The sequence below is a fragment of the Streptomyces sp. NPDC048484 genome (genome assembly GCF_040651415.1).
GTDB lineage: Bacteria > Actinomycetota > Actinomycetes > Streptomycetales > Streptomycetaceae > Streptomyces.
Genome location: NZ_JBEZJY010000042.1, coordinates 1 through 53721, shown reverse-complemented (window position 1 = coordinate 53721; position 53721 = coordinate 1). Strand labels below are relative to the sequence as shown.

Below are 53721 nucleotides of genomic sequence, written 5' to 3'. Positions count from 1 at the left end.
AGCAGCTGCTCGCCGACGCGCGCCGCGACGCCGACACTGTCACGACGACGGCGACCGGCAAGGCCGACCAGATCCTCGCCGACGCCAACGCGGCTGCCGAGCAGCTGCTCGCCGACGCCAACCGCCGGGCGCAGGAGGTCACCACTACGGCGGCCGCGCAGGCGGAGCAGGTCCGCACCGAGGCCGCGAAGGCACTCGCCGACGCGGAGACCGCCCGCACCGAACTGCTGGCCGGTGCCGAGCGCACCGCGGCTGAGACCCGCACCCGCGCCACCACCGACGCCGAACAGGTGCTGGTGCGGGCGCGGGGCGAGGCCGACCGGATGCGCGAGAGCGCGGACGGCCAGGCCGTGCAGGTGAGGGCCGGAGCCGAGAAGGTGGCCGCCGGCCTTCGTGCCGACGCCGACCGCGCCCTGGCCGACGCCCGCACCTCCGCTGAGGAGCTGCGGACCGCCGCCGACAAGGACGTCGCCCGGCTGCGCGAGCAGGCCGAGACAGACGCGAAGACGGCCCGGGAGGCAGCGGCGAAGGCCACGGCCGACCAGGCCGCCGCCGCCCAGGACCGTGCCGAAGCGGACCGGGTCCTCGAGGCGGCGACGCAGCGCACCGTGCAGCGGGCGAGGCGCCGGGAGATCCGGACCGAGTCGCGCGCCGCACGGCGCAAGGCTCGCAACGACGCCCGGCCCGCCGGGGGTGTCCCGCCGCTGTCCGGGCAGGAGCTGGTGCTGGTCGTGGCGATCGTCCTGGCGGCTGCGACCGTCTCCACCCTCGGGCTGCTCTCCTCCTACACCGCGTTGGAGACCAAGGCCGCCTCCTGGGGCTGGGACTGGCCGTGGCTGCTGCCCGTCGGTATCGACGTCGCGATCCCGGCGTTCACCGGCGCCAGCCTGATCCTGATCCGGATGGGCATGGAGCTCCGCTGGATCCGGTGGGTGCCCCGGGCGCTGACGGCGGTGACGGTCTACCTGAACTGGCAGGCGTCGTCCACCGCCGGCGGCCGTCTCGGGCACGCCGCCCTCACGCTGCTGTGGGTGATCTTCTCCGAGATCGCCTCGCACGTGTACGGCACGCGGATCGGCGCGGTCACCGGCAAGAAGCGGATGGAGACGGTGCGGCGCTCGCGCTGGATCCTCGCTCCGATCCCGACCGCTCGCCTTCGCCGCCGGATGATCCTGTGGGAGATCACCTCCTATGAGGAGGCGCTCACCCGCCTCCAGGAGCAGACGTACCTGCGAGCGCAGCTCAAGGAGGAGTACGGGTGGCGGTGGCGGAGCAAGGCTCCGCTGGAGCAGCGGATGGCGCTCAAGCTCGGCAGCGCGCCCGCCGCGCTCGCCGACACGCTCACCCCCGAAGACGCGCTCACGGTCGAACGGGTGGAGGAGAACGAGCACGCTCACCCGGACATGAGCGCGCTCACCTCGGGCGAGGTTCGCGGTGAGCGTGAGCGCCCGGCGCTCACCTCCGGCGCTCACGAGGGTGAGCGCGCCACGGAGGATGACGACGCTCACCGAGCGGAGGGCGCTCTTTCGCGCAGGGAGAGTGACGCGCTGACCGAGCGCCGCCACGCTCGCATCCGTCTCCTCTACACCGAGCTCGGGCGCCGTCCCGAGTGGACGGAGATCCGCGACGCGCTCACCGACGCGGGCCTGTCCGACACCCCGGTCTCCCGCCCGACCGCCCAGCGCCTGCGCGCTCAGGTCGAAGAGGCCACCCCGAGCGCGTAGGTGAGCGCCCGGTGAGCGCGTCGCGCTCGCCCAGTGAGCGCCGATGCGCTCACGCCCTGGCAGAACTCCTGCCGCTCATGGTCGCCACCGGCCCGCGCTCACACACCGAGCGCGGACCGGTGACGGCCACGGCCGGCAGGCCGCTCGCCCGCACCCCGCCCCGAGCGGGACGCGGGCGAGCCGCCTCGTACCGAGCACGATCCCGGCCCCGCACGCACGCCTCGGGGACACGGACCACGAACCCCATCCACCCCTCCCACCCCCCGAGACCTGGAGGTCTTCCCCATGACCGAGAACAACAGCCGGTGGACCTCGGACCACCTGATGAAGCCCGGCGGCACGGCCCTGTACGGCGCCCAGCAGCGCGAGCGGCTGCGGCAGATGGCCGACGAGGTGAGGGCGCTGCTCAACGAGTACCGGGCCGACCTGGAGAACATCGAGATCGAGGGCGACAAGCCCTTCGCGGCCCGTATCCGCGCCTATCTGGCATCGCGCCCGCTGGCGAAGCTCGAAAGCGACCTGCGGGACGCCGTGAATCACGCCGGAAAGCTCGATGCGGAATTCCAGAAGCGGTTTGTCGAGCTGCCGAAGAAGCGTGAGGCGAACGCGGAGAAGAAGGAGCTGGAGAAGGCCAGGAAGAAGGGCCTGAACAACGCCCGCGCGGTCAGCACCGCCGGGCAGCTCAACGGCCTCTCGAACGCCCTGACCGAGCCGACCGGCGACGGGAAGACGGTCGCGAAGAAGACCGGCACGGACGGTGGCGATCACACCTTCCTGGACTTCCTGGAAAAGAGGGCCTGATAAGTGGCCGTGCAGCTCTCGAAGGGCCAGACGGCGCGATGGAACAAGCGCCTGGCGGAGACCGAGACGAACAAGGCGCGGGCGACCGCGCTGTGGGACCTGTCCCGCATCCTGGCCGGCACCGACGACGCGGCCTGGGCCGACCTGGTCGTGCTGCTCCAGGGCTGGACGACCAGGCGGCAGGGCCAGCAGCCTTCGCCGTAACGCTCCGCGCTCATCATCACTCATCATCACCGCCTCACTCCGTGAATCCGGGGGGCCCATCATGCGCGCCTATACGCGCGCGTGAGGGCCCCCGGGTTGTCACGCTGGGTGACTGATCGAAGGAGACGGCCGATGGCCGACGACGACGCCGGGGGAACCGTCTACGGCTTCCCCGGCGGGCTGACGATCCCCGGGCCGGTGGGCAGCACCGCGCCGCCGCCCGGGGCCGCCGCCCCCACACTGCCCGCCCTCCCCGCTCTCGCGCCGCCGCCCTCGCTGCTGGTCGCGGGTAATCCCGGAGTCGGCAGCGGAAATACGACGACCGTGAACGCGGACCCCGGAATGCCGGACAGTCCGCAAGGGTCGGGAGTCGCCGCCATGTCGGTGGTGATGATGGCCGGTATTACCGTCGCCGCAATGCGCGGTGCATGGAATGCGGCGGCCTATTTGAGGGCCCGTCATGAACACCATCGGGCAATTGCGGATCAGCAGCGGGCGGCGGCCGATAAAGCCTCTGTCGGGGTGGAATCGGCCCGGCAGAAAGGCCGGTTGCAGTCCGGTCCGGAATTCGGGCGCGGCACCCGCACATCGGGCGGGGGTGGCGGCCGGACGAATTCGGGAAAGAATTCACCGCCCAGCACGTTCCGGTCCTCCGGCGGCTCCAAGACGCCGGGCGGCTCCGGAGGCAAGGCGCCCAGCAAGACGCCTGGCGGCGGCTCTGGCGGCCGTACGCCCACGCTGGGCAGCGGAGGCCGGGGAGGCGGCGGCGGAGGTCGCAGGAACGCCCTGGAGACCTCCGGGGGAAAGGGCGGTGGAAAGGGCGGTTCCGGGGGTGGAAAGGCCCCGACAACCGGCACGAAGAACGGTTCCGGGGGCCTCTCCGGGGCTGTTCGTGACCGTGCGGCGGACCGGGTCCGCAACGGCCCCAAGCCGAAGACGCCGACGCCGACGAACACGCGCACCCCGGGAGTCCGGGACGCCGTCCGCGACCGTGCCGCCGACCGGGTCCGCAACGGCCCCAAGCCCAAGACCCCGACGACCGGAACGTCCGGCGCGGGCGGCAAGGGGACGACCGGCACGACCAAGCCGGACCGCGGCCCCCGGGTCCGGGACGCGGCGCGGGCCCGGGTCGCCGACCGCATTACCACCGGCGCCTGGACGCCGACCGGCCGCAAGCCGGTCGACCTCACCAAGAAGGGCTCGGGGTCGTCGGCGACGCCGGCGACGATCCGGGGCGCGCTGCGGCACCGGACGGTCGGGCGGATCCTCAACGGCAAGAAGGCCAAGCCTGATCCGGCGACGCCGCCGAAGGTGGACTTGACCAAGAAGCCCAAGACCGGCACCAGCGGTCCGGGGGCGTCGGCGACACCGACGACGATCCGCGGCGCGCTGCGCCACCGCGCTGTCGGCCGGATCCTCAACGGCAAGAAGCCCAAGCCCGATCCGGCCGCCGCAGCGGCCCCGGCGAGCCCGAAGGTGGACCTGACCAAGAAGCCCAAGACCGGCACTCCCGGCGCGGGCGGCACGGCGGCGACACCGAAGGTCAGCCTCACGAAGAAGCCGAAGCCCGGCTCGGGCGGCACCGCCGGCCCCGGTGGGACGGCCCCGAAGGTGAACCTGCGCAAGAAGGTCCGGCTCACCAAGAGGCCGCGCAAGCCCGGCTCCGGCCCGGCCGCCACCGGCGGCACGGGCACGACCGGCCCGAAGTCGACCGGGCCGACCAGTACCGGCCCGAAGCCGAAGGCCGACAAGTCCCGCACCCGCCGCGGCTGGTGGGAGCGGGCGAGCTCCCGCCGCTCCGGACGCTCCGAGCCCGACCCGCCCAGCTCCACCAGCTCCGGCACCACGCCGGGGCCGGGCGCAGCACCGGGCGGGGGCTTCGGCCCGCCCCCGGGCTGGGGCTACGCGCAGGGAGCGACGATCACCGTCGACCAGGTCGGCGGTGAGGGCTGGACCGCCCGCCGCAAGGAGAACCGCCGCGCGGCAGGCGTCCCGGCCGGGGCCATCCCCGCATCACGAACAGGAGGAACCGGAGTGACCGTGCCCGTCCCGACGCGAGCACCCAGCACCCAGTACGCGGACAGCGACCTGACGATCTACGACGTCATCGACTCCGACGCCGACATGGCGGAAGAGATCATGGCGGGCGTCGACGAGGCCAACGCCGCGGCTGAGGGCTGCGAAAAGATGATGACGAAGCTGGAGGCCCTCCACCAGAAGATCGTCGACCTCAAGGTGCCTGGCGTCCTGGAGGGCTGGGTCCTGATCCTCGCGGAGAAGGCCGTCAGCGTGAAGGCGAAAGCGGAGGCCCTGGCGGAGAAGCTCCCCGCCGCCTCCGAGGCCATCCGCACCGCCGGTGAGAACGCGGAGCGCCGCCACAAGCCGCTCGCCGACATCACCCGCGATCACGGCCACGCCGCACCCGCTGAGCGCGACTACCACGTCGAATAGGAGAAACCCACGTGTCTGATCTCGTTCCCGTGATCGGCGGAGCCCTCGCCAAGACGGGCTCCGTCATCGTCGGCGCGGTCCGCTTCGGCATCGTCGTCGCGCAGCTGACCGCCGCCAGCGCCACCATGATGGGCCTGTCCAACCAGGTCCGCTCCACGTTCAAGTACGTGGAGGACTGCGCGAGTTCCGTCGACCGGCTCGCCGACCTCGCCGCGTCAAAGGCCGTCGACCAGTCCACCGTCAACGAGCACCGCGAGGCGGCGACCGTGATGCGGGACTGCAAGGACGAAGCCGAAGCCATGGCCGTGGAGTGCGAGGAGATGTCCTCGCTCTTCCACGAGACCGCCGACGGCCACATCGCCGACTACGGCGCGGTCGCGGACGCCGCGAACAACATGCCCGACGGCATCGAGATGGCCGACCGCACCTTCTACAGCAACCGCTGACCCACCCCACCCCGCACCAAGGGCGGCGAACCCCACCACGGGTTCGCCGCCCTTCCCCATGCCCTTGAAGGAGAGCCCACCGATGATCCGCCTCGGACCCCTGCGCGGCCGCTTCGCCCTCGCCCGCAACGCCTTCGGCCGCGTCGCCACCGTGGCCGGCACCGGCGCGCTCGCCACCGGCGCCTTCACCCACGACTTCTACGGTCCCTCCGTCCTGGCCGCACTCGGCTGCGCCGGATGGGGCGCCCTGTGGTCGATGACCCTGCCGCGCGACGCGGTCGGCAACACCGCCATGGGCCTCTACCTGGCCCCCTCGGTGTCGATGGCCGCGCTGCTCACCGCGCAGCGCATCGTGCCCGGCATCGACTGGTACTGGCAGCTGCTCGCAGACGCCGGCTGGAGCGCCGTCGTGCTGTACGTGCGCCCGGCCCGCATGGCCCGCGTCCTGGTCGGCCGCGAGAAGTCGCTGACCCCGCAGGCCATCGAGCAGACGAAGGAGCTCCTGGTCCAGGACACCGTCCAGGCCGGGCCCCAGCACCCGATGGCCGCCTTCTGGGCGGCCAACGTCGCCATCGAGGACGGCGCAGCCCCGAACACCGTGCTGGAGCAGATCGAACGGACCGGTGACGACTCGATGAGTGCCGTCATCCGCTCCACCCTTCCCGGCAAGCCGGTCCCCAAGATCGACCTGCTGGAGCTGTCCGCGGCCATCAACTGGCCCGAGGACGACATCGCCATCACGCCCGTGCCCCGCCAGGGCGCGGGGGTCCGCCAGCTCACCGTCGGCCAGGCCCCGGAGCAGGCCCTGGACCTCTACACCGCCTGGGAGAAGCTCATCGCCCCCAAGGGCATGCCCGGCACGGTCATCACCGCGATCCGCACCGTCGACATCCCCGACGAGGACCCCAAGGAGCTCCCCGCATGAGCAGGATCTTCGAGCTGACGGTGGAAGCGCCGCCCGGCGACATCATCAGCTACCACCCGATGCGCCTGGCCGACGCGCTCGGCATCAAGGACGTCAACCGGCTCGCGGTGGAGACCAACGGCACGTCCAAGGCCCTGGTCACCATCTACCCGGACGACCCGCTCGCCCAGGTCATCCTGGCCGACCCGCAGATGCTGCTCATGGACTCCAAGGGCCGCATCTACATCGGCCGCTACCACAACGGCCGCCCCTCCCTGCTGCGCCTGTACGACCCCAAGTCCGGCTCCGCGCAGCGTCTGCTGCTGTTCGGCACCACCGGCGCGGGCAAGTCCACGGCCGGGCAGATCATCCTCGCCGCGATGAAGCGGTCCGGGATCGCGGTGCTGTACGCCGACCTCAAGGGCGGCCAGTCCGCACCCGAGGCATTCGGGCAGACCGGGCCCGGCTCGGACGGCAATGTCGCCTGGCGGGTCACCACCCAGGAAGGCACGATGGCGCAGCTGCGCACGACGTGGCTGACCATGATGGACCGCCAGGACCGCTACTCCAGGATGGGCCGCTCCAAGTTCCTCATCGGCCGCCCCGACCCGCTGATCTACCAGATCGTGGACGAGGCCAACCGCTTGTTGGAGAAGGGCGCGCCCTACCGCGACGAAGCGACCTTCTACATCAAGGACATCGGCCGCACCGGCCGCTCCCTGGGTATCGGCATCGGCCTGTTCGCGCAGGCTGGCCACCTCGAGGAGATGGGCGGCAGCGACACGCTGCGCGCGATGTTGAAGGAAGGCGAAGTCGTCCTGCTGCGCTGGACCAGCTCGATGATGAAGCAGTTGGTGACCGACGGCCTGCTGCCCACCGGCCAGGTCCTCGCCCCGATCCCCAAGTACGCGGGCGAAGTCGACCTCATCAGCCAGTTCGACGAGGACCACGAAGACGACGACCTGCCCGGCACCCAGGGCACCGCGTACAACGTCAACGGCCGCTACCCCTCCAGCAAGATGCGGTTCTGGAACATCGGCTCCGACATGCCCACCGAGGGCCTGGACCCGGAGATTCTGGAGCTCTACGGCCCCGGCGCACCGGCGGAGATCGAGCAGGACGCCTGGGACCTCATCGGCGACGCCTACAGCCAGCGCCTGGACGGCATGGAGGCGTACCGGGCCGTGTTCCCCGAGCCCGAGGAAGACGAGGACGGCGAAGGCGGCGGCGGGGGCGGGGGCAAGAAGAAGAAGGGTTCCGGCGGCTCCGCCGGCACCCGGGCCGCCTCCCCCGTTCCGGCCGCGGCGACCAAGCCCCGCGCCCGCACGCTGCGCGACCGCGTCCAGGCCGTCCTGGACGCGCACGACGACCCGCTGGACGCGCTCCAGGTCCTGGAGCTCGTCAACGAGGACGGCGGCCGCACGGTCCAGCTCGGCAGCGTCCGCAACACCCTGACCACCCTCAAGAAGTAACCCCCTCGCCCTCCGGCCGGGCCGGGCCTCGCGCCCCGCCCGGCCGCCGGCCTTCCCGAAGGAGTTCCCCGCCGTGGCGCTGACCGTTTCCCTGGTCGTCTTCGCCGGAATCATCGTGCTGGTCCTGCTGCGCACCGGCTACCTGCGGCTGTGGCCCGCGTTCGCCGCCGCCCTGTTCGGCTTCACCCTCGCCTCCACCGGCATCGCCCCCGCCATCACCAGCGGGATCAGCAGCGTCACCGGCTGGATCAGCAGCTTCGGATAACCCCGGCTCCTCCCCCGCTCCCCCGCCCTTCGCGCCCTCCCCGCCACCACGGCCGGGAGGGCGCACCCGTCCCGAACGGAGAACACTATGGACTTCCACCCCACCACCGGCCGCCCGATGTCCGACTCCGAGGCCGCCGTCGAAGCCAAGCGAATCCTCGAGGCCGAATTCCGGCCCGAGCAGCCGGTACGCCACTTCCCCACGTCGTTCCGCGACGACACCCCCGTGCCCGCCTACGGCAGCGCCCCGCCCGTCCATCAGGACGACCGGCGGATCGTGCCCGCCTGGGCGGCCGGGATCGCTGTCGCCTCCATCGGCGTCGGAGCCGGAGTCACCGGCATCGGCTGCGGCGCCTGGCTGGTCCTGCAGGGCCTCGCCTCGGTCACGCTGACCGGCGTCCTGATGGTCACCCTGCCGTTCGCCGGCCTCGCCATGGCCGCCACCGCGATCGGCGGTGCGATCAGCCGTGCCCGCTCCGCCGTCACCACGAACGTCTACGAGGCCCCGGTCACCATGCGGACCGAGATCAACAACAACACCACCACGCGCGGCATGTTCTTCGCCTGCACCCGCAACGACGTCCGCTGAGCACCGGGCACCCTGCGTCGTACTCGAACCCCGCCCGCACGGCCGGGAGTCGAGTACGGCGCAGGCCGCCCGGAGCAGCCGACGCGATCAGTCGTCGTCCAGATAGATCAGCAGGCGGCCGTCCTCATCGACCTCCGCCTCATAGATCACGCCGTCGACGACCGCGTGGTCGACGACCACCTCGTAGTCGTCTTCGTCGTCGATCCACAGCATGCCGTCGTCGTCCGTGAACGCCGGATAGATCACCCCGTCGGCGATCACCGAATCGAACTCGACTGACATCGCGCCCCCTTGCTGCTCCCTGGCCTCGCCCAAGCCTGTCGCACCCAAGGCCCCGGCAACAGAGCCATTCCCATCCCGTACGCAGCGTCACCGCCTCGAAGGAGAAGCCGACCGTGACCGACCACAACGACCGCACCCCGCACATCCCCGGCCAGCGCCAGGAGCAGCCGACCGACAACGGCCAGGACCTCAACTTCCCGCCGCCGCCCCCGGCGTCGCTCGATGCGAAGGAGCCGCGGCTGGAGACCCTCCGCGAATGGTGGGACGGCGCCTGGGATGACGGCGGCTTCCTCCACGACCGGTGGGAGGACCTGCGCCGCGCTCCCGAGCTCGGCTGGCACTCCATGGCGAACTGGGTGAAGGCAGCGATCGGACTCGCCGGGATCTCCCTCGTCATCCTGCTGCTGGACGGCGCGACCGACGTCCTGGCCGACGCGCTGCACCGGCTGCTGACCGCCGTGCCGCGCGTGCAGGTCGGTGCCGACACCTCCAACGGCGTCTTCGCCGTGGTCGACCAGCCGATCCGCTCGTACATCGCGGCCCACACCGCTTCGCTCGCGATCAGCGGATCCACCGTCTACACCGTCTGGCAGCTCGCCGGGCTGTTCGGCCTGATCGGCGGCTTCGCCGGAAGCACCGGAGCCCGCTTCACCTGGACGGCCTGGGGCGCGGCCAGCATCGCCATGGTGTGGAGTGCCGCACCCGCCGACGGCCGCACCATCGCCACCGGGCTCGCCGTCCTCGCCTGGACCGCCGCCTCCGCGCTCGCGCTGCGCGGGCTGAGCCTGCGCCCGGCGTTCTTCACCCACATCCACAACGCCGGTCACCAGATCGAGCCGCACATCCACCTTCCGGCCCCGGCCGCCCCGCCCGCCGAAGAGACCCCGGACAACGTGCACCCGCTCCAAAAGCGCTGACCCGTCGCCCTGCCTGGTCCTCGCCCGCCCCGCGCGGGCGAGGACCGTACAGGCCGCCCGGCCACCCGCCACACCCCAGCCCCGCCCCGCCCGCGGACCTTCTGCCGGCGGGGCGCAGCACTGCCCGCCATCAACCCGTTGGAGGACACGTCGTGCTCATCCCCAGACCGCGCCGCCGCATCGGCCGGCCCCGCCCGCAGCGTCCCGGCCCCCGCTACCCGCAGCGTCCCGGCCCCCGCTACCCGCAGCGTCCCGCCAAGCTGCCCGGTACCTGGAGCCGGTGATGCCGCGCCCTCGGAAGAAGGGGCGCCGCCGCGAGGTCAAGAAGGTGCCGCGCAGCTCCGCGACGCTGGAGGAGTTCGACCGGCGCTCCTGTCCCGAGGGCCTGGTCACCCGCAGGCAGCTGCGCGAGCGGGGCCTGAGCCCTGGCGGGCACGGTCCGGTCGCGGTCCTGCGCTGCAAATACTGCGCGTACCGGCCCGACCGGTCGTGCAACCACCCCCAGCGAGGCTGGCTCTACGACGTGGAGCTCGCCCGGCCGAAACGTGTGCCGACGATGGCGCAGGAATGGGCGCTGGACCGGGCGATGGCCGCGAGGTCCACCTGCCCGGAGTGCAAGCGCCGGTATTACTTCTGCCTCCCGCTGCGCACCCAGGGCCGCTGCGACCCGTGCGACAAGGGCTACGAGCCCAGCCCCGACACCTACTTCACCGCTACGGCCCCGGTGACCCACCGGCTGGCCGCCTGATCAACGATCCCCGCGAAGGAGAGTCACCGTGGCTCTGTTCACCCGTACCGCCCCGGCCCCCGAGACCTGGACGCCGGAGGGCACGCTCGTCTCCCAGCGCTTCCGGGCGCTGGAGGGCGCGACCGTCCTCGTCTACACCGGCGACGCCGACCGAGGCAGCGCGCGCTACGCCGTCGCCTGCCTCGGCTGCACGCACCGCGCGGACCGCAACACCACCGGCAACGTGATGACGGAGACGGAGGCCGCCCAGGGCGCCAACGTCCACGCCGCCACCTGCCGGGCGGTGCCGCGCGGCGTGCCCGCCCGCCCCGAGGACACCGAGGCCGCGAAGCTGGTCCGCTCCCGGCTGTGGGCGCGCCGCTACGGCGCCGCTCCGCACCGGGTGAGGCTCTCGGACTTCACCGCGCTGCGCGTCGACCTCCAGCGCCCCACCGACTGGATCAAGGCGCTGCTGGGCGACATCGCGCAGGCCGACCCCGGTTTCCTCACCGCGGAGCCCGACAGCTCCGGGCAGGGCATCCGCTTCACCGTCCAGCCCTTCGACCGGCCCTGACGGTGCGCGCCCGAACCGCCGTCCTGGTCGCGGCCGCCGTGCCCGTGGCGGTCGCCGCAGCCGCCGCCGTCCTCGAGGCCGGCCGCTGGGAGCTGTACGCCGACCGGTACCGCCTCCACCTCACGCCCGTCGCCCGCCGCTCCTGCCCCGACTGCCGGGGCGCGGGCGGCTGGTGGGTCGGCGGCGCGAACCCGGAGATGGAGGCGTGCGGCTGCTGGTCCGACCGGCGTGAGTTCCGCCTGCGGATCCTGCCGCTGCCCGCGATCGTCGACGAACCGCCGTTCTGAAACGGACTCCGCCCCCAGCCGTGCAGGCCGGGGGCGGAGGTCGCACGCGGGGTCGACCGCAGCATCGGCAAAGAGGCCGGCCGCCCCGCTCCCTTCACTCGCAAACGAGATCAGGAGAACCCCAGCATGCACCGACTGCCCCTCACCACCGAGCGTCTGGCCCTCTTCGGCACCCTGCTGGCGACCTTCGGAGAGCTGCACCCCGCCTGTGACCACTGGGTCCAGGGCAGCAAGACCGCGTCGCGCAAGCGGCTGTACGGCGAGGACCTGGTCCACGCCGACGGCTCCCCCGCAGACCCGGACTCCACCCGCCCGACCATGACCACCAGTGAGCTCGGCAGGCGTGCCGTGGCCTGCCACGTCGCCTCGTACACCGCCGTACAGCTCGGGGCGACCGTCGCCATCACCCGAGCGTTCGGCTACCGCGTCACACCGGCCGCGCTGCTCGCCGGTGCGGCCATCAACGCCGGAACGCACGCGGCGATCGACCGCGGGGCCGCTCTGCTGTGGCTGGCGAAGAAGACCAAGAAGACCGGCTACATCGAGCACTGCAAGGCCGCCCGCGTCGACGACGACGGCAAGGCCACCTCGGAGCTCACCGGGCCCGGCAGCGCGTGGATGGAGCTGGACGCCGCCCTGCACCGCGCGATCGGCGTCGGCGCCGCCGCCGTCACCGTCTGGCTCACCACCCGCCCCGGCGCCCGCCGGTGACCCGCACCCGCATCGAACGCGTCCGCGCCGCCGTCGGCATCGCCTCCCTGGCCCTCCAGCAGATCGAGGACGACCTCAGCGCCGACGACGTCGACCAGGAGGAGCTCGCCGCGATCCTGCGCGAGCTCATCGAGGACACCGACCCGCCCGGCGGCTTCATCCCGTTCCTCGCGCAACTGGTCACCGCCGCCGCCCGCCGGGCTGAGCGGATCGAGCCCGACCGCGACGGTGACGCCTCCTGCCCGCTCCACGAAGCCGCCGCCCTGATCACCGACAACGCCGGTCAGCGCCTCATCTGGGCGGCCCGCGCCCTTCACCCGCAGGAAGACAGCTGATGGCGAACGCCAAGGCGGAGAACCCGCCCCGGGGGCAGTGCACGCAGTGCTGGTTCCACGCGCACGCCAGCCGTCAGGCCCACGCCGGGCTCGGTCCGCGTGAGGACTGCCTGCAGTGCGTGGCCCACATGAAGAACGGCCACCCCGACCACATGATCGTCCGCTGACGGCGCTGCGCGAAGCCGCCGTCCTGCTCACCGACCACGCCGGGCAGTACCTCATCCGGGCTGCCCGGCACCCCTCATCCGCAAGGAGAATCCGCATGACCGAGCTGACCTACCCGCAGATGCCCGAGAACAGCCTGGTCGTCCTCATCGGCCCCTCCGGAGCCGGGAAGACCACCATCGCGAACACCTGGCCCGCCTCGCAGGTCCTGTCCCTGGACGCGCTGCGCGAGACGGTCAGCGACGACGCGGGCGACCAGGACGCGACCGGCGACGCGGTCGACGCCCTGCACCTGCTCCTGGAGGCGAGGATGCGCCGACGGCTGTTCACGGTCATCGACGCAACCAACGTCACCCGCGCGGCCAGGGAGCCACTGATCGCCGCCGCCAAGCGGCACGACATGCTCCCCATCGCGCTCATGGTCGCCACACCCGGCATGGTGTGCGTGGACCGGCAGAGCGCGCGGCCGGCCAACCGCCGCGTACCGGAAGAGGTCGTCATCCGGCAGCGGCAGGACATGGTCAACTCACAGCGGCGTGGCCTCAATTCGGAAGGCTTCATCGAGGTCGCCTACTCCGAGAGCCTCTACCAGATGCTGCCGTTCCTGGAGCGACTCAGCGAGAGGCGGCAGGCCGACCTCGGTCTGGACAACGGCGACGGCCTCGGTGATCTGCTGCTCCCCCGCCGGGTGTTCGGCCCGGAGATCCTGCCGCTGTGGCGGTGGAAGGACGGCTCGAACATCGCCGGCGGCGACCGCGTCGCGGAGATCCGCCTCGGTCAGATGTACCTCACCCTCGCCCTGCGCACCGACGTGGACGGCGAGGGCGACATCGGGTTCGACGTGATGGTGCCCTGCCCGCACGACGACGAATGCACCGGCTACGCCTGGGTGCCCGCCTACAGCGTCACCTGCCTGTTCCGCGCGCTGAACGGCGACCTGGACGACGACGAGGACATCGTCTGCACCGTCCACGGCCCGAACAGCGACGACGACCCCGACGGGCGCGCCGACCTCGAAGAGCAGGCCCTCGAAGCGATCCGAGGCTGACGGACCTCCGTGCTGCCCCGCCCCCGGCTCACCGCCGGGGCCGGGGCGGTCGCGGTGGCCCCTCACACCGCGACCACGAGAGGAGATGGACGTCATGACCCAACCCCCGTACTACGAGGTCGACGTCCCTATACGGAGCACCGAGACCCCCGGCCTGGAAGGCGTGCACGTCTTCACCGGCTGGGCAGACAGCCGCGGCGCCGCCGTGAAGGCCGCGCACAAGGTCTACGACGCGGCGCGCGCCGCCGCCGAAGCCGGACGCGAGATTCCCCACGGAGGCCCGGACGGCTGGTGCGCCTGCGGATACCGGCCCGGCTGGGAGCTCGACTGGCCCGCCGCGAAGGCCGGCCCCTGGAGGAGCCCGTACAGCTGGCTCAACTCCACGCCCTTCGAGATGTAGCTCTGCCCCGGGACAGCCGCTCTGCTTGACCGGCTTCGACGACTGCCCCGGGCCCACCCAACCCGTATGAGACGAGAGGGAGATCCTCAGTATGGACTCCGTCCTGCGCGTTCAGGGCCGGATCGGCCCGCGCACCCTCCTGATCACCACCGCCGCCGTGCCGCTGACCGGCTGGGCGGTCCACGCCGTCACCCTGTACAAGCAGATCGCCGCCAAGGAGAAGGACCCGCTGACGGGCCTGCTGCGCCGCGACGCCTACACCGCCCGCGCCCGTCGGCTCCTGGCCCGCCACGGCGACAACGCAACCGTGGTCATGGTCGATGCCGACCACTTCAAGCAGATCAATGACGGCATGGGCCACGCGGCCGGGGACACGGTCCTCGCCGCGATCGGCGCCCGGCTCACTGCATGGGCGGGCCCGCGCGCGTCCGTCGGCAGGCTCGGGGGCGATGAGTTCGCCGTGGTCCTGGAGCTGACCTCCGACCGCCGCGCGCACCGCCTGGAGCAGCTGGTCCGGATGCTGCACACCCCGGTCACCCTGGACGACGGCCGCACCGTCGACGTCGCCGCCTCGGTCGGCGCCGCGGCCCCGGCCTCGGTCGGCTCCCGCGACCTGACCGTGTTGCAGAGGGCCGCCGATGCCGCCCTCTACGACGGCAAGCACTCCGGCCGCGCGGCCCTCGCGACGGCGCAGCACGTCACGGTGCCGTCCATCAACGGCAGGCGCGCGGGCCGACTGGGCACCGCCCTGTGGGGGCGAGCCGCATGAGTATCGCCACCCTGCCAAAGGGCGACTGGATCCGCGGCATCACCATCCGCCAGCCCTGGGCGACCTGCATCCTCGTGGGCAAGAGCCCGGAGAACCGGCCCAAGCCCTGGAGCTGGCGAGGCTGGGTCCTCCTCCACGCCGGAATGGCGAAGCCGGAGCCCGCCGTGCTGCGCGACCCGCTGGTCGCCCGCACGATCCGCGGCCGCGAACTGCACCTCGGTGCGGTCATCGGTGTCGCCCGCCTCATCGACTGCCACCAGGATCCCGACGGCTCCCCGCCCTGCACCGAGTGGGCGCAGCCCGAGGCGTGGCACCTGGTGCTCGCCGACGTCCAGGAGCTTGCCCTGCCCGTCCCCGTCGGCGGGCAGCTCGGTCCCTGGAAGCCGACGCCGGATCTGCTGGCGCAGGTGTTCCAGCAGCTGCCCGACTTCCGGCCGTGAGCACCCGAGGCAAGAAGAAGCCGCCGTTCGAGCCGGGCCTGGTCCCGCCTCCCGGCGCGCTTCTCGAATGGCGCGACAGCCAGCACTTCGATCGCTGGCAGGACCACCCCTGTGTGCTGTGCGACCAGCCCACGCCGATGCGCTCCCACTCCGGGGAGCCCGTCCACAAGGCGTGCGCTGAGAACTGGATCGCCGCGAACCCCGTTGAGGCCCGCCTCGGCAGGTTCGCCTCCGACACCCAGTCCAAGAGCAGCCAGCGCGCCACCCACGACTGAACCCCTCCCGCCCCCGGAGGTCCCCATGAGCAACACCGACCGCGACGTCGACCACGCTCTCGCCTACCCCGAGCCGCCGGCCTCCCCGCTCTGGCACCGCCACGGCGGCGCGAAGGCCCGGCCCCTCACGCCCGCCCAGCAGAAGCGCAACTACGAGCTCCTGGAGCTCGCGCAGCGCACCACCCGACCCCGCGCCCCTCGCCCCACTCAGACCCTGGCGGAGGCCAGCTGATGGACACCAAACACTGCACCGTTGACGGCTGGGTCGACGCGATACCCGCCCCCAGCCCGCGCGGCACCGCCACCTTCGACCTGATCGTCCGGCCCGCCGACATCAGCGCCGTCGATGCGGACCTCACCGACGCGGAGATCACCGCGCAGGACACCCCCGACACGATCGTGTCCTGCACCAGCGGAGATTCCCGCGTCACCCACGAACTGCTGAACGGCATACAGCCCGGCGACCTGCTGCGCGTCACCGGCACCCTGGACCAGCCGCAGACGCCCGGCGAGCCCGCCCGGCTCACCATCGGCGCCCTGGAGGTCCTGGACACCGGGCTCATCCCGGTCCTGCGCGACACGGTGATGGACCGGTACGGCGACTACTGCGTCATCTTCGAGGCCGACCGCGACCAGATCCCCGTCTTCACCGCGAGCGGGCAGTGGGTCGGCCTCGCGGACAACCCCGACGCCATCGCCACCCTGATCGACATCCACGAGCGCGTGAACGGCGGTGACGCGTGATGGCCGTGACCACCTCGCAGACCCGCACCGTGCTGGAGCGGTTCCCTGCCGGCCACCCCCGCGGCTCGTGGCCCGCCGACGAATACGCCGCCGCCCAGCGCGCCCAGGGCCGCGACGCTCACGTCGTGATGGACCTCGGCAGCGACCAGTTCCTCGTAGTCACCGACACCGCCCACTGACCCGTCCCACCGAGAGGCGCACATGACCGAGACCGAGACGTTCGAAACGATCCGCTACACCGCCGACGTGGTCGCCCTGACTCCCGACGGCAACGTCCTGCTGATCGAGCGCGACTGGCCGCCGTACGAAGGACACTGGGCTTTTCCGGGTGGTCACGTCGACCCCGGCGAGACCAGCCGAGCGGCGGCTGCCCGCGAGCTGTTCGAGGAGACCGGCGTCCCGATGGCCGCCGACAACCTGCGCCCGATCGGCGTCTGGGACACCCCCGAGCGCGACCCGCGCGGCCGGTACGTCACCGTCGCGTACGCCGCTGTCGTCCCCGCCGACACCCGGCTCGTTGCCGGAGACGACGCCCGCACCGCCCGCTGGTGGCCCCTGGACGACCTGCCGGAGCGTCTGGCGTTCGACCACGCCGACATCCTCCGCGCGGCCACGGCCTCCTGAGACACCGCCACGCGACACCAAGCGCCGCGCCCCGACCGGAAGGCCGGGGCGCGGCGCTTCCCCGTTCTGCCCCTCACCAGCACACCGAGGAGACCCTGCGTGTTAGCAACCCTGATCACCGCCGCCCTCGCGATCGTCGCCACGCTGCTGGGCGCGATCGTGTCCGGCCGCTTCCAGGAGCGCGCCGCCGAACGGCAGGTGCGCGTCAGTCACGGAGAGGCGATCCGCCGCGACCGCCTGGAGGCCGTCACCGCGCTCGCCTGCGCCGCCAGCGACCACCGCGCGACGATGTGGAGGCGCGGCGACGCCGTCCTCAAAGGCGCCGGCGCCGACCGGATCGAGGCCCTGCGCGGTGAGAGCCACATGACCCGCAGCGCGGTCACCCGCCCGCTGTTCGCCCTGCGCGTCCTCTTCGAGGACCAGGCCGTGCGCGCCGCCGCCGACCACATGATCACGCTCACCTATGCGATCCGGGACGCGTACGCCACCACCGAGGACCTGACCGCCGCTCGCGAGGCCGCGAAGGTCGCCGCCGACGACTTCGTCAACGCCGCCGCCCGCTACCTGCGCCCGGCGAGCACTCACCCCACCTTCGAGCAGGAGCCCGCCCGATGATCCGTCGCTTCCGCCGCTGCGGCCACGCCCCCGGCGCCATCTCCCCCGAGGACCAGGCCGTCGTCGACCAGTTCCGCGCGATGCTCGCCGCCGTACGCGACCCGCAGCCCTGGACGCCCGGCTGCGCCCAGGACATCGCCGTACGGATCGGGCCCTTCGTGGAACGCGCCCACCCCCGCCCCGGCGACGACCACGGCCCGGAGATGATCGCCGTGTCCCTGGTCCACCCCGACACCCCGCACGCCGCGGCCTACCTCCACGGCCGCCAGCTCGGCTACACCGAGCGCGGCTGGCTGCGCTGCGAGACGACCGCGATCATCGGCGTCTGGCAGCCCGGATACGCGATGCTCACCCACGCCGCCGCAAGCCTGCCCCTGCCCGACGACATCGGCATGGACCCGGCGCACTACGCCCTCTACATCGAGGCCCGCAAACGCGACGACAGCCTTGACGGCTTCACCCTGCTGCGCCTCGGCCCGTACACCCAGACCCGGCACGCCCAGAAGGACTACGACCGGCTCACCGCCACGCTGGAGGGCCGGGAGACCACCACGGTGCCCGGGTTCCGCGTCTCCGCGCGGTACGCACCGTTCGACGTCAGCGACCACCAGCTGTTCGTCGACCCGTACGAGGCCGACGCCGTGGCGCTCCTGGCCGCCGCCGTTGCGGGGGTGAGCGCGTGACCACGCCTCTGTACGAGATCGAGACCAGCGAGGGCGACGACGGCAGCCGGCACCCCGTCGAACAGCTCTGGACGCCGTGCGCTGACGACGCGGCAGACAGCGGCTTCGTCGCCCATCGCGGCCTGTACGTCACAGGGATCGACGACCCGACCGAAGATCACCTCTACCCGGTCGCGTTCCTCGTGCTCGGGCACCAGCGGTGGGCCGACGCCATCGAGGCCGCAGCCGCGTACATGTCCCGGACCCATGGCTGGCGGAACCTGCATCTGTACCCCGGCGACGACCCGGCGGTGCTCATCCCCCGCATCCCGCGCGCCGTCCACACCCACGGCGTGTTCTTACGACACCCACACCCTGATCAAGGCGGCTGTGGGTGCGAGTGGGATGAGACATGGCGCATGGTGTGGGCGCCGGCCACCGAGCCCGGTGCCGTCCCGATCACCACCATGCGCCACCCGGCCGCAGAGGTGACCGCGGCTGGCATCCCCAACCCTGACGATGGCGCGCCCGCGACCTGGGCAGCCTGACGAGGGCCACGAGCACGACGAAGGGAAGGGCCGTGCCCACCACGATCTGTGGTGAGCACGGCCCTTTTTGCGTTTCCAGTGGAAACGCGCGCCTCAAGGGTCCGGGCGCGGGGTCAACCCGGCGTTGCTGATCTACTTCCGCCCCGTCGACTCCCCGCCAGGCACGCGCGAAGCGGATTCTGGTGGGGGAAGGGGTCTGCCGTTTCCAGTGGAAACGCTAGTCTCGGGCCGGTACTTCTCAATGCAGTCCTGGAGATCAGATGGCAGGCGCGCTCCCGCGGCCCAAGCGCAACAGCACCAAGTCCAAGCCCACGGTGGCTCCCGAAGACGTCCTCTACACCGACAAGGACCGAAGCGGCGACATCCTGGACCTGGAGCTCACGTCCCTCTGCCCCAACCCCTTCAACAAGCGGGAGATGAAGGGGGTACCCGAACTCGCCGCGACCATCAAGGAAGTCGGGCTGCTCCAGAACATCGCCCACATCCGGGCTGAGGTCTGGATCCAGACCTACCCGGAGACCGCCGACAAGATCACAGCCCCGAACGTGATCCTCTTCGGCGAGCACCGCTGGCGCGCCCTCCAGGAACTGGGCTGGGAGAAGATCCCGAGCGTTCTGCGGGACGACAAGGTGGAGGACGCTCGCCTCATCACCTTGATCGAGAACCTGCGCCGTGCTCAGCTCAGTGCGCTGGAAGAAGCCGAGCACTACCAGGCCCTGCGAGAGGCCGGCCTCTCGTACGAACAGATCGCTGAGAAGGTCGGTGAGACTGCGGACGGCGCCATTTCCAAGGGCACCGTCTGGAAGCGCGTCAAGCTCCTCACCCTGGAGCCGGAGGTTCAGCAGGCACTCCGAGACGGCACGCTCAAGGTCAGCGCTGCTGAGAAGGCGCAGAAGCTCGATGGCCAGGACCAGCGGGCCTACCTCGGTCTCGTACGCGGCGGCGCGCGCCCCGAAGAAGCCCACTCGCAGATCCTCGCCCGCCAGCGCCAGCCGGAGGACTCCGCCGACGACGCACCCGTTTCCACTGGAAACGGCTCCGGCGAAGAGACCAAGGGCGTTCCGGACCCGTCACCCGAGACCACCACCGTTTCCACTGGAAACGGTGAAGCGGCGCCGCCCGCCCCACGGCGACCGAAGCAGCCGAAGCAGCCCGTGGCGAAGGACGACGCCGACCGCCGCACCGCGGCCGCTGCCCGGGACGCCCACTGCCGACTCCTGCTGGAGACCACCGATCCGGCCGACCCCAGCAGTCACGAGCTGATCCTCAGCGTGCTCGCGGCCGCCGTGCTTGCTCCGCAGCAGCAGTCCGCAGCCCAGCAGCGCGCCTACACCTGGCTACGCGAGATCAACCGTCACGGCCTGGAGGCCGCCGACGCTGCGGCCTACTTCAACGCGGTGCAGGACTCCGGCGACTCCGCCGTGCAGCGCCTCGCCGCCTTCGCGAGCGCCCTGGCCGCCGCCGAACTCCGGACCGGAGCGCGACGCCAGTCCTGGAGCAGCCGCGAGATCCACCACGTTCGCGTTCTTCAAGAGCACGCGCAGTACGAGCCGCAGACCGAGTGGGAGCAGAAGGAGCTCGGACTGGTCACCGCAGGAGGAGACCGATGACCGCCGTTGACCCGCGCTTCCGTCCCAAGGGCCGCAACTGGCCTCTCATCTGGGCCTACCTGATCGAGTGTGGTGGATCGACGAAGACCAGCAGCGCCACCTCCATGGCCGTCACCGCCGCCCTCCGGGGATACCCCGGCGTCGTCTTCGACCTCGACAGCAACATGTCGTCCTCGCTGATCCTCGGCTACGACGAGACCGCGCTGAAGGGCAAGAAGACCGCCTACGACCTGCTGCGCGGCGACGCCACGTTCGACGAGGTCGCCCTGCCCGCCCGGTTCCGCATCGGTGACGGCTACGACGAGGACGCCTTCGCGCCGATCCCGAACCTGCGTGTCGTCCCCAGCAGCGGCACTATGGCCGGCGCGGACACCGCCATCGCTGAGGACGTTGACCGCAACGACTGGTTCGTCGAACTCTGCCGCGGCTATGCAGGCGACGACACGGTGTTCTACATGGACTTCCCGGCGAGCTACGGCAAGATGCCCTACTCCGTACTGCGCATGCTGGACGAGGACGACTCCGTCATCCCCTCCATCAAGGCGGACCCCAAGGACGTCAAGATGGTCGCCCGCCTCGTGGACGAGCTGGAGCGGGTTCGGAGCAAGAACCGCGGCCGGATGTCCGTGCCGGGCCGCCCCACCCTCAACCACATCCTGCTCACCGGAACACCGACGCCCACCTACAAGGAAGCCGCTGCCCGGCGCGCCGCCGAGCTGGCTCAAGCCAAGTACGGCTCGGTACTTCTCCCGTACGTCCGGTACTCGGCAGACGCCAAGAAGCTGTACGAAGACGAGTGCCCCCTGCCGATCCTCCTGCCGAACTCCGCCCCCTCCGTGGACTACCGCAAGATCATGACGCACCTCGGATTCATCGACCTGGCAGCCTGACCGTTTCCACTGGAAACGCTGCGGTGCGGCAGAGGGCCGGATTCCCAAACTTGGGAATCCGGCCCTCTGCGGTGCGACACCACCCGCAGGATCGCCTCGGTTTCACGCGTGAACGCTCGCGTGTGAATTCGCACGCCGCAGATGGTCAGGGGCCAGTGAGGATGTCGTGTCCGCCGATGCGGCGCCAGATGACGTGCGGTGCTCCGGGGACTATCTCCGGCCCGTAGGACCAGGTGGCGCGGCCGTCGCCGTCCCAGGTGAGCTCGAAGACGCCGGGAGCGCGGCGGACACCTTTCACGCGGAGGCTGGCGCGGAAGCGCCCGGTGCGCAGGTCGTCGACGAAGGTGGCCACGGCCTGGTGGAAGCGGCGGCGCTGCTCAGGGGTGAGGCGGCGGAGGTCGGTGGTGAAGCGCGAGGTTGCTTCGTAGGTGGGCACGTCGGTCCTCCAGGCAGCACGAAGCCCCCGGGATTGCCGGGGGCGGTGGGTGTCTCGCTCGGGTTGAAGGGAGTCGGTGACGTGGTGCGGGGTGGGGCGTCCTTGACCGTTGGGTGGGGGATCCGTAGGTGTTCGCTGGTTGACGGTGGAGTCGTCTGCTGGCCGTTTTCGGGGTGTGCGAGGCGCGTGTGACTGGTTGGCGCGCAGCATTTGCATGGCCCCGGTGGTGTCCGCCGTGCGGGCACCACCTCTCTGCAGGCGCCCGTCGTACGGGACCGGCCGTGAAGTTCCGGTGAACTCTCCCGCCCCACGGGATCGCGCTTTTGCCCAGGTCAGAGCCGGTGTCCCCTGTGGGGATGCTGAGTGTCGCGAAGGTCCAGAGGCGTAATGCGTGGCGGTACTACGTACGCGGAGTGGCGTTCGGGGACGGCCGCCGTCCGGTCGGCCAGTCGTTGAAGGACGCCCAGGAGATGGCGGGGCTCCCGCCCGGGGTGTGGTTGGGGCGCGGCCTGGCCGCGCTCGGGCTCACCGAGGGAGCGGAGGTGTCCGAACGGCAGATGGAGCTGCTGTTCGGGCAGGGCCGGCACCCGGACGCCGACCGGATCGAGCGCGGCCTCCTGGACGACGGCGCCGACCCGGCCACGGCGCGGCTGGCCACCGTGCTCGGGCAGCCGATCGAGGAGATCGAGGCGCGCAAGCAGACCCCGCTGCTGGCGCTCGACTTCACCTTCCGGCCGCAGGCGTCCCTGATCGTGTTGTGGGCGCTGGGGGACAAGAAGACGCGCCGGGTCATCGAGCGGGCGCACGAGCGGGCCATCGCCAAGGCGCTGCGCTGGGTGGAGGACGAGGTCGCGGAGACCCGGTGGTCCTCGGGACGCGGGCGCGCCAAGACACCGGCTCTCGTGGTCGCGGCGTTCCGGCACTTCGACAACCGGGACGGATTCCCGCTCCTGCACGACCACTGCCTGATCCTCAACCGCGTGCAGCGCAGGGACGACGACGGCGAGCCGGTGTGGGGCGCTCTGGACACCCGCCGCCTCTACCGGCATGTGGTGGCGTGCGGGACGCTCTACACCCTCGCGATGACAACCGAGGTGTGCGAGGAACTGGGACTGGCGACGGTGCCCCGGGAGGTGACGCCGGGCCTGCGCCCGGTGATGGAGATAGCCGGCGTCTCCGAGGAGCTGATCGACTGGTCCTCGACCCGCCGTCAGCGGATCGAGGACGTCCTGGAGGGCCTCACCTACAAGTTCGCGCAGGAGCACGGGCGGTTGCCCGGCGAGAAGGCCCGCCACGGCCTCGGGTGGCAGGCGGCGCAGGACACCCGCCCTGAGAAGAAGACTCCGCGCCCGTTGAAGCAGCTGCTCGCGTGGTGGCGGGCGTCCGCGCTGTTGAAGTTCGGCAAGCAGATGGTCGACGGGCTCGTTCAGCGCTGCCGCGCGGCCGGCGCGGCGATCCGGGCCCGGGTGGATCCGCACGTGGACGCCGTGCTCGCCGCCGTTGACGTCGCTGCGGTCGTCTCCACCGTCCGTGGCAGGTTCGCCCGCCGCCATGTCCTGGCCGAAGCTCGCCGGCATCTGCTGGAGACCCTGCGCGGCCAGGAGTTCACGCGCGGCCTGGACGACTACATCGCGGGCCGCGCCCTGTCCGACTACTCCCGTCAGTTCACCGTTCCCCAGCCCGGCCGCCGGGCCCCGGCTGCCGACCAGCTCTTCTACACCGCCGATTTCGCCGAGCCCGACAGCTGGTGGATCGCCGGCACTGACGGGAAGCCGCCCCGGGAGTCGAGCCGCTACGAGCGGGCCCGGGTCGCCAGCCTCGCCGTGCAGAACGCGATCCGCGCCGCCCGTACCCCGCCCGCCGCCCCGCACGCCGACGACCAACACCACGACCAGGCGTCGGACGCGCCGCACGCCGTCGACCACCCGGGCCGGGATGCCGCTCTCACCCCGGCGCAGCGGGCTGCCGCTATCCAGGCCCACCAGGAGGCCGCGATGCCGCAGGAGTACCTGGAGGGGCGTACGACCGACCCGGCGACGTGGATGCGCACACCCAAGAACCTGGAACGGTTCGCCGCCTTCACCCGCGCGGCCAACGACCGCCGCCGCGCCTTCGAGGAGGGGGAGATCCCGGCCCCGGCCCCGGCCGCCGACCCGACAGGACCGGTCGACCGGCGCCGCCAGGAGCACGAGCAGCAGCAACAGCAGCGCCAGCAGCCCGGCCCCGGCCAAGGCCAGGGCCTCCAGTGACGAGCGACGGACCGTCCGGCGGGACAGAGGAGGAAGTCACCGCGCCAGCAGTCGGGACGTGACCGGCCGCCCGGCCTCGGGGCACGCGGGGAGAGGCGAGTGTGCGGGGGACCGACCCCTGAGCATGGAGGCCCCGATGGTTGCCCCGATCCCGCCGTACCTCACACCGGAGCAGATGGAGCATCTCCAGCAGCTCGCCGACGCGTCCCGGCTGCGCGCGGCTCTGTACCCGTCACCGAAGCCCGCACCCATCCGGCGCCGCTCCCGCTCACGGCAGTACCCCGGGGGCCGGCCGAATCCATGGCGCACCGCGCGCCTGCGCCGCCGGGGTTGAGCGGGCGCGGTGGACTCCACCGAGCATCCGGTGTCGGAGTGGCCGATGCACCGAGTGGAGAGTGGAGCCCACCGTGGCGAACAACCGGGTGGGAGTGGAGTCCACCGTGACGTCCATCGGATGGGAGTGGACTCCACTCTGGCGAGCACTGGCGGAGTGGGGACCTCCAGGCATCCGGTGCGCCACTTGCTTCGGTGGTGCGTACCGCGCGGTGACGATGCACGGCACCGCGCGCACCGTGGTGCGCACGCAGGTGATGGTGCGCGCACCGGTGCGGCCTGGTGCGCGCACCACATCCTCGGTGCGCGCACCCAGCGCACCGCCTGCCCGAGCCGGTGCGCACCGCTCGGCTGCCACCCCCAAGGTGCGCGCATCGGACCCGCCCTCGCGCCGATGTTGTGTGACCTGCCGCACAGTCAGGGGCTCCATAGCGCGCATTTGGGACTTCGGGGGGATCGAAGTCAAGGGGGCGTGTGATAGAGGGACTTCGCTTGATCCGGCCCTTTGTGATGGAGGCGTGGCGCGCTGCCCGAAGCGCGCCACGCACCGCGAGGCGCACCACGGGACGATCAGTGCGCGCACCATCCCCGCGGCCGCGCCGGCGGTGCGCGCACTGGTCCGCACCGGGCCGCGTACCACCGCACCGACGGTGCGGTGGCGCGCGCACCGCGATGCGCACCACGGCCCGGGAGTGGATGCCACCGTGCGGAGTGGACCGCACCCGATGCCCGCCACCGCACCCGATGCCCGGAGAGTGCACGGCATCCGATGCACGACATCGGACCGGGAGTGCACGACATCGCGATGGAGAGTGCACAGCATCCGATGCCCACCGCCGGGGCCAGGCCGGTGCATCGTTCCTTGACCGGGTTCGCTACGTGCGACATCCCGCCCGAACCGGACAGTGCCCGAGGGGGAGAAGTCTCCGCCCCTCGGGCACTGTCCCGGCTTCCGCTCGGTTCAGGAGGTCATGGCCGCCGGCCACCGGGGAGCGTCGCCGCGGACGTCGGACAGGAACTGGTGGACCTGGTCGACCTCCTGCATGCACTCGATCAGGAACCCCGCCGCGGTGTACGCGAACTGTGCTCCGCCGCCCGAGTAGCACCACCGCTTGAGGTACCGGCCCGCCACCGTCACCAGCTTGTCCATGACGTACCCGGACTCGCAGTCGATGTGTCCGGCCGGTACGACGGTGAGGTAGTCGGCCAGCAGCAGCGCACCGAACTCGCCCATCAGCCGTGCCAGCTCTTCGCCGTCCCGGTGGAACTCGTTCAGCCGGGACCACGCTTCCTCGTTGTCCTGCCAGACCAGCTCCACGTAGTCGGCGGCCCGCCAGATCTGCTCCGGGGTGAGCGTGGGCACCTTCGACGTCGTCTCCATGACGGTTCCTTACCTGTACGGGCCGCGCGCCTGCTGCGTCCGGCCTGCTGATCACAGCCTCGGAGCGCGGGCCTGTGGACAGAGGACGGCCACCGGGGCGGAGCCCGCTGCCTGTGGCGTCGCTCACGGATAAATCAACCCGACAGGGGGGTCAACCGGGCGGAAGCGGGCGGCCGTCGGGGGTGAGCGTCAGACAGCGGCCAAGGGGGTCTTTCCGACGGTGGCTCCGGCTCGTGCGCACATCGGCGTGCGGGCCGGACGCTCACCGACCCGGCCAGCAGGCCGGAGGAACCGAGGACACGGTGCCTGCCGACTTCACGCCCGACCCCGCCCGCGAACCGCACGACACCGACGACCAGGCGCCCGCCGACGACGTCGACCAGGTCCCGCCGGCCCCCTCCACGGGCCCCTCCATTGCCCCCTCCACGGCCTCTTCGCCCGCCAGGCGCGTATCCGCAGGTCAGCCCCGCCAGAACAGGGCCACAGGTGCGTTCGACAACCCTTCTAAGTCTTCGAAGCAGACATGGAAGCCAACCCACACCCGAAAGAAGGAAGTGCTGAAGGCTCTCGGGATCTTCCAGAGGGCTACCGCGGAACACCTGTGGCGGATGCTGCGCCCCAGCGACTCGCACGACCGGTGCACGAGGGACACCCTCAACGCCCTCAAGGGCGAGGGGAAGGTCCGGGTGGAGACGCGACTGGAGTCGAACCACCAGCTGTGGGTGCTCACCGAGCGAGGACACAAGGAAGCCAAGCAGCTGCTGCCGGGAACCGTCCGGGTCTCCGTGCTGCGCAAGCTCGAGGTCGACGACGCCGGCGAGCCGGTCACCGGCGAGGGTTTCGACGAACACGCGGCCGCCGTCACGATGACCGCCGCGGTCCTCACCGGGGCCAGCTTCGGCACACCGCTGTCCTGGCAGACCGAGATCGGACACAAGCTCCCCTACGGCTACACCCAGTACGCCGACCTGACGATGCAGGCCCCGGACGCCGACGTGCCCACGATGCTCCTGGAGGTCGACCGGGTGAACGAGCCTGTCGACGTCCTGGTGGCCAAGGTGCGCCGCTACAGCGAGTGGTTCGAGCTCCTGGCGCCGAAGGCCGACAAGGTCAAGGCGCAGGCGGCCAGCCACCACGGCGCGCGGGTGCACGACTTCCGGCTGTGGTCGCGGATCTACCCGGCGACCGGCCACGAGGGCTACGTGCCGGTGGCGTTCGTGTTCACGGGTAAGACGAAGGCGCAGCGGGCCAGCAGGATGCGGCGGCTGGAGCAGGCCGCCCGTTCCTACTTCGCCGGCACCACATACGCGGGCGGTGGCATCACGGCCGTCGACTACCACCAGGCGGTGCCCGTGGTCGTCACCGAGCTGGAGCGGATCACGGCCGATCCGGATGGGGCGGCGGGGAAGGTATGGCGCAGGCTCGGGCGCTATGAGTGGCAGACGCTGACCGACGCCCTGGACAACCCCGACGGTGACCGGCTGTACGTGGTGCAGGCGGAGCAGGCCCGCAAGCGCCACAAGGAACGTGAGGCCGCGGCCCTTGAGGCGCAGCGGCCGGTGTGCAGGCGCTGCGGAGCGAAGTTCACCGACGAACGCTGGGACGCGGTCCGGCAGTATCCGGCGCAGCAGCACGGCGAGCTGTGCGACCCGTGCCTGACCGAACACCATGAACAGGCGCAGGCGGAACGAGCCGCGCAGCGCCAGGCGCAGGAAGCCGCGGCCCGGGAGGCGGCGGAAGCGGAGGCGAAGAGGAACCGCGGCCTGTTCGGCCGCCGCCGGTAGCCGGCGCGCGGGCGGGCGGCCGAAGCATCAGGTGCAAGTCGCTGCGGCACTACGCCTGTTCGCCGGCCGCCGGGTAGCGTGACGATCACAGACCTGCCGTGGAAGAGGGGGAATTCATGGCTGCGCACATGGAAGATTTTTTCGCCGGGGTGGAGAGCCGCCAGCACGCCTGGCCTGCGGGCCGGGAAGACCTTCACTGGCATCTTCTGCATGACGCGGCCCTGGTGGAGGAACAGCTCGTGGTCCCGTACCGGGAGCTGAGCCACCACCCGGGCCTCGCGCCGGTTCCTGCCCAGTGGGTCCACACCACGGTCATGCACGGAGGCCCGGTCGACCAGTACACGGAGACAGAGATCACCGCCGTCGTAGACCGGGTCGGCGAGGCCTGCGCCACGATCGCACCGTTCGACCTGATCTACGACCGGCCCTCGGTCGGCACGGTCGCGGTGGAGTGCCCGGCGCGGCCCGGCGCGGCGGCCCGCCGCCTGTGGGAGCTGACCACCGGCATCGACGCCGACGTCACCGGTGGCCGTTTCCCGAGGATCCCGGACTACGGCTACTACCCGCACGTCTCGCTCGCCTACGGGGTCGGCGGCCCCGAGCGGGCCGACCGCCGTGCGATGAAGGCCTGGCTCTCCGACCACCCCGGCGGCCCCGTGGTGCTGCGGGCCACCCACCTGTCGCTGGTCGCTCAGCGCCACGACCGCCGGCACATCACCTGGAGCCCGATAGCCGTCGTCCCGCTGACCCCCGCCGCTGTGCTGACGGCGGCCTGAGCCAGGGGAGCAGCCCCCGGCCGTGCGAGTCGGACCAGGCGAAGGCGCCGTGCCTGCCGAACGCCCTGCCCGCTTACCGGCGTTGGTGAGAAACTCCAGCGAAGAACCCACGACCATGGCCGTGAAGCAGGGGGCGTGACGCAGTGAGCAGCAGCGAGACGAACATGAGGGTGCCCGCCCATGCCGAGCGGTACATCGCCCGGACCGGCCGCCACCCCTACACCGACTGCTGGCCGTGGGCGGAAGCCGCCCTGGCCTGGTCCCGGGCCAACGAGCGGCACCTCGGGTGGAGCCTGCGCAACGCCTGCCTGCACGACGACGACATCGAGCACGTTCCGGCCGCCATCGCCGAGACCCTGCGCCTGAGCATGGTCCGCCACAACCAGCTGCCGGGAGACCTGGCCCTCGAAAACGCCCACAGCGAACTGGACTACTGGGTGGAGTACTGGGCGACGAACCGGAGCTATCCGGAGCCGGGAACGCCCGGATGGCCCGAGCCCACAGGCCCGTACGCCGACCGGTGGCGGGCGGCGTTCCTGTCCGGCGATCCCGATCGTGCCCACCGGCTGGCCATGGGGGCGAAGCGCGTGCTGCTCGGGCTGCTGTTTCACACGGCGAAGGCCATGGACCGGGGCGCCGCTCTCAGGTACCGCACGAACACCTACAACTCCAGTTACACCGCGGTCGCCGATACCGCGCCCATCATCGGCATCACGATGCCGGTCGCGGTCAGGGACCCGCTCGCCTACCAAGGCATCGAAGGCCTGACGGCTGTGCCCGAGGCGGCGTGACCCGGATGGGAACGCATCTGCGGCACCGGTTCCCCGGATGACGCGGCGGGCGGTGGGGCAGACTGCGGACATGGCCTTTGACCCCTATGCCGTCCTGCCCGACTTCGCCGATGCGTACCGGGCCGCCCACGACGGCAGCGACCCCTACAGCGATGCGTGGCCGTGGGCGGAAGCGGTCGTCCGCTGGCACCAGGACCAGGACCCTCCTGTGCTTGCCGACCGCGGCTTCCTGTTCGCAGACGACCCGCAGGCCCGCGACCATCTGGTGGCTGCGGTCGCGGAGTCCCTGCGGATCGCGATGGGGTGGACCGGCGACGCGATCGGCGACCTGGACCTGGACCGGCTCGGGTCCGAGCTTCGCAGCTGGAGTGAGGACGAAGGCGAGGACGGGGCCAGGCTCACGCCCGGCGGCACCGGGTGGCCGGCCCCCACCGGACCGTACGCCGACCGCTGGCACGCCCTGATGCGATTGATCGGCAGCGACCCGGAGCAGTGGGCCCGGGTACGCCGCTCGGTGTACCGCGCGTTCACGAGCCTGTTGTGGCACGCACGCACCGAGTCGCACCTCGCCGAAGGCTTCTACAGCAGGGTGCAGGACTACCGGCTGCGGCAGGCCCCGGGCCGCAGGGGCGACTACCGCTCCCTGGCCGAAGTCGCCCCCTCCCTCGGCATGTCGCCCGTGCCCGTCCGCGATCCCCGCTGGTACCAGGGATACGGCCTCGTCACGGTGGCCGAAGCCAGCTGAGCCGCGGGCCTACGCGTCGGGGCCCTGCTGAAAGTCCAGGGAGAACCGCAGCCGCACGCCGGGCTCACCAGGCTCCCGGGTCGTACGCTCCGCCAGCGCCACCGCGCACCGCGCGGCGAACAACTCCTGGATGGCGAAGGCGGTCTCGTCATCGGCGGCCGCGACCTCCACCACGGCCAGGCCGGGCCGCGCCACATGCGCTTCGTTGATCCTCATGTACGGCACTACGCGCCGGCGCCCGCAGAAGTTCTCCCACTCCGGCAGCTTCACCCGACCGAGTAGGGTCACGGCCATGGCGACGACTGAGGCGGTGCTGGCCGCGCTCGCAGAGCTCCGTGAGGATCTCGACACCGGCGTGTGGGTGCCGGATGGGTACGAGCGGGTGCTCGCCGTGGCGGTACGGGCGGAGGGCCCGGCGAGCGCGGACGCCGTCCGGGCCGGCCTGCGCGCCGCAGGACCGGACGGGACAGACGGACGCCTCATGGTGGTCGCGGCCCGCTGCGGGTACGTGCTGGACGGCCTCAGCCTCACGGACGCCCAGGACCAGCGTGCGGTACGGGACGCCCTCGATGAGCTGCTGGACCTGGTGATGCTCGCAGGCCTGCGCCACTGACCCCGCCCGCGTCCCGGAGGGATGCGCGGACCGGGCGTCAGACTCGCGTGCTGGTGTAGCGCACGCCGGACCCCCACCGCTCCATCACCGGGGCCATGCACCACTGGCACAGCGGGCAGCCGCCGCTGCCGTACCGGTACGTCTTGCGCTGGCACCCGGCGCACAGACCGACTCGGTCACCGGGGCAGGTCAGCGCGGACGGGTCCGGCTCGGAGACCGGGGGCGGGGGAGTCGACATCGTGCGTCCTGTTCCGGGCAGCGAACACCAACCAGCCGCCTCGCCCGCAGGATAACCGGCCCAATGACACGGCTGTTCGAGCCGCGCCGGGCGAACCCCGCTGTCCCCTCACCGGCGCAGCGGGCCCTCCGATACCGTCGCGCCATGACCGACGCCCTGCGCCCTCCCCAAACCACCTGGGAATACTGCCTGTCCGCCGCTGACGAGCTGGTGCTGTGGCACATGCGGCAGGGCGAGGACGTCCCGGAAACCGACCGGCCCCGGGTGGTGACGCTGATCGGCGCCGCCGCGTACGGTCTTGCCTCCAGCATTTCCCTGGGCGGGCCCGGGGTTGTCGGCCTTCCGCTCACCGGCCCCGATGAGAGCCGGTCTGCCAGCGTCCGGGGCGTCCTGCAGCACCACGCCCTGGCCGCCCTCCAGAGGTGCCCGTACGAAGCGATGGGCGCTGCCGAGCGCGAGCAGCTGCTTGCCGCGTACGGCAGCCCTACGTTCGATCTCGCGCGGGAGACGGCGGTCGCGGTGATCACCCATCACGCCCGGTCCTCCGGTCAGACGGGGCAGCCCCACCCGACTATCAGGGACCGCGCGCCCGCGATGGCCGGCGCCCCGGCAGCCGGAGCCAGGGTGGACATCGAAGAGGCCCGCAGCAGACAGCAGTACCTGACGGCGGCCGGGGTGATCTGGGTCGTCTACGACGAAGGCCTCAGCCGACTGCCCGTCATCTGCGGACAGTGCCAGGCCCGCACCGGTCTGACGCTCCAGGCCGACGCCGAAACCGGGAGCGTCCGCGTCATCTGCCCGGACCTCCACACCACCCATGACCCCCGCCTCACGATCGCCCGGGTGCAGGAAGCAATCGCCCTCGGGCGGGCGCCCGGCTCTGAGGACATCGAGATCACAGGAGCGACGGCATGACCGATTTCCCCGGCCCCACCCCGATGCACGGCGACACGGTTGAACTCACGGTCGGCGCCTTTTGGGCGACCATCACTGGGAAGATCACGTCGCGGGGCGTCCTGGTTGACGGTCGTGGGTTCGTGGAGCTCGTTCTGCCCGACGGCGACCCGCAGCAGCGGCGCGTACTGGAGCGAGCCGGGACGTATCAGTACCGCCTCTACGACGGTGGTGTGCTGCTCTACTCGTCTCCGTACCTGCAAGTCCGTGAGACCCGGCGGGAGAGCGACGGGGCGCTGGTGGTCGTGGGATCCCCCTGATCCCCGTACCTCTTTCAGGCGGCGAAGACGTCGCGCAACTCCTGTGGGCGCAGACCTGTGACGTGCGGTGGCGATAGCGTCCTGCCCCATGACCACCACCGACACGATCGCGGCCCTGGCTCTGGCCGTCGCGGTCATCGCTGCCGTTGCCGCCATCGGCTCCTGGAGGGCGGCGGGCAACGCCAACGGGGCCGCGCAGACCCTGTCCCGGATCGAGCAGCAGCGCCTGCACGCTGATCTCACTCCGTATTTCCGCTGCACGGTCGTGGCCAACGAGGCCTGCTCCACCGCCATGCTGCGGGTCCACCTCGAAGGCCCGCCCGGCCTGCTGTCCCACGGCGCCATCGAGATCACCGCGTCCCTCCGCAACGACAACCCGCACCGGGGCGATGGGCCCCAACTCGCAGGCACTCCTACTCCCGAAGAGGTCCGCGCCCACATCTGGGGGCCGTGGAAGTTCAGCGCTGACGGCCGCGACGACACCGGCCGGACGGTCGCCCCGCAGCAGCTGGCGATCGGCGAGTGGACGCGATACGGACTGACTCCCACCTCCCCGCCGTTGTGGTCGGCGACCAACACGGACGACTGGCGGCGCGACTACGCGAACGAGCCGGTACGCCTGAGCATCACCGCCAGATCGAAGAACAGCGAGTGGATCGTGCCGCTGGAAGTCCCCGTCACCATCGAGGGCACCGCCTGACCACGGAAGGCCAGGAGTCGGTGATGTGGTCGAAGCCGCTCAGCATCGGCGTCAGCTCCTGAGCGCACCCGCACAGCGTGCACAGCCGCGTCCCGGGGTTCTCCGCGACGTTCAGCGCCTGCTCCACACCGAGCAGCGGCGCGCCCTGCGGCGCTTCTTCGCAGTCCGGCGCGTGCAGCACACCCCGGGCCGGGCCCCGGCCCTCACGCACCTTGGCCAGCACCCAGCCCGAAGACCGGCGCTTCCCGAGGACCTCGCGGACCACCGACGTCGGCGCCGGCGGAAGGTGCTCGGTGGCGACCTGGTCGTAGTTGACGCCGGCGACCGGCCGCACATGGTCGGGAGCCCGGACCCACACCCGGTACTCCGCCGCCTCCACGCTGCCGTCCTCGAGGTCCCGGTACGACGGCAGCCCCACGAGGTACAGCCAGCCTGTCTCGGTCTGCCGCCGCCTCCACAGCCGCGCCACGACCTCCTGCTCGGGGTGCCCGAGGATCGGGTCGGCGGGCAGTACGACGCGCACCGGCACCGGCTTGGCCGCGTCATCGGAGGCAGTGGTCACGGCACCACGGTAAGCACCGCCGTTGCCGGCTGATGGATGTCACCGCTCGGGCAGCTTGCGGCGCAGAAGGTCCATCGACTTCTTCACGTCTCCGAGCTGGTCACCGAGCACGCGCATGCGCCAGTTCATGAGTTCCATCCGGGCCGCGACCGCCATCGACGCGAACGTCTGCGCCAGCTGTGCTGCGCCCGCATCGCCCTCCATCGCCTTCTTGGCATAGCGCGCAGCGACCCCTTCGTACCGCTTTGCGCGTTCCATCGCGTCTTCGTGTTCGGTCATGCAGTCCCTCCCCGGTTGATCCCTCTCACCGTTGTACCGACCACGCTCCACAGTCGGGGCGCCTGCGGATTTTTGGTCCGAGAAGTTGTCCACAACCCGCAGCTCAGGACGTGCTTTTCAGCGAACTCTGTCCACAGGCCAACGGCTTTACGGTTCGTGTCCGCTTCCGGGTGTGAGGTGCCGGGACGCAGATCGAAAGGGCACGGCCATGGCACAGAGCAAGTTCGACAAGCAGGTGGAGAAGGACGCCGAATCCCTCATGTTCGGGATCGGCCGGATCCTGGGTGGCCGGGACCTGGACGGTGTGAAGCGCACCGACGCAACGTTCTGGCGTACGGGCACCCGCGTCCTACCGAAGGTGGAAGGCAAGGTGCGGCGCCGCGCCTACAAGCCGGGGTGGCAGCGCCTGTCCTTCCGCCTCGCCCTCGGTGCCGGCGTCGCAGAGACCGGCTACCTGGCCAGCCGTGACCCGAACGCCACCATGCAGACCGCCCAGGAGCTGTGGGAGAACCGGGACCAAGCGCTCGCGACGCTGGAGCCCGGCGGGATCGGCGCGGCCTCCGTCCTGACGGTGGGCAGCGCGGCGTACATGGTCCTGACCCGCGAACGCCGCGAGCTGATGCGCGAGTGGGTGGGTCCGCTGCACGACGCGCTCCACCGGCCGCTCGGGCTGGCGGAGCAGACCGACCCGCGCCGCTACCTCCACATCCCGAAGAACTTCTCCGACGACGACGCGGAGATACGCATCGACCTGCCCCGGCACCTGGGCTTCTCCCGCGACGTCGTCGCCGACCTCATCACCCAGAAGCTCGCCCTGGAGGGCGTGACGTTCTCCTGGCACCCCGAGGGCAGCAAGCCGTACGTGCGGGTGAAGAAGACCCGCAAGCCCCCGGCCAAGGCACTCTTCAAGGACCCCAAGACGCGGGAGCTGGTGGCCAAGGCCAAGGAGTCCGCACCGATCATCGGGTTCGGCGCCGGCGGGCGGATCGTCTCCGTCGACCTGGACGCCGAATCCCCGCACATCCTGGTCAACGCCTCCACCGGCGGCGGCAAGTCGGTCACCCTGCGCTGTATCGCCTGCCAGATGCTCCACCACGGCAGCCACGTGTTCGTCCTCGACACCAAGCGGATCTCCCACCCGTGGGCGCGCGGCATCGACAACGTCACCTACTGCGCCGACGTCGCCGACATCCACGAGCAGCTCATCGCGCTCGGCATGGAAGGTCGGCGCCGCACCCGGGCCGCCGACGAACTGGGCATCGGCGCCGACCCGAAAGCCATCGGCCCCCGCCTGTTGATCCTCCTCGAAGAGATCAACGCGACCATGAAGCAGCTGGCCCGCTACTGGGAGAAGACCCGCGAGTCCGGCGACCCGAAGGTCTCCCCGGCCATCGACGCGCTCAACGAGATCCTCTACATGGGCCGCCAGCTGCGCATGCACGTCCTCCTGGTCGCCCAGTCCGCGACCGCCCGCGCCCTCGGGGGCCCGGAGGTCCGCGAGCAGTTCGCCACCCGCATCCTCGCCCGCTACAGCGTCAACGCCTGGCGCATGCTCGCCCCCGAGGTCCACCCCGCGCCGAAGTCCACGAAACACCCCGGGCGCGCCCAGGTCGTCATCGGCGGCAGTGCCAGCGAGACGCAGGTGCTGTTCTTCACCGAGCCCGAAGCCCGCGAGTGGGCCAGCACGGGAGCGGCGGCCACCGGCACGCAGCGCGACGCCGTCCCTGCCCGGCCGGACCCGGTGCAGATGCAGAAGCCGCCCGTGCCCGCGGCGCCGCCCGCCGCCGACCTCGTTGCCGACACCTGGAGCCTCACGGCCCCGACCGCCGACCCGGGCGACAGCGCGACCAGCGCAACGGCGCCGCTGCCGGCGACCCCGGCCGCGGCCGACGACGACCAGGCCGTGGGACTGCGCGAGGCCCACCAGCACCACCTGCCGGACATCACCGTCGCTGCGCTGCGCTACGCCCGCGCCAACGACCGCACCTTCCCCAAGCCGGTCGACAAGCGCGGCACCGAACTCCTCTACCGCGCCAGCGATCTCAAGCGCTGGGCACGCAACCGGCCCCGCGCCGCCACCGGCACCACAGACCTCGACTGAACGGCCTCGACCGCTCCAGCCGACACGACCCCCGCCCGGAGAACACCCGGTTCACCGGGCACAGCACAGAAAAGGAACACCGCATCATGTGGAAGCCCAAGAAGAGCCCCCTCCCGCAGCAGCTGCGTCTCACCGATCTCGGAGTCCGCGAGCAGCTTCAAGCGCTGCCCGTCTCCCAGGTCCTCATCGGCCTCGGCACCGACCGGCAGTCGGTCTGCATCGACCTGGACAACGACTCGCCGCACGTCCTGGTCTGCTCCGCCTCGGGCGGTGGCACCTCCACCACCCTGCGCACCCTGGCCGCCCAGCTCCTGCACCACGGCGGGCACGTCCTGGTCCTCGACACCAAGCGGATCTCCCAGGCGTGGGCGCGCGCCCTGCCGACGGTGACGTATCGCCGCGACATCGCCGACATCCACGACGCTCTGGTCGGCCTCCGCGCCGAACTGAAGCACCGCATCAACCACGCCGACCAGCACGGCGACACCGACGACCTGCCCCGCCTCGCGGTGGTGTTCGAGTCCGCCGGCCACACCCTGCGACAGCTGGCCCGCCACTGGGACAAGGTCCGCCAGGCGGGCGAGGCGAAGACGTCCCCGGCCGTCGACGCGTACGAGGAACTCCTCTTCGCGGGGCGCGAGGCCCGAATCCACATCCTCGCTGGCGCCCAGAGCTACAGCGCCGCGCTGGGACGCGAGCAGTTCTCCACCGTTCTCCTGGGGCGGGTCACCACCCGCACCTGGAGCCAGGCGGCCCCGCAGGTCGCCACCGTCCCGAAGGCCAGCACCCACCCGGGCCGCTTCCACACCGTGCAGGGCGTCACCGCCCACCCCACGCAGGTCCTGCTCATGACCGAGGCCGAAGCCGCCGATTGGCTCACCGCCACGGAGACCGAAGAGGACTGACCGATCCGAAGTCGGACACACCACGGGCCCCGGGGGATCAACCATCCCCGGGGCCCGGCGTTATGGAGTCGCGCTGTCCAACGACGGCGCGACTCCGCCGTCACGAAACGGCCCGGCCTCGTGCTCCTGGGCAGCGGAGCGTCGCCTTGTCCTACGGCACTGTCAGTGCCCGGGAGCACAATGATGAGAAGCCACTCACCTGGAGCAACGGGGGCAGGATGGACAGGCGCCTCATCCGTACCGCGGTCTTCAACAACCCGGACTCTGACGATCCGGCTCTGTGTCCTGAGGACCCTGAGGAACTGGACGTTTTCCGGCGGGAGTACGAGGACGTCACCATCTGGTGCGGCACCATGTTCGAGGGCGGCTGCGGCCGTCAGCTCATGACCAGGCGGTGCACCGACAAGATCTGCCACTTCGCCCACTACGGAAGCGCCGGGGATGGCCATCCGTGCGGCCGCAGGGAACGCGGCAAGGACAGCGCCGACCATCTCTTTGCCAAGGCCCACTTGGCGTCCTGGCTGCGAGAGCTCGGCATCGCTGCCGAGTTCACCTACCCCGAGCCTCCTGGGGCCGCTGTGATGATCCGCTTGGAGGACGGGCGGTCACTCCTGGTCCACCTCGACCGTAACCGGCCCGTCGACTGGGACAACGACACGTGGGAGACCATCCTGGGGCCCGGCGTACCCATGACCCCGGGCGTGCTTGCCCAGCGCGGCTACGTCCACCGGATCCGCTTCGACGACCGCCCCGGAGGCGGCCGCATCATGCAGTTCGGCACCGAGATCCCCGGCGAGGGCACCACCTGGGGCAGCCTGGACGACATCGTCCCGACCACGAAGAACCTGCTCAACACGACCAGGCCCGTCGCCGTCCGCGCGCCGGCCCCTGCGGCGCAGCAGGTGACCGCTCCGGTGGAGCGGGCGATCGTGACCGTCACTTCCTCCGCCGCGCGCACCGCGCCCGTCACACGGCAGCCCGATCCCATCCGGCGGGCGCTGCTTCGTCTCGACATCGCCCTGCGCGACCATCCACGGCGAATCCTGCCCGCGGTGGAGGTCATTCGGCGGCTCCTGGACGCCGACCAGGAACCGCACGAAGCGGCACGGCTGCGCATCGCTCTGGGCCGCGGCGAGCGCTGGCTGGAAGAGCGCGCACGACTTCGGCGCACTGTCGTGGAACGGTTGCAGGAACAGCCGACCCCCGAGCTGTACCGGCAGGCCCTTGAACTGATGAAGGACCCTGACGCCTCGGCACAGGAAAGGGAGACCGTCGCTGCCGTCGAAGCCCGCGCCCGGCGTGCGCAGGAGCAGGAGAGAGAAGCCCGGGAGCAGGCGAGGACCGCCAGGCGCGAAGCCGAGGACCGTGAGAGGACACAGCGGCGCGCAGCAGCGGAGCGCGAATGGGCAGAGAGAGCAGAGAGGCGCGAAGCCGAGAAGGAAGAGGCCGAAGAACGCTCCGCCCTCCAGGCCCGCGTGGAGAAGGCGCAGAAACTCGCTCCGGCCATCCGCGGCGCGTTGAAGAAGGCAGCCCGCGAGCAACGCACCACCACCTGGTCAGAAATCCAGCACAAGACCGGCCTGCACCAACTGGGCCGCCTCGATCACGAGGACAAGGTGGAACTGCTGGCACTCGTGGAGAGCGACACCGCCCCCGACACCCCCCTGTGGTCGGCTCTCCTCGCCGCTGACGGGGACAGCGCCGCGGTACGCCTGCACCGCGACGTCTCACACCGTCTCAGCCGCCCCCTGCCCGCCAACGACGCCGACCTCATCAACCAGCTCGCCGCCGAACGCACCCAGCTCCACCGCCCGTGGTAGCCGGCATGTGAGGTCTGCCGAGCAGAAGCCCCCGGCATCCGCGGGTGCACAGCGGTCGCCGGGGGCTTCGTGGTGGTCGCCCGGCGCCGACGGGGGAGGCGGCACCGGGCGGCGATCAGGGGGAGGCCGCGGCGGGTGCCTCCATGGCGGTCACGGCGTCCTGGAGCCGGTCCAGCCGTTCGTACAGGGCGCGCAGCAGACGCGCCTTGTTCTTCACTCCGTGCAGATTCCGGGACCGCTGCGACAGGCGGCCGTCGGCTTCGCCCAGCACGATCTCAGCGAACAGACGCCGTCCGTCGTCGTCGGGCAGCCTGCTCGCGTGCCCGCGTACATCGGCGGCGACCGCGTGGCCGGCCCCGGTCAGCAGCAGCCCGACCCGCTCGTAGTCGTCAGGCCGGAGTGCTGCCGGATCGGACCACGCGAGCACCGCCCGGACCACGCGTTCGTGCGTCACGCGATCGAGCGGCAGCTCCGCGTCGATCCGGCCTTCGGGGTCGTACAGCACGGTGTGGCCGGTCATGACACGGGCGCCTTCGCGTGGGCGGGGGAGGTGAGCTCCCGCAGGTGGGCGGCGAACCGGTCGGCCGCAACAAGTGCGGGCGGTGTGCCGCGACGTGGGTGGCTGATCCAGTCGGCGGCGGTCGTGCCGTCCTGCGGCGTGCTCGGGATGAGCAGCTGGTGCCCGCCGGACAGCACCCGGATACCGGGGATGTCCTCGAAGGCGCCCGCGGAGTCGGGCGGCACCGCGACGTACAGCCGGTTGCTCAGGTGGTCGGCGAGGACCTGGTAGCCGCGCCGGGTGCCCGCACCCATCGCGGTGAGCGCGTCCAGCCCGGCCGCCATCGGTTCGACGGCCACCATGTCCCACTCCCGGCCGCACACCGCCCAGCCGGTGCGGTTACGGCTGCGCTGCCACAGCCGGCGCTTGGCGTCGGTGACCGCGGCCAGCTCGTGCCAGGCCGGGGTGGCGGGCTTCGTGGCCTTGGCCGTATCTGCGGCGGAAGCGTTCGCCATCACGGTCTCCCTGATCGGTCATCACGTCACTGTCCACGCAAGCAGGAACGCCGCGGCGGGTGCGACGTCCCACCGATGAAAGAACGATGTAAGTCGGCCCTCGCGGGTGAACTGCGGCCAAGGCCGGGGCAGGAGAACCAGGGGAGCGGTACGGTCGCCGCACCCGTCCGACGCGCGGACCCGGAGCCGGTATGGCCGACCACCGCAAGCCCAGCCCCAACACCCGGCTGCGCGCTGTCCGCGAACTCGAATTCCAGATGAGCCGCAGCGAGTTCGCCAAGAAGGTCAACACGACCGGGAAGGCGATGGGCGAGAACGTCGCCTGCGGAGCGCGTCTGGTGGCGGACTGGGAAGACGGGAAGGTCCTGTGTCCCCGCGCCGTCTACCAGCGCATCCTGACCACGATGACCAGCGGGCGCAGCATGGCCGACCTCGGCTTCCGTCTGCCCGCACCAGCACTGTCCGTACGGCCGGCCGCCAGGCCGTACGGGACGCAGGAGGATCCGGTGGAACGACGCGCCTTCCTGCTCGACGGCGCGGGCACGATCCTGGCTCTGCCCCTCGGCACGGGGCAAGCGCCGGGAAAGATCGGCGCCAGCGAAGTACGGGCCGTCAAAGCGGCCGTGGTCAAGCTGTACGCCAAGGACCACGACCACGGCTCAGCACCCTTGCGTCAGGCCGCGTCCGAGGCACTGCACACCGCCTACCAATGGCTCCAGTCCGGCACGTACACCAGTCGCACCGAGTCGAAGCTGCGCTCGGCAACCGGCGCTCTCTCCATCGCCGCCGGATGGCTTTCCTACGACTCCGGCCGCGCCGGTGATGCCCACAGCCTGTACGGCGAGGCCCTCGCCGCCGCGAGGATCGCCGACGATCCCGAACTCGAGGCGCACGCCTTCGGCTGCCTGTCCTTACTCGCCAAAGCCTCCGGGCGGCCCCGTGAGGCGATCTCCGCCGCGCAGGGCGCCCAGGCCGTCGCCAAGGGCCTCGGCTCCCCGAGACTGCTCTCCCTGTTCCACATGCGCGAGGCCGGCGGCTGGGCGCTGATGGGCGACGCCAGCGCCACCGACAAGGCGATCGTCCGCGCCCACACCCTCTACGCCCGGGGCCCCGCCGACGCCGATCCGCCCTGGCTCGACTTCTACGCACCCGGCGAACTCGCGGGCCTGGAATGCCTCGCACGCGCCGACCTCGGACAGCACGAACGCGCCGCCTCCGGCGCAGAACAGGCCGTTCTCCTGCACGGCGACGCCTTCGCCAGAAACCGCGCCCTGTACACGGCCGACATCGCCATCCAACATGCGGTGAGGGACCGTCCCGAGCCGGAGGCAGCCGCCGAAGCCGCGGGCCGGGTCCTCGCGTTCCTCCCCGAAGTGCGCTCCGACCGGCTGCTGCAGTCCCTGCACAACGTCGCCGGCGCACTCCAGCGACACGGCCGCGTCCCCGCGGTCGCCGACTGGATCGAGGAGTACCGCACCACCACCGCCACCGGAGGAGGACGGGCGTGACCAGCACCCGCACAGACGTCGTGATCCGCACCTACGGCCCCGGCCAGGTTCCGCCGCTGCTCGACACGATCGCGGACATCTGGTCCGACGCGCACCCCGAGCTGGTCGACACCCCGGGAGCTGCCACCGACGGCCTGTCCGCCGTCGCGCTGCGCCGCCAGGTCATGAGCCATCTGCGCCACGAAGGCTTCACGCTGGTCGCCGCGTACGCGAGCGGCTCCATGGTCGGCTTCGGCTACGCCTTCCCGTGCACACCCGAGTATTGGTACGGCGAGCTGCTTCCCGAGATCCCAGAGCACGTCCGCGCGGGCCGCCTCATGGGCCTGTGCGAGCTCGCCGTCACCCCCGCCCGGCAGTCCCAGGGCATCGGCTCCCGCCTCCACACAGAGCTGCTCAAGGCCATCAGTCCGGACTACGCCTCGCTGCTGGTCCGCCCGGACAACACCGGCGGCCGCGGCCTGTACGACCGCCTCGGGTACACGTACGCGGGCCCGTACCGCAACGAGCCCGGCGGCCCGGTCTACGACCTGCTGCTCCTCCAGGTCGCCAGCGAGGCCGCCGCGCGGTGACCACACGCACCCTGTACCTCATCGCCTGCGCCGCACCTCCCGCCCGCCGCCTTCACGTACCCGTCCGCGCCGCCCAGGCGGCGGGCTGGGACGTGTGCGTGATCCTCACGCCGTCCGCGTACCGGTGGGCCAGCGAGGACGCCGAAGGCGAGATCGAGGCCCTGACGGAGCTGACCGGGCACCCGGTGCGCTGGCAGTACAAGCTGCCCTCGCAGCCGGACGTCCTGCCCGCCCCGGACGCGATCCTCGTGGCCCCGCTCACCAACAACTCGCTCGCGAAATGGGCCAGCGCGATCAGCGACACCCTCGCCCTCGGCCTCATCACCGAGGGCATCGGCCTCGGCCTGCCGATCGTCGCCCTGCCGCACTTCAACGACGCCCAGGCCGCGCACCCCGCCGTGGCCGGCCACATCGCCTTCCTGCGCGAAGCGGGCGTCACCGTGCTGCTCGGAGAAGGCGGATTCGTGCCCCACAAGCCCAAGCACGGCAATCTGGACGCCTACCCGTGGCAGGCCGCGATCGACGCCCTTCCCGCCTGACAAGGGAGCCCTGCTGCGTGTCGAGCCCGGCGGGGATGGGCCCTCAGAACCCGTGTTCAAACCGATACCGGGCCTTGTCGGGCGAGCATCCGCACCGCTGTACTGATAGCTGGTGGAGCCGCGGCCGAGTCGTTCGTGAACAACTTGATCAAGGGAGCGGGAATGACGAACACCCCTGTCGTGAGCTTTGAGCCCGTGAAGTACGCCGCGTGCGCCCTCCCCACGAGTCACCCCGACTACGCGGACTACGTGATCCGGGTCGTGCTCCGCCCTCACGGTCAGTGGGCGGTCTTCCACGCGGGTCCGAAGGGTGGCCACGGTGGCCAGTACCTGAGTGCCGACGGCTGGTCCCGCGATGAGCACCTCTTCGATTTCGACGCTGCGCGTGCCCTGGCCATGGACGCCGTGGTGACCGTCGCCGTGCACGGCCGCACCGCCGCCGACGTGATTGCCGCGGACAAGTCGGCAGTGGTCCGCTGACTCCGGACCGGCGCCAAGTCCGGCAGAGCGCAGGTTCAAAGACGGGTTCTCACTCGGTGTCGGTGTAGTCCAGGAAGTCGGCGACGGCGGGGATGCCGCGGCGGCGGGCGAGTTTCTGGCGCAGGTCTTCGAGTGTGCTGGTGCCGCGTGCGGAGGTGACGCCGCCCATCCGGTCGACGGCGTCGTGCGCGGTGGCCACGGCGGCGTCGACGTCGCCCAGGCTGAGGTGGGCTTCGGCGAGCCTCGCCAGGTAGATGGAGTGGCCGCGGGGGAAGGCGTCGCCGTTGTACGCCTCCTGGCTGGTGTGGACGTCGTGGACGGCGGAGGCTTCCAGGAAGTGGACGACGGCCCGTTTGGGGTTGCCGAGATTGAGGGCGGAGCTCCCGATGAGCTGGTGGGCCTCACCGAGGTTGTACCAGTAGACGCAGGGGAGGTCGTCCTCGATGGGAGCGGCGCTCTCGTAGGCGTGAAGGGCGGCGTTGGCGGACCGGTCGGCGGCGCGGGTGTCGCCGGCGTGTGCGTGGGCCCGGCAGGCGCGGGCGTGGAGCATGGAGGTCATACGGGCTGAGCCGGTCTTCGGCGCCTGGGACAGGGCGGCTTCGACGAGGTCGACCGCCCCGCGGGGGTCGCCGGTGGAGTAGTGCTGGATGGCCCAGAACGCCAGGGTGTTCGCCGCGACCACGGGATCGTCGGCGCTGGCTGCGGCCCGCAACGCGGTGGCGTAGTGGCGTTCGGCGGCGGCCGTCTTCCCGCTGTCGTAGGCCGTCCAGCCCGCGCTGCGGGACGCTTCGGCCGCCGCGGCGAAAAGGCGGCGCTCGACACCTTCGCCGAAGGACGCGTTCTTGAGGGTGGCCCTGATCATGCGGAGTTCGGTGCGGGCCGCGTCGTAGACATCGCCGGAGCCGACGGTGTCGTCCAGTCGGCGCAGGCTTTCAAGGCGCCGTTCGAAGTGGTCGGGGACGTCCGTGCCGATCCGGCTGCCCGCGGTGGGGGCGGCTCCCGCTGGGGCGGCGGCGGACCATTGCGCCACGGTGGTGGACAGGGTGACGGATGTGGTGATCAGAAATTTCCTGCGGTCCACCGGACCTCCTGTGATCTCCAGTGCCTGCACCGCCCCCGTGGTCGTCCACGGGAGGGCGAAGAGGGTGTGGTCCGGCACGGCCAGCAGCAGCCAGCCCGGCCAGCCGTGGGCGTGGATCGCCTCGGGCGGGATGCCTTCGAGCGCGGCCATGGCGAGCTGGGTGTGGTAGCTGGGCGCGTAGACGCCCGCGATCCACCGGGACGCCTTCTCCTTGCGGTGCGCCATCTGCCCGTACCCCATGCGCTGGTGCTGCTCGGCAACCCGGAGCAGGTACGCCTCCGCGTTCGTCCCGCGCACGGCCAGCAGGTAGGCCAACGGGTGGCGTTCGGCAGCGTCAGCGGTCATGGACCCATCCCTTTCGCGGGCGCGGGCTCCACCAGTCTTCCGGCTCCCGGCGGGCGCGGGAAGACCGCCCGGGGCGAACGGCAACGGGCGGTAACCACCCGCAACGGGCGGCAACGCCACGGGGATGGGAGGCAGTTCGCCGCTGCGGTGTCCTTGCACGGCTGCCCGCCAGGGCCGCGTTTCGACGACGTGTCAGGAGGACCCGATGGTGACCACACTCCCCGCAGCCGTCACGGCGGCGCAGACCGGCCCCGGGCGGGCAAAGGTGCTCGACCAGGTCGCCCGGCTGACGGACCTGGAGGAATCCGTAGTCGAGCAGATGCGGGCCGAAGCGCTGGGAGCGCCCACGCGCGGCGTCGTCGCGTACGGCGAGTACCAGTCGGGAGGCTGGTGGACCACGTCCCTGATGAACCACTCCGGCGACCCGCACGACGTCGTGATCGGCGACGGACGACCACGCCCCACCTCCTTACTCGAGGAGATGCCGGCCACCGCCCGGTTCCTCGCCGGGCTGGGACTCAACTTCATGTACGTGCGCCTGGCCCGCCTGGAGCCGCACTCCTACCTGTGGGAACACCGCGACTACGCCGAACTGCGCGACACCGGCCGCCACCGCCTGCACATCCCGCTCGTCACCAACCCCTCCGCCGTCCTGGTCACCGCAGGGGCCCGGGTCCACATGGCGGCCGACGCCCTGTGGCGGCTGACCCCGTCGCAGGCCCACGGAGTCTGCAACACCACCGGCCCCGACCGGATCCACCTGATCGCCGACGTCTACGCGGACGACACCTTCCAGGCCCTCGCCACCCGCCCGCACCTGCGCGACGGGGACACCGCAGACCTGCCTCAGATGACGGCGGCCGACCGGGCCGGGCTGTTGGAGCGGGCCGGACAGCTCGCGGAGCTCGGCTTCACCACAGCGGCGGAACAGACCCTGCTGCGCGCCTTCTACACCTACGCCCTGCCGGAAGGCGGCGCGTACGACCTGATCACCGAACTCCACGCGGCCCGCCGCGCGGACGCCGACGCGCACCGGTGGCGCGAGGCGAAGGCGCACCTGCTCGCCCGCCCCTGACCCCCGCCCCAAATCCCTTCACCCGAGAGGACCCGCATGCCCACCGCCGTTCTTCCGCCCACCGAGCTGACTCCGCTGGAGGAGCTGGCTCACGCCCACCGGCCGGCGCAGCTCGCCGTCCTGGGCGACCTGGTCCACGCCCTGTCCGCCACAACCGCCGTAACGCACCTGCTGGTTCGCGGATCGCTCGCCACCGGCACCGCGGACCGGTTATCCGACGTCGACCTGGTCGTCGCCGTCCGCGACGACCGGTTGCCCGACTTGATGGACAGCCTGGACGCGCTGATGTCCACCACGTTCGGCACGCTGCTGCCGGGCTGGCGGGACACCATCGTCGGCAATCTGGGCGGCGCCGGGTTCGTCTACCTGCTGCCGCACGACGGCCACCTGCTGCAACTGGATCTGTACCTGTGCCCGACCAGCGCCGTGCAGGCGCTGCGCCGCAGGATCGGCCCCCGGCTGCTGTGGCAGGGCCCCGGCTCCGAGGACACCGCCGACGCGGACACCCAGGCGCGGACCGCACAGGAACTGGCCCGCGCGGCACAGGCGCCGGCGGACTGCGGCCAGCTGCTGGTCCAGGCGATGGTGCTGCACGCGATGCTCCGCAAGCGCCTGGCCCGCGGTCAGCAGTACATCGCCTACGGCCTCCTGCACGACCTGAACGCCACCTGCCGGGACGTCATCCGCACCGCGCTGGTGCCGCACTCCCGCCATCACGGCTGGTACCACCTCCCCGACGAAGTGGGCCGCACCGCCACCGGCCGCCAGTGCCTGGCGGAGCTGACCGAGGCGCTGACCAGCCCGCCGGTCCCCACCGTGGCGCAGGCCGACGACGCCCTGGACCGCATCGTGCGCCTCGCGCAACGGATCGCCCCGCACGCCGTCGCCTCGCTGACCAACGAGATCACCGCGTACCGCGCCTACCAGCAGCACGAGGAAGGACTGGCATGAACCGCACCGACCACGCCACGGACCTGACCGTGGCCCTGTTCGCCGGGGTCGTCCCGCCGGACGGCGAGGAACCGCTGGCGGAGGCGGCCGGCGCCGCGCTGGCCCGCGCCGGGTATGCCCTGCGGCACGGCGGCTACAACGGACTGATGGAGGCCGCCGCGCGCGGCGCCGCCCGCCACGGCGTGCCGGTCACCGCGATCACGCTGGCCGACCGCCCCGACTGGGGAGCGCTCAATCCGTTCGTCACCACCACCGTGTACGCCCCGACCATGGGGGCCCGGCTGCACGCCTACCTCGATGACGCGGACCTGGTCGTCGCGATGGGCGGGGGAGTGGGCACGCTGCACGAGCTCACCGCCGCCCTGTACTACGCCACCACGATCCGCTCCCTGCCTGTACGGCTGCTCGGGCCCACCGCATGCCGCCTGTCCGCGTTCCTGCGCTCGGAGGGATGGCTGACCGAGAGCCCCACCCGGCCGCTCGGCTTCCTGGCCGAACTCCCCGACGCCGAAGCCCTCGCCGCCGACCTCAAGGCCCTCGACACCAGGCGGTGCGCGCCATGACTCTGTCCACGCCTACCGCCCTCTTCGCGGAGAAGATCGCCACCGTCGCCTACCGGCCGGGCCCCTACCGGCTGCCGGACGGCAGCACGCTCGACACCTACTTCGACCCCTACCGGCTGGCCGGTGACCCGGAACTGCTGACGGAGACCGCGGCCGCGCTCGCGGACCTGCTGCCCGCCGACACCCAGGCCCTGGCCGGTCCGGCGCTGGCCGGGGTCCCGCTGGTCACGGCGGTATCCCTGCACACCGGTCTGCCCGCCGCCTTCCTGCGCCCGGCGCCCAAGGAACACGGCACGTGGCAGCAGATCGAGGGCACCGACCTCGAGGGCCGGCGGACCGTCCTGCTGGACGACACCGCCCGCAGCGGCGCCAGTCTCCTGCGCAGCGCCCGTCTGCTGCGCATCGGCGGCGCGCTGGTCGGCACGGCCGTGTGCGTCCTGGACCGGGACGCGGGCGCCACCACCCTGCTCGCCGGCCACCACCTGGTCCTGCGCGCCCTGGTCCTCGACCCGGACGGTACGACGTGACGGCGCCCCGGCAAGCGGCGCTGTTCGATCTGGACGGGGTGCTGCTGGACAGTGCCGCTGCGGTGCGAGCCACCCTCGCGGCGGTCGCCACCTGCGCCACCGGCCGCCGCGTGAGGCCGGGTGACCTTCCGCCCGATGCGCTGCGCCGCCCCCGCTGCGAGGTCCTGGCGCTCCTGGACGTCGCCGACCCCGACTACGCGTGCGACCGCTGGTGGGACGGCGCCATGTCAGCCACCCCCATCGAGTCGTTCCCCTGCGTGCTCTCCGGGCTGCTGGCCCTGCGCGCGCAGGGCACGGCCACCGGCGCGGTCACGCTCCAGGACCCCGACCGCGTCCGGTGGCTCCTGCCACAGGCTCTGTCCGAGCTGCTGGAGGTCGTCATCACGAGGCAGGACGCGCCGCCCAAACCGGCCCCGGACGGACTGCGCCTCGCCCTCAGCCGACTGGACGTCACCCCGGAGCGCACGGTGTTCGTCGGGGACAGCCCCTCCGACATGACCGCGGCCCGCGCCGCCGGAGTCGTCGCGCTCGGAGCGGTCTGGGGCTGGCACCCTCCCGCCGCTCTGCGCGCGGCCGGGGCCGATCACCTCCTGCCCGAGCCCGCCAGCATCGGGCCGTCCCTGCTGCGCCACCTGCCCCTAATCGACAGCGCGTGACCCAGCAGCCCCACTACAGTGGAGGGGAACCCACAACGGGTTCCCCTCCACTTCTGCACCCCAGAGGACACAGGCAATGCGCGTGATGCGGCGACGAGCGCCCGGCGTCGAGCTGGAGCACTGAGGATTTCGTTCCTCAGCCCGACTCGCGGTCCGGCTCGGCGCGCACCCCATCACCCCGCCACCCGTTTCCTGAACCTCTGAGAGCTGCTCCCATGCCTGTACCGCCCACCAGCGGCCGTCTGCAATGGACCGACGTCCCCACGCCGCTCCGCGCCCGCCTCGAAGACGCCCTGGGCGCACCCGTCACCGACACGGTCACCCCCGCCGGCGGCTTCGGCCACCAGCTCGCCGCCGCGCTCCGCCTGGCCGACGGCAAACGGGCCTTCGTCAAAGCGGCACCCGACGACGACCCGCTGACCGCCGCCAACGTCCACGAGGCCGCCGTCCTGGACGCGCTGCCGCCCGGCGCTCCGGCCCCGGAGCTACTGGGCATCCACCGCGCGGCCAGCTGGACCGCCGTCGTCATCGCCCACCTGGACGGCCCGCACCCCGACCTGTCCCCGGCCTCCGGCGACGCCGAACAGACCTGGGCGCTCCTGGACAAGCTCACCTCCAGCCCCGCCCCGGCGCCGTACGCCGCAGCGGTGAGCACCACGCCCTCCACTGCGGCGGCCCTGCACGGCTGGGACGAACTCGCCGCCAACCCACCGGCCGACCTCGCCCCCGCAGCCCGCGCCCTCCTGCCACAGCTCGCCGAACTGGAAGCCGCCTGGGCCGCCCTCGCCCACGGCAACCGCATCGTCCACGGCGACCTCCGGGCCGACAACATGGTCCGCGACCACACCATCGGCGTCACCTTCGTGGACTGGGCACATGCCACCACCGGCCCGGCCTGCATCGACGCGGCCTCTCTCGCGCCGCAGCTCGTCCTCGCCGGACACGCGCCCGCAGACATCGCCGCCCTGCTCCGCGACCACCCCGCCACCGGCAGCAGCGCCGACACCACCACCGCGTTCCTCGCCGCACTCACCGGCCACTGGCACCACAACGCCCGCAAACCCGCACCCCCCGGCGCCCCCGGACTGCGCACCTACCAGCACCGCGCAGCGGCCGCCGGTCTCGCACTCCTCGGCTACCGCCTGAACGGAACGCTGTTGCAATAGCAGGCCACGCAACGCCACGGAGCTCCGGGAGATCAGCCAGACATCCCCCGGAGCTCCGGCATAAGGAGTCGCACTGGTCAACGACACCGCGACCCGGCGTCACACGGTGGCCGGCCCCGGCCTCGAACACCCGCCCGTCACCTGTTGGTGCGTCGTGCCGGGCCGGGTCCCCTGGCCCCTTGCCTCTACGGTGGCCAGCCTCAGCCATCAGCCACCGAACCAGGGGACAGCAATGGGGCGAGCCTCGCGCGCACGTGCCGCCGCACGACACGGCCGGACGACGGCTGCTCAACTGCTGCTCCGCAGGCCGCTCCCCGAGGACCAGGAAACGCTGGCACGCCTGCTGGACATGGTGATCCCGGGAGACCCCGGCGCTGAGCACTTCGCCATGCAACTGGCGACTATCCCGATCCCGGCTGCCAGAGCTGGCCACTACGCGACCGGCGGCGCATGGGTCACCGAGGAACACGGCGCCGCGGTCGGCCTGATCGTCGCCGTGCCGCCACTGGCCTGGATCGACAGCGTCCCGGTACTTGAGCACGACCGGCGCCTGCTGTTGTCCCGCCGCGTGGTGGAGTGCGAGTACATGGCCGTCGCCCCTGCCGCGCGGGGCCGCAAACTCGGTGTCCTGATGACGGAGCACGCCCGACGCCAGTTCATCGCTCGCGGGTTCCGCCTCATGACCGGCACCGTCACCGAGGACAGGTTCGGCCTGCTCCCGTACTACCGGTCGATGGGCTGGAAGACGCTCCGTCCCGGCGAAGCCATGGGCATCCTGGAGCCTGCCCGTCCCGTCGCCGTCTGGCGCCCCGCCGAACCGCGCGTTGTACAGATGTGGCTTCCGCTGCACAGTGAAGTCGCCGTCACCAACTGGCCCACACCGGACGGCATCCGCCCCGTCATCAACGGCGTGCTGCCCCTCCCCAGGTAGAAGAACCCGTCGACGGGTGACACCCGCGCCCTGCCGTTCGTTGATCACGCATGCCTGCACTGCCGTCACCTGAAGAGATCGAAGCCGCCCGCACAGACAAGGGCGCATGGACGCGCGCCACGCTCGACGAATGGGGCGTTGCGTGGCCTCCCGTCAAGGGCTGGAAGGACGAACTGATCGCGCGCTGGGAGTCCGCACACCAGGAGGGCGGAAGCGGCACGCCCTAGCGCCCTACTCCGGCCCCGCCCCCGGAAGCCCTGGACTTCGGCTAGACGTCCTTGTCGCGAACCACTCCAGTGCGAGGCGCCACGCCTTCCCGGCCGTCACGTAGCCCATGGGGGAACAGCCCAAGTCCCAGGGCCTACACGCACACCAGTGCGATGCTGCTGCTCAAAGGCCCCGGCATCGCACTGAGGTGCGTGTAGGCCCTGGGGTGCGGTGCCCCTGACGCCGGGCAGCGAAGGACCCCGGGCACACAGCGTGCCCGGGGTCCGGCTCACCAGCCGCCGCCGACTTGAGTCCGAGGGCGGCGGTACTCACCAGTCGTCGGGCGCGCTGCCCACCCAAGCGATCGGCTGGCCCTCGCTGTTGCGGCCCCAGTGAGGCTCCTCCATCGAGGTCTCGTGCCCGTCGTCCAGGACGCAGATCCGCCCCCAGCGACCGTGCTTGCCCGGACAGATCCCGGCGAGCCTGGTCACGTCGCCGTCGCGCACGGCCTGGTCGTAGCGGTCCTGGAACGGCTGGAGACTGGCGCACAGCTCCATGCCGAGCTCCGTCTCCGCCGCCTCCACCTGCGCACCCGCCTCCCGCACCCCGGGGTCGGACATCAGAGCCGAGATGACCTTCTCGGCCTCCGCGAAGGCCCTCTCCCGGCCGTGCCGCCGTACGGCCTCCTGCACGCGCTGCTCTTCCCCGTGGTCGCCGGTCATCACGCCGCCGCTCCTTCCTCTGCCGCCCACTCCAGCCCGAGGCCGGCCAACGTGGCGAGCTTGTCCGCGGTGAGCTTGGCCCGGCGGCTCTTGCTGTTGCTGAGGAACACCCCGAGCTTCACCAGGTGCTCTTGGCCGTCGACCACGACCCGTTCCTCATGGGCCCTGGGGACGGTCACAGAGCCCTCGCGGGCCTTGTACTGCGCCAGGGCCGCCACGCCCTTCTCGAAGGCGCTCACAGCCTTCTTGGGGGCCTTGGCGGGCTCCGCCTGCTCCGGGGGCAGCGGTACGACGCCGACCGCCTCCAGGAGCTCGCGCTGCCCGTCCATCAGCCCAGTCCAGACCGTGTGCTGACGCTGCTTTGCCAGCCACTTGCCCACGTCCATGCCGTGGACGGTGAAGCCCGGTAGGACGTCGGAGTGGCCCTCCTCGTCCGTCAGCAGCTCCCGCAGCGCGGCGTAGTGCCTCTGCCACTCCGCCGGCCACGCGGGGTTCCAGTGCTCATCCACGGCCTCCAGCGCGGTCTTCCACTCGGGATGGCCCTCCAGCGCACCCGCGCGCCGCAAATTCGAGAGCCATTGCCCCACCGGCCGGTCCAGCATCGTCGCGGACCGGGGCGCGCACAGCGTCCAGTGCTGGTCGTAGTACGTCTTGGCGGCCTCCAGGTTCTCCTGGAACCGCTCATCAGTCAGCGACCACACCATGCCGAGCTTCTCCAGCCGCTGCGCGCGCAGGCCGGTCATCTGCCCCGCCCCGTACGCCCGTCGCTGTTCTGCCAGCCATTGCCCCAGGGGGTATGCGCCCTCTTTGTGCCCATATGGGACTCGGGCGTGAAGCTCGCGATCCGCGAACTTCTTGAGCGCCGCCCAGCCGCGACCCCAGTCCTGGCGCTCCGTGTCGATCACGTTGAAGGAAATCCAGTCTGCGACCATCACCGGGTCACGGGGAGCGGCAAAACGCAGCAGCAGACGGGATTCGTCCTCGCCTTCCTCGGGCGGCGAACCGATGTACTCGGACGGCTGGACGACGTCCTTCTGAGGCTCCTGCGGAATCGCGAGCAATTCGATTGCCTCTTCGTCGTGAGCGCGCAGCCCCTCCAACACCTTCACCAGGGGCTTATACGATCCGGAGGTGAACATGTCTTCCGGCTTTTCTCCCGGCTGGAGAAATACCGGCACGATGAGAGAGGCAACCTTGCCCTGTCCGGGCTTCTGACGCAGCGCCCGGCCGATGGCCTGGACGATGTCGTGCGGCGCCCCCTTGGGGTCCAACAGGGCCACCGAGTCCACCGCGCGGATGTCGACACCCTCGCCCAAAACCCGGCAGTTCGAGAGCACGGCCCGCAGCGCCGTGGACCCGAAGCCGCCCAGCACTCCGCGCCGGCGCTCCGGGACGTGCTCGCCGCACAGCCAGTCCGCCCAGATCTTCGCCGGGTACTTCTCCGGCTGGTCAGCGTGCAGCTTCGCCGCGACGCGCTCCAGGCCCTCCGCGTACGCCTGTGCCTCTATCGTCCGGTGGTGGAAGGTGATGCAGGTGCTGAGGTCGTGCTGCGCCATCGTGTGCAGCAGCGCGGCCTGGAGCGCCCCCAGGCGCTCCCCGCGCACCTTCTCGCTGTGCCGCTCCTCGCCCATCAGCCGCTCGGGCGTGACGACCGGGTCCTGGAGCTCCAGGACGATGATCTGGTACCGCGCAAGCAGCTTCCGCGACACTGCCGACGCCAACGAGAGCTTGTAGAGGACCGGCCCGAAGACCTTCTCGTCATCCATGGAGGCCGCCATCTCACGCGGCAGCGGGTCACGCGTCCCTTCGGCGACCTCGCGGTTCAGCCGCTCCTCCCAGATCCGCGGCGTCGCCGTCAGGTACAGCCGGCGGTACGACGGGATGACGCCCTGGCTGTGAACGTCGGCCCACGCCTTACCCATCGAGCCACTTGTCCTGTGCGCCTCATCAACCACCGTCAGGTCCATCGGCGCCAACTGCTGCCCGTAGGCGCCCTCGAACGCCTCCGCCAGGACACCGAGGCTGGCGTACGTCCCGAAGATGGTGACCGGCCCCGAGCCGTGCCACAGAGCCAGCTGCACGGGATTCGTGGTGGAGCGCACCTTCAGGTTCCACAGCTCCGGATCGTCGGTGAGGCTGCACACCGCAACCGCCGGCCCCGAGTGCCCAGCCTCGCGCCACGCCTGCACCGTCTGGGTCAGAAGATCCAGCGTCGGCACCAGAACGAGAATGCGGCCCTTGGGCACAAGGCGCTTTGCCGACGTCGCCGCGATGATGGTCTTTCCCGTGCCACACGCGGCGTGCACCTGCCCGCGAAGGCCATTCACGGGGATACCGCCCGGCGGGATATCGAAGCCCCGCACGATGGCGGCAACGGCTTCGATCTGGTGGTCACGCAACTTCACGGCCATTTCCCGTGTTCTCCTTTTCGCGGAATGTCGCGCGTAATCAGAATGGAAGGTCCCGGCGCGATGGTGTGGCCCGGGGTTGTGGTGTCTGGTCCCAAACACTACACAGGAGCGACCCGTGATGCATCACCTACGCGCCAACTTTCACCCCAGGGTGAGACATGGCCGAATCTTACCCCGAAGCGGCCGGTTGTCCTGTATGCTGGTGGGGTATTGGTGAGCTTGACCGGGCAGTTTCGAGGGTGGGGGAGTGGTCAGGGTGGAGCGCAGCGGAACCCGTCACTGCGGTGAGGCCGGCACCCGAGCGGGCCGACAGTCCGTCACATCCGTTGCGGGGGTGGTGGTCAGGAACCCCAAGCCCTACACAGGGCCGCACGCGATGCACCTCCCCTTGCTGCCAGCCAAGGCGACCGCGCTTGCGCGGGTGCCCGCAATGAGCGCTTGCGCGAATTGAATTCCCTCCCGGAATTCCGTTTACGGAATTCCATTCCGGCGCTTGCGCCGGAATTCGAATTGCGCTTGCGCAATTCATTCACTATGACCCGGCTTGCCGGGGCATATCCCGCTCCGCGGG

68 protein-coding genes (1 of these 68 only partly in view) are annotated in these 53721 nt (G+C 71.4%); 56 read left to right on the top strand and 12 right to left on the bottom strand.

The window, feature by feature from the left end; translation table 11 throughout:
- The 9 genes from AB0D14_RS34090 to AB0D14_RS34050 all read left to right on the top strand — a co-directional run.
- A protein-coding gene (locus AB0D14_RS34090) for a DUF2637 domain-containing protein (RefSeq protein WP_362786825.1) crosses the window boundary here: on the top strand, window positions 1-1724 show its 3' portion. Its footprint begins 436 nt before the window's first position; the window shows 1724 of its 2160 coding nt (coding positions 437-2160); its start codon lies off the left edge, out of view; the stop codon is at window positions 1722-1724.
- Between the two features lie 285 nt (window positions 1725-2009).
- Window positions 2010-2525 carry a hypothetical protein gene (locus AB0D14_RS34085; RefSeq protein ID WP_362786823.1) on the top strand — a complete coding sequence of 172 codons (516 nt, stop codon included), beginning with the start codon at window positions 2010-2012 and terminating at the stop codon, window positions 2523-2525.
- Window positions 2526-2528: 3 nt separating this feature from the next.
- Window positions 2529-2729 (top strand): hypothetical protein, encoded by a 201-nt coding sequence (locus AB0D14_RS34080; protein WP_355982218.1) that lies wholly within the window; start codon window positions 2529-2531, stop codon window positions 2727-2729.
- Window positions 2730-2861: 132 nt separating this feature from the next.
- Entirely contained in the window at window positions 2862-5180 is a 2319-nt protein-coding gene (locus tag AB0D14_RS34075; RefSeq protein WP_362786821.1) for a hypothetical protein, read from the top strand.
- An 11-nt stretch (window positions 5181-5191) separates the two neighbouring features.
- The gene (locus tag AB0D14_RS34070) at window positions 5192-5626 is read left to right on the top strand and encodes a hypothetical protein (protein WP_362786820.1); all 435 of its coding nucleotides are present in this window, start codon (window positions 5192-5194) and stop codon (window positions 5624-5626) included.
- Between the two features lie 82 nt (window positions 5627-5708).
- Window positions 5709-6551 (top strand): hypothetical protein, encoded by an 843-nt coding sequence (locus AB0D14_RS34065; RefSeq protein ID WP_362786818.1) that lies wholly within the window; start codon window positions 5709-5711, stop codon window positions 6549-6551.
- Window positions 6548-8002, top strand: a complete 1455-nt coding sequence (locus tag AB0D14_RS34060; RefSeq protein WP_362786816.1) for a transfer protein — start codon at window positions 6548-6550, stop codon at window positions 8000-8002. Before AB0D14_RS34065 ends, AB0D14_RS34060 begins: the two co-directional genes overlap by 4 nt.
- A 73-nt stretch (window positions 8003-8075) precedes the next feature.
- Window positions 8076-8267 (top strand): hypothetical protein, encoded by a 192-nt coding sequence (locus AB0D14_RS34055; protein WP_355982209.1) that lies wholly within the window; start codon window positions 8076-8078, stop codon window positions 8265-8267.
- Between the two features lie 87 nt (window positions 8268-8354).
- Window positions 8355-8855 carry a hypothetical protein gene (locus tag AB0D14_RS34050; RefSeq protein WP_362786814.1) on the top strand — a complete coding sequence of 167 codons (501 nt, stop codon included), beginning with the start codon at window positions 8355-8357 and terminating at the stop codon, window positions 8853-8855.
- 87 nt (window positions 8856-8942) lie between these two features.
- Here AB0D14_RS34050 and AB0D14_RS34045 read toward each other — a convergent pair whose 3' ends face one another.
- Window positions 8943-9137: a hypothetical protein gene (locus AB0D14_RS34045; protein WP_362786812.1), complete on the bottom strand. Its 195-nt coding sequence runs from the start codon at window positions 9135-9137 to the stop codon at window positions 8943-8945.
- Window positions 9138-9250: 113 nt separating this feature from the next.
- Here AB0D14_RS34045 and AB0D14_RS34040 point away from each other — a divergent pair, with 113 nt between their 5' ends.
- From AB0D14_RS34040 to AB0D14_RS33935, 22 genes are all read left to right on the top strand, one after another.
- Entirely contained in the window at window positions 9251-10054 is an 804-nt protein-coding gene (locus tag AB0D14_RS34040; RefSeq protein WP_362786810.1) for a hypothetical protein, read from the top strand.
- A gap of 152 nt (window positions 10055-10206) precedes the next feature.
- Window positions 10207-10338, top strand: a complete 132-nt coding sequence (locus AB0D14_RS34035) for a hypothetical protein (RefSeq protein ID WP_362786808.1) — start codon at window positions 10207-10209, stop codon at window positions 10336-10338.
- Window positions 10338-10802 (top strand): RRQRL motif-containing zinc-binding protein, encoded by a 465-nt coding sequence (locus tag AB0D14_RS34030; protein ID WP_362786806.1) that lies wholly within the window; start codon window positions 10338-10340, stop codon window positions 10800-10802. The genes AB0D14_RS34035 and AB0D14_RS34030 overlap by 1 nt, the downstream gene beginning before the upstream one ends.
- Window positions 10803-10830: 28 nt before the next feature.
- Window positions 10831-11355 carry a hypothetical protein gene (locus AB0D14_RS34025; RefSeq protein ID WP_362786804.1) on the top strand — a complete coding sequence of 175 codons (525 nt, stop codon included), beginning with the start codon at window positions 10831-10833 and terminating at the stop codon, window positions 11353-11355.
- A gap of 2 nt (window positions 11356-11357) precedes the next feature.
- Complete coding sequence (locus tag AB0D14_RS34020) at window positions 11358-11642, top strand: hypothetical protein (RefSeq protein WP_362786802.1); 285 nt, start codon at window positions 11358-11360, stop codon at window positions 11640-11642.
- Between the two features lie 126 nt (window positions 11643-11768).
- Complete coding sequence (locus AB0D14_RS34015) at window positions 11769-12353, top strand: hypothetical protein (protein WP_362786800.1); 585 nt, start codon at window positions 11769-11771, stop codon at window positions 12351-12353.
- Entirely contained in the window at window positions 12350-12688 is a 339-nt protein-coding gene (locus AB0D14_RS34010; RefSeq protein WP_362786798.1) for a hypothetical protein, read from the top strand. The genes AB0D14_RS34015 and AB0D14_RS34010 overlap by 4 nt, the downstream gene beginning before the upstream one ends.
- Window positions 12688-12855 carry a pRL2-8 gene (locus tag AB0D14_RS34005; RefSeq protein WP_362786796.1) on the top strand — a complete coding sequence of 56 codons (168 nt, stop codon included), beginning with the start codon at window positions 12688-12690 and terminating at the stop codon, window positions 12853-12855. The genes AB0D14_RS34010 and AB0D14_RS34005 overlap by 1 nt, the downstream gene beginning before the upstream one ends.
- Window positions 12856-12950: 95 nt before the next feature.
- Complete coding sequence (locus AB0D14_RS34000; RefSeq protein ID WP_362786794.1) at window positions 12951-13901, top strand: ATP-binding protein; 951 nt, start codon at window positions 12951-12953, stop codon at window positions 13899-13901.
- An 85-nt stretch (window positions 13902-13986) separates the two neighbouring features.
- Window positions 13987-14301 carry a hypothetical protein gene (locus AB0D14_RS33995; RefSeq protein ID WP_362786792.1) on the top strand — a complete coding sequence of 105 codons (315 nt, stop codon included), beginning with the start codon at window positions 13987-13989 and terminating at the stop codon, window positions 14299-14301.
- A gap of 91 nt (window positions 14302-14392) precedes the next feature.
- Window positions 14393-15070, top strand: coding sequence for a GGDEF domain-containing protein (locus AB0D14_RS33990; RefSeq protein ID WP_362786791.1), 678 nt, complete (start codon window positions 14393-14395; stop codon window positions 15068-15070).
- The gene (locus tag AB0D14_RS33985; RefSeq protein ID WP_362786789.1) at window positions 15067-15510 is read left to right on the top strand and encodes a hypothetical protein; all 444 of its coding nucleotides are present in this window, start codon (window positions 15067-15069) and stop codon (window positions 15508-15510) included. The genes AB0D14_RS33990 and AB0D14_RS33985 overlap by 4 nt, the downstream gene beginning before the upstream one ends.
- A complete protein-coding gene (locus AB0D14_RS33980) occupies window positions 15507-15785 on the top strand; it encodes a hypothetical protein (RefSeq protein WP_362786788.1) in 279 nt (92 codons plus the stop codon). Before AB0D14_RS33985 ends, AB0D14_RS33980 begins: the two co-directional genes overlap by 4 nt.
- A 25-nt stretch (window positions 15786-15810) precedes the next feature.
- Complete coding sequence (locus tag AB0D14_RS33975) at window positions 15811-16017, top strand: hypothetical protein (protein ID WP_362786787.1); 207 nt, start codon at window positions 15811-15813, stop codon at window positions 16015-16017.
- Window positions 16017-16529 carry a hypothetical protein gene (locus tag AB0D14_RS33970; RefSeq protein ID WP_362786786.1) on the top strand — a complete coding sequence of 171 codons (513 nt, stop codon included), beginning with the start codon at window positions 16017-16019 and terminating at the stop codon, window positions 16527-16529. Before AB0D14_RS33975 ends, AB0D14_RS33970 begins: the two co-directional genes overlap by 1 nt.
- Window positions 16529-16708, top strand: a complete 180-nt coding sequence (locus AB0D14_RS33965) for a hypothetical protein (RefSeq protein ID WP_362786784.1) — start codon at window positions 16529-16531, stop codon at window positions 16706-16708. Before AB0D14_RS33970 ends, AB0D14_RS33965 begins: the two co-directional genes overlap by 1 nt.
- 22 nt (window positions 16709-16730) lie before the next feature.
- Window positions 16731-17153, top strand: coding sequence for an NUDIX hydrolase (locus AB0D14_RS33960; RefSeq protein ID WP_362786782.1), 423 nt, complete (start codon window positions 16731-16733; stop codon window positions 17151-17153).
- Between the two features lie 99 nt (window positions 17154-17252).
- Window positions 17253-17768, top strand: a complete 516-nt coding sequence (locus tag AB0D14_RS33955) for a hypothetical protein (RefSeq protein ID WP_362786780.1) — start codon at window positions 17253-17255, stop codon at window positions 17766-17768.
- Window positions 17765-18451, top strand: a complete 687-nt coding sequence (locus AB0D14_RS33950; protein ID WP_362786778.1) for a hypothetical protein — start codon at window positions 17765-17767, stop codon at window positions 18449-18451. Before AB0D14_RS33955 ends, AB0D14_RS33950 begins: the two co-directional genes overlap by 4 nt.
- A complete protein-coding gene (locus AB0D14_RS33945) occupies window positions 18448-18978 on the top strand; it encodes a hypothetical protein (RefSeq protein WP_362786776.1) in 531 nt (176 codons plus the stop codon). The genes AB0D14_RS33950 and AB0D14_RS33945 overlap by 4 nt, the downstream gene beginning before the upstream one ends.
- A 260-nt stretch (window positions 18979-19238) precedes the next feature.
- Window positions 19239-20588 carry a ParB/RepB/Spo0J family partition protein gene (locus tag AB0D14_RS33940; RefSeq protein WP_362786775.1) on the top strand — a complete coding sequence of 450 codons (1350 nt, stop codon included), beginning with the start codon at window positions 19239-19241 and terminating at the stop codon, window positions 20586-20588.
- The gene (locus AB0D14_RS33935; RefSeq protein ID WP_362786773.1) at window positions 20585-21478 is read left to right on the top strand and encodes a ParA family protein; all 894 of its coding nucleotides are present in this window, start codon (window positions 20585-20587) and stop codon (window positions 21476-21478) included. The genes AB0D14_RS33940 and AB0D14_RS33935 overlap by 4 nt, the downstream gene beginning before the upstream one ends.
- A 145-nt stretch (window positions 21479-21623) precedes the next feature.
- On the opposite strand, the gene AB0D14_RS33930 is transcribed toward AB0D14_RS33935, so the two are convergent.
- Window positions 21624-21914, bottom strand: coding sequence for a hypothetical protein (locus AB0D14_RS33930; protein WP_362786772.1), 291 nt, complete (start codon window positions 21912-21914; stop codon window positions 21624-21626).
- A 356-nt stretch (window positions 21915-22270) separates the two neighbouring features.
- Here AB0D14_RS33930 and mobF point away from each other — a divergent pair, with 356 nt between their 5' ends.
- On the top strand, window positions 22271-24163 hold the full coding sequence (gene mobF / locus AB0D14_RS33925) for a MobF family relaxase (RefSeq protein WP_362786770.1): 1893 nt from the start codon (window positions 22271-22273) through the stop codon (window positions 24161-24163).
- A gap of 136 nt (window positions 24164-24299) precedes the next feature.
- Window positions 24300-24497, top strand: a complete 198-nt coding sequence (locus AB0D14_RS33920) for a hypothetical protein (protein ID WP_362786768.1) — start codon at window positions 24300-24302, stop codon at window positions 24495-24497.
- Window positions 24498-25457: 960 nt separating this feature from the next.
- Here the strand turns inward: AB0D14_RS33920 and AB0D14_RS33915 are convergent.
- Window positions 25458-25877, bottom strand: coding sequence for a hypothetical protein (locus tag AB0D14_RS33915; RefSeq protein ID WP_362786766.1), 420 nt, complete (start codon window positions 25875-25877; stop codon window positions 25458-25460).
- A gap of 302 nt (window positions 25878-26179) precedes the next feature.
- Here AB0D14_RS33915 and AB0D14_RS33910 point away from each other — a divergent pair, with 302 nt between their 5' ends.
- The 4 genes from AB0D14_RS33910 to AB0D14_RS33895 all read left to right on the top strand — a co-directional run bounded on the left by AB0D14_RS33910 (window position 26180) and on the right by AB0D14_RS33895 (window position 29973).
- Window positions 26180-27661 carry a replication-relaxation family protein gene (locus AB0D14_RS33910; RefSeq protein ID WP_362786764.1) on the top strand — a complete coding sequence of 494 codons (1482 nt, stop codon included), beginning with the start codon at window positions 26180-26182 and terminating at the stop codon, window positions 27659-27661.
- Window positions 27662-27777: 116 nt separating this feature from the next.
- The gene (locus tag AB0D14_RS33905; protein WP_362786763.1) at window positions 27778-28437 is read left to right on the top strand and encodes a 2'-5' RNA ligase family protein; all 660 of its coding nucleotides are present in this window, start codon (window positions 27778-27780) and stop codon (window positions 28435-28437) included.
- Window positions 28438-28580: 143 nt separating this feature from the next.
- Window positions 28581-29228, top strand: coding sequence for a hypothetical protein (locus AB0D14_RS33900; RefSeq protein WP_362786761.1), 648 nt, complete (start codon window positions 28581-28583; stop codon window positions 29226-29228).
- A 70-nt stretch (window positions 29229-29298) separates the two neighbouring features.
- Window positions 29299-29973, top strand: a complete 675-nt coding sequence (locus tag AB0D14_RS33895; protein WP_362786759.1) for a hypothetical protein — start codon at window positions 29299-29301, stop codon at window positions 29971-29973.
- A gap of 9 nt (window positions 29974-29982) precedes the next feature.
- Here AB0D14_RS33895 and AB0D14_RS33890 read toward each other — a convergent pair whose 3' ends face one another.
- Entirely contained in the window at window positions 29983-30267 is a 285-nt protein-coding gene (locus AB0D14_RS33890; RefSeq protein WP_362786758.1) for a DUF6207 family protein, read from the bottom strand.
- On the opposite strand from AB0D14_RS33890, the gene AB0D14_RS33885 reads away from it, so the two are divergent.
- A complete protein-coding gene (locus AB0D14_RS33885) occupies window positions 30266-30586 on the top strand; it encodes a hypothetical protein (protein ID WP_362786756.1) in 321 nt (106 codons plus the stop codon). The genes AB0D14_RS33890 and AB0D14_RS33885 overlap by 2 nt on opposite strands.
- A gap of 37 nt (window positions 30587-30623) precedes the next feature.
- Here the strand turns inward: AB0D14_RS33885 and AB0D14_RS33880 are convergent, their stop codons facing one another.
- A complete protein-coding gene (locus AB0D14_RS33880) occupies window positions 30624-30824 on the bottom strand; it encodes a hypothetical protein (RefSeq protein ID WP_362786755.1) in 201 nt (66 codons plus the stop codon).
- Between the two features lie 144 nt (window positions 30825-30968).
- On the opposite strand from AB0D14_RS33880, the gene AB0D14_RS33875 reads away from it, so the two are divergent.
- From AB0D14_RS33875 to AB0D14_RS33865, 3 genes are all read left to right on the top strand, one after another.
- On the top strand, window positions 30969-31739 hold the full coding sequence (locus AB0D14_RS33875; protein ID WP_362786754.1) for a hypothetical protein: 771 nt from the start codon (window positions 30969-30971) through the stop codon (window positions 31737-31739).
- On the top strand, window positions 31736-32038 hold the full coding sequence (locus AB0D14_RS33870; RefSeq protein ID WP_362786752.1) for a hypothetical protein: 303 nt from the start codon (window positions 31736-31738) through the stop codon (window positions 32036-32038). The genes AB0D14_RS33875 and AB0D14_RS33870 overlap by 4 nt, the downstream gene beginning before the upstream one ends.
- A gap of 88 nt (window positions 32039-32126) precedes the next feature.
- Window positions 32127-32738: a hypothetical protein gene (locus AB0D14_RS33865; RefSeq protein WP_362786750.1), complete on the top strand. Its 612-nt coding sequence runs from the start codon at window positions 32127-32129 to the stop codon at window positions 32736-32738.
- Here AB0D14_RS33865 and AB0D14_RS33860 read toward each other — a convergent pair.
- Both AB0D14_RS33860 and AB0D14_RS33855 read right to left on the bottom strand, forming a co-directional pair.
- Window positions 32716-33267 carry a DUF6233 domain-containing protein gene (locus AB0D14_RS33860; protein ID WP_362786851.1) on the bottom strand — a complete coding sequence of 184 codons (552 nt, stop codon included), beginning with the start codon at window positions 33265-33267 and terminating at the stop codon, window positions 32716-32718. The genes AB0D14_RS33865 and AB0D14_RS33860 overlap by 23 nt on opposite strands.
- 72 nt (window positions 33268-33339) lie before the next feature.
- On the bottom strand, window positions 33340-33579 hold the full coding sequence (locus AB0D14_RS33855; RefSeq protein WP_362786748.1) for a hypothetical protein: 240 nt from the start codon (window positions 33577-33579) through the stop codon (window positions 33340-33342).
- Window positions 33580-33787: 208 nt separating this feature from the next.
- Here AB0D14_RS33855 and AB0D14_RS33850 point away from each other — a divergent pair, with 208 nt between their 5' ends.
- The 3 genes from AB0D14_RS33850 (at window position 33788) to AB0D14_RS33840 (ending at window position 38405) form a co-directional block, all read left to right on the top strand.
- A complete protein-coding gene (locus tag AB0D14_RS33850) occupies window positions 33788-35680 on the top strand; it encodes a DUF87 domain-containing protein (RefSeq protein ID WP_362786746.1) in 1893 nt (630 codons plus the stop codon).
- 86 nt (window positions 35681-35766) lie between these two features.
- Window positions 35767-36585 (top strand): DUF87 domain-containing protein, encoded by an 819-nt coding sequence (locus AB0D14_RS33845; protein ID WP_362786744.1) that lies wholly within the window; start codon window positions 35767-35769, stop codon window positions 36583-36585.
- Between the two features lie 218 nt (window positions 36586-36803).
- Window positions 36804-38405: a hypothetical protein gene (locus AB0D14_RS33840; RefSeq protein WP_362786742.1), complete on the top strand. Its 1602-nt coding sequence runs from the start codon at window positions 36804-36806 to the stop codon at window positions 38403-38405.
- A 115-nt stretch (window positions 38406-38520) separates the two neighbouring features.
- Here AB0D14_RS33840 and AB0D14_RS33835 read toward each other — a convergent pair whose 3' ends face one another.
- Both AB0D14_RS33835 and AB0D14_RS33830 read right to left on the bottom strand, forming a co-directional pair.
- Window positions 38521-38925: a restriction endonuclease gene (locus tag AB0D14_RS33835; RefSeq protein ID WP_362786740.1), complete on the bottom strand. Its 405-nt coding sequence runs from the start codon at window positions 38923-38925 to the stop codon at window positions 38521-38523.
- Window positions 38922-39419, bottom strand: coding sequence for a hypothetical protein (locus AB0D14_RS33830; RefSeq protein ID WP_362786738.1), 498 nt, complete (start codon window positions 39417-39419; stop codon window positions 38922-38924). Before AB0D14_RS33830 ends, AB0D14_RS33835 begins: the two co-directional genes overlap by 4 nt.
- Before the next feature lie 191 nt (window positions 39420-39610).
- On the opposite strand from AB0D14_RS33830, the gene AB0D14_RS33825 reads away from it, so the two are divergent.
- The 4 genes from AB0D14_RS33825 to AB0D14_RS33810 all read left to right on the top strand — a co-directional run bounded on the left by AB0D14_RS33825 (window position 39611) and on the right by AB0D14_RS33810 (window position 42515).
- Window positions 39611-40927, top strand: a complete 1317-nt coding sequence (locus AB0D14_RS33825) for a hypothetical protein (protein WP_362786736.1) — start codon at window positions 39611-39613, stop codon at window positions 40925-40927.
- Window positions 40924-41496 (top strand): N-acetyltransferase, encoded by a 573-nt coding sequence (locus tag AB0D14_RS33820; protein WP_362786734.1) that lies wholly within the window; start codon window positions 40924-40926, stop codon window positions 41494-41496. Before AB0D14_RS33825 ends, AB0D14_RS33820 begins: the two co-directional genes overlap by 4 nt.
- Complete coding sequence (locus AB0D14_RS33815) at window positions 41493-42035, top strand: flavoprotein (protein WP_362786732.1); 543 nt, start codon at window positions 41493-41495, stop codon at window positions 42033-42035. The genes AB0D14_RS33820 and AB0D14_RS33815 overlap by 4 nt, the downstream gene beginning before the upstream one ends.
- Window positions 42036-42197: 162 nt before the next feature.
- The gene (locus AB0D14_RS33810; protein WP_362786730.1) at window positions 42198-42515 is read left to right on the top strand and encodes a hypothetical protein; all 318 of its coding nucleotides are present in this window, start codon (window positions 42198-42200) and stop codon (window positions 42513-42515) included.
- 49 nt (window positions 42516-42564) lie between these two features.
- On the opposite strand, the gene AB0D14_RS33805 is transcribed toward AB0D14_RS33810, so the two are convergent.
- On the bottom strand, window positions 42565-43941 hold the full coding sequence (locus AB0D14_RS33805) for a transcriptional regulator (protein WP_362786728.1): 1377 nt from the start codon (window positions 43939-43941) through the stop codon (window positions 42565-42567).
- 205 nt (window positions 43942-44146) lie between these two features.
- On the opposite strand from AB0D14_RS33805, the gene AB0D14_RS33800 reads away from it, so the two are divergent.
- The 8 genes from AB0D14_RS33800 to AB0D14_RS33765 all read left to right on the top strand — a co-directional run bounded on the left by AB0D14_RS33800 (window position 44147) and on the right by AB0D14_RS33765 (window position 50037).
- Window positions 44147-45016: an aspartyl/asparaginyl beta-hydroxylase domain-containing protein gene (locus AB0D14_RS33800; protein ID WP_362786726.1), complete on the top strand. Its 870-nt coding sequence runs from the start codon at window positions 44147-44149 to the stop codon at window positions 45014-45016.
- Between the two features lie 36 nt (window positions 45017-45052).
- Complete coding sequence (locus AB0D14_RS33795; protein WP_362786725.1) at window positions 45053-45967, top strand: hypothetical protein; 915 nt, start codon at window positions 45053-45055, stop codon at window positions 45965-45967.
- A complete protein-coding gene (locus AB0D14_RS33790; RefSeq protein WP_362786723.1) occupies window positions 45964-46530 on the top strand; it encodes an LOG family protein in 567 nt (188 codons plus the stop codon). Before AB0D14_RS33795 ends, AB0D14_RS33790 begins: the two co-directional genes overlap by 4 nt.
- Entirely contained in the window at window positions 46527-47057 is a 531-nt protein-coding gene (locus AB0D14_RS33785) for a phosphoribosyltransferase family protein (RefSeq protein ID WP_362786721.1), read from the top strand. The genes AB0D14_RS33790 and AB0D14_RS33785 overlap by 4 nt, the downstream gene beginning before the upstream one ends.
- Window positions 47054-47713, top strand: a complete 660-nt coding sequence (locus AB0D14_RS33780; protein ID WP_362786720.1) for an HAD family hydrolase — start codon at window positions 47054-47056, stop codon at window positions 47711-47713. Before AB0D14_RS33785 ends, AB0D14_RS33780 begins: the two co-directional genes overlap by 4 nt.
- Window positions 47714-47928: 215 nt before the next feature.
- Window positions 47929-48879 (top strand): phosphotransferase, encoded by a 951-nt coding sequence (locus tag AB0D14_RS33775; RefSeq protein ID WP_362786718.1) that lies wholly within the window; start codon window positions 47929-47931, stop codon window positions 48877-48879.
- A 232-nt stretch (window positions 48880-49111) separates the two neighbouring features.
- Window positions 49112-49810, top strand: a complete 699-nt coding sequence (locus AB0D14_RS33770) for a GNAT family N-acetyltransferase (RefSeq protein ID WP_362786716.1) — start codon at window positions 49112-49114, stop codon at window positions 49808-49810.
- A gap of 50 nt (window positions 49811-49860) precedes the next feature.
- Complete coding sequence (locus AB0D14_RS33765; protein ID WP_362786714.1) at window positions 49861-50037, top strand: hypothetical protein; 177 nt, start codon at window positions 49861-49863, stop codon at window positions 50035-50037.
- Window positions 50038-50346: 309 nt separating this feature from the next.
- On the opposite strand, the gene AB0D14_RS33760 is transcribed toward AB0D14_RS33765, so the two are convergent.
- Window positions 50347-50739, bottom strand: coding sequence for a hypothetical protein (locus AB0D14_RS33760; protein ID WP_362786713.1), 393 nt, complete (start codon window positions 50737-50739; stop codon window positions 50347-50349).
- A complete protein-coding gene (locus AB0D14_RS33755) occupies window positions 50739-53150 on the bottom strand; it encodes a Helicase associated domain protein (protein ID WP_362786711.1) in 2412 nt (803 codons plus the stop codon). The genes AB0D14_RS33760 and AB0D14_RS33755 overlap by 1 nt, the downstream gene beginning before the upstream one ends.
- Window positions 53151-53721 lie beyond the last annotated feature (571 nt).

Bases quoted from the DNA above. Each gene is read 5' to 3' on its own strand.
- AB0D14_RS34045 (WP_362786812.1), bottom strand. From the start codon at position 9,137: ATGTCAGTCGAGTTCGATTCGGTGATCGCCGACGGGGTGATCTATCCG.
- AB0D14_RS34075 (WP_362786821.1), top strand. From the start codon at position 2,862: ATGGCCGACGACGACGCCGGGGGAACCGTCTACGGCTTCCCCGGCGGG.
- AB0D14_RS33885 (WP_362786756.1), top strand. From the start codon at position 30,266: ATGGCGACGACTGAGGCGGTGCTGGCCGCGCTCGCAGAGCTCCGTGAG.
- AB0D14_RS33760 (WP_362786713.1), bottom strand. From the start codon at position 50,739: ATGACCGGCGACCACGGGGAAGAGCAGCGCGTGCAGGAGGCCGTACGG.
- AB0D14_RS34000 (WP_362786794.1), top strand. From the start codon at position 12,951: ATGACCGAGCTGACCTACCCGCAGATGCCCGAGAACAGCCTGGTCGTC.
- AB0D14_RS33785 (WP_362786721.1), top strand. From the start codon at position 46,527: ATGACTCTGTCCACGCCTACCGCCCTCTTCGCGGAGAAGATCGCCACC.
- AB0D14_RS34050 (WP_362786814.1), top strand. From the start codon at position 8,355: ATGGACTTCCACCCCACCACCGGCCGCCCGATGTCCGACTCCGAGGCC.
- AB0D14_RS34085 (WP_362786823.1), top strand. From the start codon at position 2,010: ATGACCGAGAACAACAGCCGGTGGACCTCGGACCACCTGATGAAGCCC.
- AB0D14_RS33890 (WP_362786758.1), bottom strand. From the start codon at position 30,267: ATGGCCGTGACCCTACTCGGTCGGGTGAAGCTGCCGGAGTGGGAGAAC.
- AB0D14_RS33835 (WP_362786740.1), bottom strand. From the start codon at position 38,925: ATGACCGGCCACACCGTGCTGTACGACCCCGAAGGCCGGATCGACGCG.
- AB0D14_RS34005 (WP_362786796.1), top strand. From the start codon at position 12,688: ATGGCGAACGCCAAGGCGGAGAACCCGCCCCGGGGGCAGTGCACGCAG.
- AB0D14_RS33755 (WP_362786711.1), bottom strand. From the start codon at position 53,150: ATGGCCGTGAAGTTGCGTGACCACCAGATCGAAGCCGTTGCCGCCATC.
- AB0D14_RS33875 (WP_362786754.1), top strand. From the start codon at position 30,969: ATGACCGACGCCCTGCGCCCTCCCCAAACCACCTGGGAATACTGCCTG.
- AB0D14_RS34060 (WP_362786816.1), top strand. From the start codon at position 6,548: ATGAGCAGGATCTTCGAGCTGACGGTGGAAGCGCCGCCCGGCGACATC.
- AB0D14_RS33895 (WP_362786759.1), top strand. From the start codon at position 29,299: ATGGCCTTTGACCCCTATGCCGTCCTGCCCGACTTCGCCGATGCGTAC.
- AB0D14_RS33880 (WP_362786755.1), bottom strand. From the start codon at position 30,824: ATGTCGACTCCCCCGCCCCCGGTCTCCGAGCCGGACCCGTCCGCGCTG.
- AB0D14_RS34065 (WP_362786818.1), top strand. From the start codon at position 5,709: ATGATCCGCCTCGGACCCCTGCGCGGCCGCTTCGCCCTCGCCCGCAAC.
- AB0D14_RS33950 (WP_362786778.1), top strand. From the start codon at position 17,765: ATGATCCGTCGCTTCCGCCGCTGCGGCCACGCCCCCGGCGCCATCTCC.
- AB0D14_RS33940 (WP_362786775.1), top strand. From the start codon at position 19,239: ATGGCAGGCGCGCTCCCGCGGCCCAAGCGCAACAGCACCAAGTCCAAG.
- AB0D14_RS33770 (WP_362786716.1), top strand. From the start codon at position 49,112: ATGGGGCGAGCCTCGCGCGCACGTGCCGCCGCACGACACGGCCGGACG.
- AB0D14_RS33840 (WP_362786742.1), top strand. From the start codon at position 36,804: ATGGACAGGCGCCTCATCCGTACCGCGGTCTTCAACAACCCGGACTCT.
- AB0D14_RS34015 (WP_362786800.1), top strand. From the start codon at position 11,769: ATGCACCGACTGCCCCTCACCACCGAGCGTCTGGCCCTCTTCGGCACC.
- AB0D14_RS33905 (WP_362786763.1), top strand. From the start codon at position 27,778: ATGGCTGCGCACATGGAAGATTTTTTCGCCGGGGTGGAGAGCCGCCAG.
- AB0D14_RS33985 (WP_362786789.1), top strand. From the start codon at position 15,067: ATGAGTATCGCCACCCTGCCAAAGGGCGACTGGATCCGCGGCATCACC.
- AB0D14_RS33870 (WP_362786752.1), top strand. From the start codon at position 31,736: ATGACCGATTTCCCCGGCCCCACCCCGATGCACGGCGACACGGTTGAA.
- AB0D14_RS33960 (WP_362786782.1), top strand. From the start codon at position 16,731: ATGACCGAGACCGAGACGTTCGAAACGATCCGCTACACCGCCGACGTG.
- AB0D14_RS33970 (WP_362786786.1), top strand. From the start codon at position 16,017: ATGGACACCAAACACTGCACCGTTGACGGCTGGGTCGACGCGATACCC.
- AB0D14_RS33965 (WP_362786784.1), top strand. From the start codon at position 16,529: ATGGCCGTGACCACCTCGCAGACCCGCACCGTGCTGGAGCGGTTCCCT.
- AB0D14_RS33805 (WP_362786728.1), bottom strand. From the start codon at position 43,941: ATGACCGCTGACGCTGCCGAACGCCACCCGTTGGCCTACCTGCTGGCC.
- AB0D14_RS33855 (WP_362786748.1), bottom strand. From the start codon at position 33,579: ATGACCGAACACGAAGACGCGATGGAACGCGCAAAGCGGTACGAAGGG.
- AB0D14_RS33775 (WP_362786718.1), top strand. From the start codon at position 47,929: ATGCCTGTACCGCCCACCAGCGGCCGTCTGCAATGGACCGACGTCCCC.
- AB0D14_RS33825 (WP_362786736.1), top strand. From the start codon at position 39,611: ATGGCCGACCACCGCAAGCCCAGCCCCAACACCCGGCTGCGCGCTGTC.
- AB0D14_RS33845 (WP_362786744.1), top strand. From the start codon at position 35,767: ATGTGGAAGCCCAAGAAGAGCCCCCTCCCGCAGCAGCTGCGTCTCACC.
- AB0D14_RS33990 (WP_362786791.1), top strand. From the start codon at position 14,393: ATGGACTCCGTCCTGCGCGTTCAGGGCCGGATCGGCCCGCGCACCCTC.
- AB0D14_RS33865 (WP_362786750.1), top strand. From the start codon at position 32,127: ATGACCACCACCGACACGATCGCGGCCCTGGCTCTGGCCGTCGCGGTC.
- AB0D14_RS33830 (WP_362786738.1), bottom strand. From the start codon at position 39,419: ATGGCGAACGCTTCCGCCGCAGATACGGCCAAGGCCACGAAGCCCGCC.
- AB0D14_RS33995 (WP_362786792.1), top strand. From the start codon at position 13,987: ATGGACGTCATGACCCAACCCCCGTACTACGAGGTCGACGTCCCTATA.
- AB0D14_RS33935 (WP_362786773.1), top strand. From the start codon at position 20,585: ATGACCGCCGTTGACCCGCGCTTCCGTCCCAAGGGCCGCAACTGGCCT.
- AB0D14_RS33810 (WP_362786730.1), top strand. From the start codon at position 42,198: ATGACGAACACCCCTGTCGTGAGCTTTGAGCCCGTGAAGTACGCCGCG.
- AB0D14_RS33795 (WP_362786725.1), top strand. From the start codon at position 45,053: ATGCCCACCGCCGTTCTTCCGCCCACCGAGCTGACTCCGCTGGAGGAG.
- AB0D14_RS33765 (WP_362786714.1), top strand. From the start codon at position 49,861: ATGCCTGCACTGCCGTCACCTGAAGAGATCGAAGCCGCCCGCACAGAC.
- AB0D14_RS33915 (WP_362786766.1), bottom strand. From the start codon at position 25,877: ATGGAGACGACGTCGAAGGTGCCCACGCTCACCCCGGAGCAGATCTGG.
- AB0D14_RS34030 (WP_362786806.1), top strand. From the start codon at position 10,338: ATGCCGCGCCCTCGGAAGAAGGGGCGCCGCCGCGAGGTCAAGAAGGTG.
- mobF (WP_362786770.1), top strand. From the start codon at position 22,271: ATGCTGAGTGTCGCGAAGGTCCAGAGGCGTAATGCGTGGCGGTACTAC.
- AB0D14_RS33920 (WP_362786768.1), top strand. From the start codon at position 24,300: ATGGTTGCCCCGATCCCGCCGTACCTCACACCGGAGCAGATGGAGCAT.
- AB0D14_RS33850 (WP_362786746.1), top strand. From the start codon at position 33,788: ATGGCACAGAGCAAGTTCGACAAGCAGGTGGAGAAGGACGCCGAATCC.
- AB0D14_RS33975 (WP_362786787.1), top strand. From the start codon at position 15,811: ATGAGCAACACCGACCGCGACGTCGACCACGCTCTCGCCTACCCCGAG.
- AB0D14_RS33800 (WP_362786726.1), top strand. From the start codon at position 44,147: ATGGTGACCACACTCCCCGCAGCCGTCACGGCGGCGCAGACCGGCCCC.
- AB0D14_RS33790 (WP_362786723.1), top strand. From the start codon at position 45,964: ATGAACCGCACCGACCACGCCACGGACCTGACCGTGGCCCTGTTCGCC.